The following is a 57,080-nucleotide window of genomic DNA, read 5'->3' as shown; positions in this document are numbered from 1 at the left end:
CGGGCAAGACCATGGCGCACATCGAACGCGCCGACCTCCCGTTGCGAGCCGGCGAATGGTGGGTGATGCGGCTCGTCGCCCTCGTCGCGGGGACCGCGCTCGGCGTGATCCTGTTCAACGGCGGCTTCTGGATGAACCTGTTCGGCATCGTGCTGGGCTTCGCGTTGGGGTACTTCCTGCCTGCCATCATCCTGAGGTTCCTGTCCAGCCGGCGGGCCAAGAAGTTCGAGCGCCAACTGCCTGACGTGCTGACGCTCGTGGCCAGCAGCCTCTCGACCGGCTTCTCGCTGCCGCAGGCTCTCGACGCCGTGGCGAAGGACGCGGCCGAGCCCGCGGCCAAGGAGTTCGCGCGGGCTCTGGCCGAGACGCGCATCGGAGCCGACATCAGCGACTCCCTCGACCACCTGTCCGCCCGGATGGACAGCGCCAACATGCGCTGGACCACCATGGCGATCCGCATCCAGCGCGAGGTCGGCGGCAACCTGGCCGACACGATGCGCACGACCGCCAAGACGCTGCGCGAGCGCGAGGAACTGCAGCGACACGTCCGCGGCCTGTCGGCCGAGGGTCGCCTGTCGGCCTACATCCTCGTCGGGCTCCCGATCGGCATCTTCCTCTACGAGGTCAAGGTCAACCGTGAGTACATCGAGCTGCTGTGGACCAGGGGGATCGGCCTCGCCATGCTTGCGGCGGGTGTCGTACTCATCGGAATGGGCATCGCCTGGATGCGCAAAGTCGTGGATGTGAAGGTCTAGCCATGGGTTCCCAGATGTTCCTCATCGTCGGCATCGTCCTCGTCGCCAGTGCGCTGGTCATGCTCGTGCTTGCTGTCTCACTGGGGGCCGGTCAGGCCACGGGCGTGGCGCGCTCGTTGGCGCTCATCGAGCACCGCATCGACGTCAAGGAGGTCGGCAAGTCCAACCTTCCCGCCACCGAGCGACTCATGCTGCCGCTCTTCGAGAAGACGCGACGCCTGGGCTTCAAGCTGTCGCCCGGTGGGAGCGTCGAACGCTTCACCCGGCTGCTCGACCTGGCAGGTAACCCGGGGAACTGGACCCCGGAGAAGGTCATGGGCGCCAAAGGTGCCGCGCTGCTCGGCGGGGCATTGGTGGGCTTCGTCCTCGGCGGTTTCGGGGTGCGGGGACTGCTGTGGGCGGCGATCGGCGCGACCGTCCTGTTCTTCCTTCCCGACCTCCTGCTCTACAACACCGGCCAGAAGCGCCAGCAGGAGCTCCAGCGTGGGCTGGCCGACTCCCTCGACATGCTCACCGTGTGTGTCCAGGCCGGCCAGGGCTTCGACTCCGCCCTGATGCAGGTGGCCCGGTCCACCACCGGCCCGATCTCCGGGGAGTTCGCGCGCATCCTCTCGGAGATCCAGATCGGCAAGTCCCGTGGTGAGGCCTTCAGCTCGCTCGGGGCCCGCACCACGGTGCCCGAGGCCAAGAACTTCGTGAGCGCGCTCGTGCAGGCGGACCGCCTCGGCCTGCCCATCGCCAACGTCCTCAAGGAGCAGTCGGTGCAGATGCGACTCGTCCGCCGGCAGCGTGCGGAGGAGCAGGCTCAGAAGGTGCCCGTCAAGATCCTGTTCCCCATGTTGCTGTTCATCTTCCCCGCCCTGTTCATCGTCATCATCGGCCCTGGTGCCATTCGCATGATGGACGCGTTTTCCGGGGTCTGACCACTCGGTCCGCGAGGCCAGCCCCGCACCACCCCAGCACAACCAAGAGTGGCCCGCCCTGGAGGGCGGGCCACTCTTGGCTGTGGAGGTGACGCCGTCAGCGACGCATCTGGCCGACCGACTCGGCCTTGACCAGGCCGAGTCGCAGCGCCGCCATGACGGCTGAGGCGCGGTTGTGGGCGCCGAGCTTCTCGTAGACCTTCGAGACGTGGGTCTTGACCGTGGACTCGCTCATGTAGAGGCGCTTGGCCACGGCGGCGATCGAGTCGCCCGCGACGAGGCGGTCGAGCACCTCGGACTCGCGCGGCGTGAGCTTGGGCTTGTCGCTGGAGTCGCGGCGGCGCAGCGCCTCGGCCAGGCCGGTGGCCATGAAGGCCTCCGGCGCCACGGCGGCCCGGCGCACCGCGGCGATGACCTCGTCCGAGGGGGCCGACTTCAGCACCAGGGCCGAGGCGCCCAGGTCGAGTGCCTCGAGCAGCGTGTCGTCGTCGTTGTGCATCGTCAGCACCACGATGCCCAGGCGCGGCGAGGCCTCGCGTGCAGCCCGGGCGAGCACGAGGCCCGAACCGTCGGGCATGGACACGTCGACCACGAGCACGTGGATCAGGCTCTGCGCGAGGACCGTGCGTCCTTCGGCGATGCCTCCGGCCTGGCCCACGACCGCGAGGTCGGGCTCGCTGTCGATCATCCGGCACACGGCCTCGCGCACGAGGGTGTGGTCGTCGATCACCACCACATTGATCGTCATGACGGTTGGGGGATCCTTTCGTGAGACAGCGTGGCCGAGGGTGCCGCGCCGCGTGCTCGCATCCGCATACGCACGGCCACACCATCGCCAGCGTACGGCTCGGTCGTGATTTCGGCGCCGAGACCGGCCAGTGGATGGCCGGCAAAATCTCGGGGGCCCATCGAGCTGGTCCCGTCGTGGGCCATCCACAGCTCCACGCGAGGGGCCGCGACGTTGAGCCGCACCTCGATCGTCGAGGCGTTGAGGGAGTGCCTCGCGTCGGCGAGGACCTGGAGGAAGAGCCGGTAGATGAGGACCTCGGTGTGCGCTGGCAGGCGGAAGCCGGTCTCGCTGAGGTGGATCCGGGTCGTCACCCCTGACGTCGAGCCGAAGTTCTGCAGCCGGGCGCCGATGAGGGCGCCGAGCCCGGTGTCGGGACGGACGGCGATGCGCAGGTCGGCGATGTGCAGCCGCAGGTCGGCCAGCACCCGGGACACCTCGACGCGCAGCTCGTCGAGCCCGTCGGCCAGGGGTGAGGCGGTGTCGCGGGCGGTGCGGCGCAGCGCGTCGAGGCCGAAGCCGACGGCCACCATCTCCTGGGCGATGCCGTCGTGCATCTCACGGGCAAGCCGCTCGCGCTCCTCGAGCCCGGCGCGTTCGCGCAGGCCGGCGAAGAGGACCGAGAGGTCGATGTTGGCCGAGTGCCGCGCCGCGACGTCCGCAGCGGCCGCGAGGTCCTCCTCGCTGAACGGGGTGACCAGCGGCCGGTCGGCCACGAGCAGCCCGAGACGGTGCCCCTTGTCGTCGTGGAGGGGGACCACGATCACCGACCGGGCGACGAGGTCGTCGGACCACTCGGTGAGCACGCCCACGCCGTCGTGCCAGGCCGGGCCGAGGATCGACCCCTCCTCCATCGGGTCGGGCCAGGGGGTCCGGTCGGCGCCACGGATGGCCAGCGGGACCGCCGGGTTGTCGCCGTAGCCCACGAGGACGGCACTGCGGGCGGACCGCATGCTGTAGGCGAGGTCCTGCAGCGCCATCTCAGCCGACCCGGGGGCGTCGAACCCGGTGTCGAGGGTCTCGGCGAGCTCGTGCAGCCGGCGCAGCAGGACGCCGGCCTCGGCCGCCACGTTGGGGTCCACCACCGGCGGCTGCGGCTCCAGCCGGTGCGACCAGGCGCCGAGCAGCCCGAAGACGAGGGCGATCACGGCGGCGAGGGCGATCTGCTGCACCTGGCTCTCGCCGAGGCGGTCGAGCCACCCGGCCATCGCCATGGCCGACGCGAGGCTGAGGCCGAAGACGGCCAGTGACCCGCGCCGCCCGAAGGTGAGCCCGGCGTGGAAGGCGGGGATGAGCACGAGCATCTTGGACCAGGGTCCGCCGTAGCCCATCGCGAGGCCGGACACCACGGCGTTGCCCGCGAGCACTACGAACAGCTCCCTGCGCCGGGTGGGCGTGGCGGCCCCGGCCGTGGCGTTCAGGGCGGTGGCGGCGAGGTCGATCGAGACGACCAGCAGGATCCACGGCAGGCCCACGAGGATCTGGTCGTCGATCGCGGCGAACAGCGCGACGAGCGCGGCGATACCGAGCCGGAGCCAGGTGGCGACGGCAAGGCGTGGCAGCCAACGCATCTTCGCCTCCCTGTCCCGCAAGCCCACGTCCGGCAGTTATCCACAGGCCGCGCCTCAGACTAGTCCCGTCCACACGTTCTCGCTGCCGATTCGAGGCCAACACACAGGTTCACAAGGATCGGGTCGTGGCTTCGAGGGCAGGTGACGCGGGTGTCGCGGGCGCGATGCGGGCCCTGGTCGGGTTGGTCCTCGCCCCTTGCTGTGCCGGGTGCGGGGCTCCGGACGTCGCCCTGTGCGCGCCCTGCCGGGACGCCATCGCCGCAGGGCTCTGGGCGGGAGGCGCCCGCGAGGCAAGCCCGACCCCGCGCCCCGCGCGGCTTCCGGCGACCTGGGCGAGCGGGCCGTATGCCGGGCCGCTCGCGGCGTGCGTCACCGCATACAAGGACGAGGGCAGGCGCGACCGCGCCGGTGACCTCGCCGACGCCCTCGCGGTGGCGCTCGACGGTGCCCTGGCCGACCCCGCCGCCGCCCACGTCCTCGCCCACGGTGACGGCCCCGTCCTCGTGGTGCCGGTCCCGCCCTCCCGGGCCGCGCGCAGGCGTCGTGGCGACGCGCCGCTGGAGCAGCTGGCCCGGCTGGCCGTGTCCGGCTACCGGCCCGACGAGGTCGTCGTGGCCGACGCCCTCGAGCCCCGCCGCCGGGTCGCCGACCAGGCCGGGCTCAGTGCCCGCGCGCGCGCCGTCAACCTCGAGTGGTCGATGCGCGCGCGACGTGCCTGGGAGCCCGTCCTCGACCGCGCGGTGTGCGTCGTGGTCGACGACGTCCTGACCACCGGCGCGACCCTCGTCGAGGCCGCCCGGGCCCTGCGCGGGGCAGGGGCCGCCCACGTCCTCGCGGCCACGATCTGCGCCACCCAGAGGCGCCAGCGGGCTCCCAGCGGGCGCCCGGCAAACCCGGGGTGAACGCCCAGTGGACCCCCGCTGTCGGATTGGCCGCCGGTGGTCTACCGTCGGTACATGGCCCCCCTGGCCCTCGTGCCCAGCACGTCACCAGGTCGCCCCGGACGCGGTCCGGTTGGCGTCCTCCGTCGGGGAGCGGGCCCCACCTTCCCGCCCTCCAGGGGGTGGTGCCGCGTCTGACGACCGGGTCTGTCCGCACCCGCGCCCCACCCCACTCGCAACCATGGAGGTACCCCGTGGAGATTGTCGTCACCGGACGTCACATGCAGGTCTCGGATCGATTCCGTGCCCACCTCGACGAGAAGCTGGCGAAGATTCCCCAGCTCGCCCCGCGCGTGCAGCGCGTCGACGTCGTCGTGAGCCACGAGCCGAACAAGCGGCAGGCCAAGGCCTGTGAGCGCGTCGAGATCACCTGCCATGTCAAGGGCCCGATCGTGCGGTCCGAGGCGTGTCTGGACGACAAGTACGCCGCGCTCGACGTCGCGCTCGACAAGCTCATGGAGCGGTTGAGGCGGGCCCAGGACCGCAAGCGGGTGCACCGCGGACGGCGGGTCCCCGAGTCGGTCGCGCACGCCACGGCGCGCATCCCCGAGCCGTCGGCCAACGGGGCGGCGGCCTCCGAGGACCACCACCACGACGCCGGCGACCGGTTCGGCACGCAGGGCAACTCGCCTGTCGAGATCCGCGAGAAGATCCACGCGACCGTGCCGATGGCGCTCGACCAGGCCGTCCGCGAGATGGAGCTCGTGGGGCACGACTTCTACCTCTACCACGACGAGGAGACCGACCAGCCGAGCGTGGTCTACCGCCGACGCGGCTGGTCCTACGGCGTCATCCACCTCGACGTCGACCACGAGGCGAGGGACCTCGACCTGGGGGAGGGCACCCAGCGCAAGGTCTCCTGACCCCCGGACCCCAGAGATGGTTCGACACCCCGGCGGTGTCGGTCGGGCGCGGCATCGCGTCTTTCGACCGGCACCGCCGTCGTCCCGTGACAGTATGTGCAGGTGAGCAACGGTATGCCGGAGTCGCGCGGGGCGGCGGAGCCCATCCGCGTCGTCATCGCGGACGACCACGTGCTCTACCGCCGGGGCCTGCAGATGGTCGTGTCGCAGGAGTCCGACATCAGCATCGTCGGAGAGGCAGGTGACGGCAAGGAAGCCGTCGACCGCACCGTCGAGCTGCTGCCCGACGTCGTCCTCATGGACGTGCGGATGCCCTTCACCTCCGGCATCGAGGCCTGTCAGACGATCAAGGCGATGGTCCCGTCGACCAAGATCATCATGCTCACCATGTCCGACGAGGAGTCCGACCTCTACGAGGCGGTCAAGGCTGGCGCCAACGGCTACCTGCTCAAGGACGTGCCTGGTGAGGAGATCGCCGACGGAGTGCGCGCGGTCTTCCACGGCGACTCGCTCATCTCGCCGTCGATGGCGTCCAAGCTGCTCGCCGAGTTCGCCCAGATGAGCCGCCGGCAGGGCGACCGTCCGTCCGCGGTCGGCGCCCCCCGCCTCACCGACCGCGAGCTCGAGGTGTTGCGACTCGTCGCGCGGGGCATGGCCAACAAGGAGATCGCGCACGAGCTGTTCATCTCCGAGAACACCGTCAAGAACCACGTCCGCAACATCCTCGAGAAGCTCCAGCTCCACTCGCGCATGGAGGCGGCGATGTACGCCGTCAGGGAGAACCTTCTCGAACCGGGCGAGTGAGCCCGCGACGCCTGATGATCGACGCCTGATGACCGACGCCTGATGACCGACCTCGCACCGGTGCGGCTCACGCGTGCCCAGGCGCGGCGGATCGCCCTCGCGGCGCAGGGGTTCGCCGAGCCCCGACCCGCGCCGTGGCAGTCGACGGCACGACAGCTGCAGCGGGTCATCGACCGTGTGCAGATCGTCCAGATCGACAGCGTCAACGTGCTGACCCGCAGCCAGTACCTCCCGTTCTTCTCCCGGCTCGGGCCGTACGACACGGCCTTGCTCGACCGGGCCCGTGACCGCGCCCCCCGCCGCCTCGTCGAGTACTGGGCCCACGAGGCCAGCCTGATCCCGCCGTCCACGTGGCCCCTGCTGGACTTCCGCATGCAGCGCGCACTGCACGACGCGTGGGGTGGCATGCAGAGCGTGGCGCGCGACCACCCCGAGCTCGTCGACGCGGTGCGCGCCGAGGTCGTGGCCCGCGGACCCCTGACCTCGCGCCAGGTCGAGGTCGCGCTCGAGCACGACCTGCCGCGCGAGCGCGACGAGTGGGGCTGGAACTGGTCCCTGGTCAAGAACGCCCTCGAGCACCTGTTCTGGGCAGGTCAGATCACCTCCGCCGGCCGCACCAGCCAGTTCGAGCGCCGGTATGCCGGGGTGGCCCGTGTCTTCCCCCCGCCGCTCGGGGACTGGGCCCAGGACCCCGCCGCCCGCCCGCCGCACGACGTCGCCTTCCGCGAGCTGATGATGATCGCGGCGCGCGCCCACGGCGTCGGCACCGAGCAGTGCCTGCGCGACTACTTCCGCCTCAAGCCACACCAGTCCCGCCCGGCCCTCGAGTCGCTCGTGGCCGACGGGTCCCTGGTCCCGGCCACCATCGAGGGGTGGAAGCGCCCGGCATACCTGGACCCGCGGGCCCGACGCCCCCGCAAGGTGCACGCGCAGGCGCTGCTCAGCCCGTTCGACTCGCTCATCTGGCAGCGCGACCGCACCGCCGCGCTGTTCGGCATGGACTACCGGCTCGAGATCTACGTGCCCGCGCCGCAACGGGTGCACGGCTACTACGTCCTGCCGTTCCTGTTCGGCGACGAGCTCGTGGCCCGGCTCGACCTCAAGGCCGACCGCAGCGGGGGAGTGCTGCGCGTGCAGGCCGTGCACTGGGAGCCGGGAGCCCCCGACGCGGCCAGGACGGCGCTGGACGACGAGCTGGCCCTGATGGCCGACTGGCTCGGGCTGCCCGTCGTCGGCTGAGCCCGCGGCTCGCCTAGACGCGAACGCCCCCCGTCAGGGCTTGCGGAGCAACACGTACCCGGCGTCCTCGGCCACTGCGGTCCAGCGCTCCTGGTGGACGAGTGCGTCAGCCAGGGCGCCCTGGGTGGGCAGCAGCGCCACCGTGGCCCCGCTCGTCTCCACGGTCCCCTGCCAGCCCTGCTGGGCCGTGAGGGCACTCTGGTAGGCGTCGACGTAGGGCAGGGGGTAGATCTCGGTCCGGCCGTCGATGACCGGCTCGACGTTCGGGTGCGTCCAGAGCAGCCACCCGCCCAGGCTGTACTCGTTGAACACCACCGTGTCGGCCGGGAGGGCGGAGAGCTGGGAGTCAAGCTGGACCGGCATCCGGGCGGCGTTCGTCGAGATGCCGGGAGTCATGGCGAGGCCGATGCAGACCGTGAGGGCCGCACCGGCCAGGACCACCCCGCGCTCGGCCTTGAGCCGAACCGGGCGGGGACCAGAGGTCAGCAGACCCTGCAAGGTCATGCTCGCGAGGGGCGCGAGCATGACCGCACCCAGCGCGACCGTGCGGGCATAGAGCAGCGTCCACACCAGGGCAAGCCCCCACACGGACAGGTGAGCCCACGGCGCCGTCGTGCTCCTCCGGGTCCAGCCCAGGACCACGATGACGGACAACACCATCGTCGCGAGGAAGGCGGGCTGTGCGAGGGACGCCGGAGCCCACTCGGTCACGTACTTCGAGTACCCCCGCACCTCGAGCGGCGACAACAGCAGGCCGGGCCCTACGGGCGTCACGGCGGCCGCGACGATGCTGAGGACGGGGACGAGCAGCAGCCTTCCCGCTTCCCGTCTGTTGACCCGCCCGTCGAGCAGGCAGCCGACGACGACCCCGAGACCCACGAGGACGCCGGCCACCCACAGGCCGTGGCTGCAGGCCCAGACGAAGGTGAGAGGGACCAGCCACCACCGTGCGCGTCCATCGCGCGCGGTCCTCAGCCAGACGCTGGTCACCAGCGCGAGCAGGATGAAGCTGACCATCTGGGGGCGCGGGGCGATGCTCGCCGAGGCCCCCAACCACGCCACCGTGGCTGCGACGGCTGAGGGCAGCGGCCGGGTGTGCAGGCGGCACGCCACGTACAGCGCCCACAGGAGCGCCGAAGCGGCCAGGGCCTGCAGCAGCGCCACCGCCGGGAGGCCTCCGACGCGCGCGACGGCAGCCATTAGCAGCTCGGGTGCCCACTCGTGCAGCGTCCAGGGCCGGGTGGCGGACGTCGGTGTCGGCGCCGGCCCCGAGAACTGCCATGTCGTCCAGAGGTACTCCCCGGCGCTCAGGTGCCAGAAGGTGTCTGGGTCCGAGATCGGCCTGAGCGTGTTCCTGAGCATGATCAGGGGGGCCGCGGCGATGATGACGACGGGTGCCCATCGCATCAGCCGGCCTCCGGACAGCCCGGCGTCGTGGGCCGCGGCGGCCGACGCGGCACCGGCCGACGCGGGATCCGACAGCTCCAGCTGCCTCGGATGACTGGTCACGCGACGACTATGCCCAAACCGGAGCGCCCCGGGGACGAAGCCGCGATCTTTCGTCCGTTTGGACCACGGTGTCGTCGTGGACCACGGTGTCCTCGGGGACCACGGTGTCCTCCGCTGGCGGTGGCGGGATCTCGGCGCACGTTGTCGGGATTGCGCTGTCCGCGCGTCGAGGTGGCAGATATGTTGCGGTGGTGACCGCTCCTGCCAACTCCGCCCCGGCCCTGACGACCAGCCGGCCCAGGCTGCACCGTGCCTGGTGGGTCGCTGCCGTCGTGCTGGCCGCCCTCGTGGCCGCGGCCGGGTTCAGGTCGTCCACGGGCGCCCTGCTCGAGCCGCTCGAGTCCGAGTTCGGGTGGTCGCGTGCCACCACCTCCGGCGCCGTGACCGCCAACCTGGTCATCTACGGCCTCACCGCGCCGTTCGCGGCCGCGCTGATGGAGCGCTTCGGGATCCGGCGGGTCGTCGCGGCGTCCCTGGTCCTCGTCGCCCTCGGCAGCGGCCTGACCACGGTCATGACTGCGGCGTGGCAGCTCTGGCTGCTCTGGGGTGTTGCGGTCGGGATCGGCACCGGGGCCATGGCTCTGGTGCTCGGCGCAATCGTGGCCAACCGCTGGTTCGTCGAGGCCCGACGGGGCCTCGTCACCGGCATCTTCTCCGCCGCGGGCGCGGCCGGTCAGCTGGTCTTCCTGCCCGGGATCGCGGCGCTCGCGACCGGCCCGGGCTGGAGGTGGGCAGCCCTGGTCGTCACCGTGGCCGCCGTGCTGCTGGTCCCGCTCGTGCTGCTCGTCGTGCGGGACCGACCGGCCGACCTCGGCCTGCAGCCCTACGGCGCCACCGTCTCCACTGCGGCGACGGCCGAGCCGACGTCCGCGGGGGTCACCACGGGCGCGGCCCGGCTCGCGGTGCGCACCCTGCGCGAGAGCCTGCGCTCGCGCACCTTCTGGATCCTGTTCGGCACCTTCTGGATCTGCGGCTGGTCGACCAACGGCCTGATCGGCACGCACTTCATCCCGGCGGCCCACGACCACGGCATGCCCCAGACCACCGCGGCCGGCCTGCTGGCCCTCATCGGCATCTTCGACCTGGTGGGCACCATCGCCTCCGGGTGGCTGACCGACAAGGTCGACCCGCGGCTGCTGCTGTGCGGCTACTACGGCCTCCGCGGCCTGGCGCTGCTGTTCGTCCCGGCGCTGCTCGGGCCCGACATCCACCCGAACCTCTTCATCTTCATCGTGTTCTACGGCCTCGATTGGGTGGCCACCGTGCCTCCCACGATCGCGCTGTGCCGTCGGCACTTCGGGGTCGCCCGCTCGGGCGTCGTGTTCGGCTGGGTGTTCGCCTCCCACATGGTCGGCGCCGGCGTGGCGGCGTCGTATGCCGGCTGGGTGCGCACGTCGACCGGCGACTACTTCACCGCGTGGCTCACGGCCGGCGGGCTGTGCCTGTTCGCGGCGCTGGCGTGCCTCGCGATCAGCCGGTCACCCGAGCATGGCCCCTGGAACGCCGACGGCGAACAGGCCGAGGTCGGCGCCGTCGCCTGAGGCGCGACCGCCGGGCCCCGGCCCGCTCGACGGGGTGGGACACCGGCCCTTCGCCGCGCCATGGCGGCGGTGTGCCACCTCCTCGGCACGTTGACATTCGTGTTTGGCTTGCTCCCATGTCAGACATCCGGGTCACGGACAACGCGCAGGAGCACCGCTTCGAGGCGCACGTCGACGGCGTCCTCGCCGGTTTCGCCGCCTACCGCTTCAGGGGCAACCACATCGTCTTCACGCACACCGAGGTCGACGAGGCCTTCGAGGGCCAGGGGGTCGGCGGGGTGCTGGCGCGGGGCGCGCTCGACCAGGTCCGCGCGGCGGGGGAGCACGACGTGGTCGCGATGTGCCCGTTCATCGCCGCCTGGATCGCGCGGCACCCCTCCTACCAGGACCTCCTCGCGCCCTGATCGGCGAGCGGGCCGGCACACCGAGCGGGTATGGCGGTGGCGACCGGAACCGGGCGGGGGCCCGGAGCGTTCGGCGAGGGGAGTGGGACCGACCGGCGCGTCCCCGGTGACGGGCCGTCTCGACTAACGTAGGGCGGGCCGTTCCCACGGGGGTGCCCAGTGGGCTGCCCCAGCGATGGTGCGGACGAGAACTTTCAGGAGATATTGCGTGTCCAAGATCGTCGAGAAGCTGCTGCGCGCCGGTGAAGGTCGCATCCTCAAGAAGCTCCAGGGCATCGCCGCCCAGGTCAACGCCATCGAGGAGGACTTCGCGGGGCTCACCGACGCCGAGCTGCGTGGTGAGACCGACGTGTTCCGCAAGCGCCTCGCCGACGGTGAGACGCTCGACGACCTCCTGCCCGAGGCGTTCGCCGCGGTCCGTGAGGCCAGCAAGCGCACGCTCGGCAAGCGCCACTTCGACGTGCAGATCATGGGTGGCGCAGCCCTGCACATGGGCAACGTCGCCGAGATGAAGACCGGTGAGGGCAAGACCCTCGTCGCGACCCTGCCGTCCTACCTCAACGCCCTCGAGGGCAAGGGCGTCCACGTCGTCACGGTCAACGACTACCTCGCCGAGTACCAGTCCGAGCTCATGGGCCGCGTGCACCGCATGCTGGGCCTCGAGACGGGCTGCATCCTGTCCTCGATGACGCCCGAGCAGCGCCGTGCGGAGTACGCCAAGGACATCACGTACGGCACCAACAACGAGTTCGGCTTCGACTACCTGCGCGACAACATGGCGTGGTCCGTCGAGGAGCTCGTGCAGCGCGGCCACAACTTCGCCATCGTCGACGAGGTCGACTCGATCCTCATCGACGAGGCCAGGACCCCGCTCATCATCAGCGGCCCGGCCGACGCGGCGACAAAGTGGTACACCGAGTTCTCCCGCATCGCGCAGATGCTGACCCGGGGTGAGCTCGAGTCGGGCAAGGGCGACTACGAGGTCGACGAGAAGAAGAAGACGGTCGGCGTCCTCGAGGCGGGGATCGCCAAGGTCGAGGACTACCTCGGCATCGACAACCTCTACGAGTCGGTCAACACCCCGCTCATCGGCTACCTCAACAACGCGATCAAGGCCAAGGAGCTGTTCAAGCGCGACAAGGACTACGTCGCCCTCAACGGCGAGATCCTCATCGTCGACGAGCACACCGGCCGCATGCTCGCAGGGCGCCGCTACAACGAGGGCATGCACCAGGCGATCGAGGCGAAGGAGGGCGTCGAGATCCAGAACGAGAACCAGACGCTCGCCACGATCACCCTGCAGAACTACTTCCGCATGTACGACACCCTCTCGGGCATGACCGGCACCGCCCAGACCGAGGCGGCCGAGCTGTACTCGATCTACAAGCTCGGTGTCGTGCCGATCCCGACCAACCGCCCCATGATCCGCAAGGACCAGTCCGACCTCGTCTACCGCACCGAGGAGGCGAAGTACTCCGCCGTCGTGGACGACATCGCGGAGCGGTATGCCGAGGGCCAGCCCGTGCTCGTCGGCACCGTGTCCGTCGAGAAGAGCGAGTACCTCTCGGACCAGCTGCGCCGCAAGGGCATCCCGCACGAGGTGCTGAACGCCAAGCAGCACGAGCGCGAGGCCGCGATCGTCGCGCAGGCGGGCCGCAAGGGCGCCGTCACCGTCGCCACCAACATGGCCGGACGAGGCACCGACATCATGCTCGGCGGCAACCCCGAGTTCATGGCCGTCGCCACGCTCAAGCAGCAGGGGCTCGACCCGGTCGAGACGCCCGAGGAGTACGAGGCCGCCTGGGACGAGGCGCTCGCCAAGGCCGAGGAGGCCGTCAAGGCCGAGCACGACGAGGTCACGTCGCTCGGCGGCCTCTACGTCCTGGGCACCGAGCGCCACGAGTCGCGCCGCATCGACAACCAGCTGCGAGGTCGATCGGGCCGCCAGGGAGACCCCGGCGAGTCGCGGTTCTACCTGTCGCTGCAGGACGACCTGATGAGGCTGTTCAACGCCGCGATGGTCGACCGGTTCATGACCACGGCCAAGATGGACGACGACACCCCCATCGAGTCCAAGATGGTCAGCCGCTCGATCCAGAGTGCCCAGGGGCAGGTCGAGGGCCGCAACTTCGAGATCCGCAAGAACGTCCTCAAGTACGACGACGTCCTCAACCGTCAGCGCACCGTCATCTACGACGAGCGCCGACGCGTCCTCGAGGGTGAGGACCTGCACGAGCAGATCCGGCACTTCATCAACGACGTCGTGAGCGGCTACGTCGACGCCGAGACCGCCGAGGGCTTCCACGACGACTGGGACCTGGACCGGTTGTGGACGGCGCTCAAGACGCTGTACCCGGTCTCCGTGACGCCGCAGGAGGTCGAGGAGGCCGCCGGTGGCTCGCTCACCGCCGACGAGCTGCGCGAGCAGATCACCTCCGACGCCCACCACGCGTACGACGCCCGTGAGGAGCAGCTCGGCGCCGAGGTCATGCGCGAGGTCGAGCGCCGGGTCGTGCTGTCGGTCCTGGACCGCAAGTGGCGCGAGCACCTCTACGAGATGGACTACCTCCAGGAGGGCATCGGCCTGCGGGCGATGGCCCAGCGCGACCCGCTCGTGGAGTACCAGCGCGAGGGCTTCCAGCTCTTCGAGGCGATGAACGAGTCCATCAAGGAGGAGTCGGTCGGCTACCTCTTCAACGTCCAGGTGGACGTCGACCAGGCGGAGGCGGCCCCCACGGTCCAGCCCGTGAGCGTCTCCGACATGCTCGCCGGGGCCAACCTCTCGAGTGTCGACCCGACGGCCGACAGCGCCCCGGTCGAGGAGCGTCGCGACGACGTCCCGGCTGCGGTTGCCGCCGCGCAGCCGGCGGCCCCGGCCGAGGAGGTGCCGACGACCGACCAGCACCCGACGTTCCGCGCCAAGGGACTGGAGCAGCCGGTGCGCCGTCCGCAGCAGCTGCAGTACTCCGCCCCGAGCGAGACCGGCGAGGCGCAGCAGCACAGCGTCGGCTCCGTGGACGACGAGCTCAGCATCGAGCAGCTCCGGGGGGCGTCCCGCAACGGCCCCTGCCCGTGCGGATCCGGCAAGAAGTTCAAGATGTGCCACGGCAAGGGCTGACCACCCCCCGGCAGGCCACCTGACGGCGCCGCCCCCGCGAGGGGTGCGGCGCCGTCGTCGTCGTGGCGCGGGATGGCGCGTCGTCGTCGTGGCGCGAGGGGCTCAGCCCACCTGCAGAGCCTCGACCACCCAGCGTCCGTCGAGCCCCACGAGGCGCAGCGCGAGTGCCCTGACCCGAGAGCCGTCGACGACGACGGCGCACGCCTCGGCCACCCCGTCGGCGGGCTCGCACACCCGGACGCTGCGCACGGTCGCCCGCCGGGTCGCGGGCCGGCCCCGGCGACCGGACACCGATGCGCGTCGTGCGACCACGGCATACACCTCGGGGGTGGTCCACCGGAGCACCTGGGAGGCAGGTCGTGAGCCGGCCATGACCTCGACCAGGCCCTGCGCGAGGTGGCCGGCCCAGTGCACCGGGTCGGGCAGCTCGCGGCGACTCGTGGGCTGGACACCGAACTCGTCGACCACCTGGGCGAAGTCCACGGCCAGGGCGTCCTGGACGTAGGCGGGTCGGCTGACGACCTCGGGCGTCCACGGGTCGGGCTCCTGGATCACCGGGGGACGGTGCCGGGGTGCGGGCATGATCCGCAGCGGCGCGAGTGCGGTCGGCCTCGCGCTGACCGGGGTGCTCATCGGGGTGCCGTCGTCGGGTCGGGCGTCGTCGGGTCGGGCGTCGTGCGCTCGGCGGCGGGCGAGGGCAGGACGGGGGCGGGCGCGTGCAGGACCTGGCCGGGCAGCAGCAAGTCGGGGTCGTCGCCGATGGTCCCGCGGTTGGCCGCGTGCCACTGCGGCCACGCCCGTGCGACCTCCGCCTCGCTCGCCCCGGGGCCGAGGTGGCGGCGGACCAGGTCCCACAGGGTGTCTCCGCGGTGCACGACGATGGCGCTCCCGTCGGTGGCCCGGGGAGACGCCGTCAACAGCTCCGGGCTCGGCTGGGAGCTGAGGGATGAGCGGGTGGGCGTCCACCCCGGCCCCTGGCGCTCCACCGGCTGGGGCCGGGACGTGAGGGCGAAGCCGGGACCGTGGGCGACGGCGGTGGATGCCATCACGGCCCGGGCCGCGGCGGGGTACGGGTCGTCGCTGGCGAGGGCGGCGCCGGGCAGCAGGGACCCCCCGACGGCGGCTCCCACGAGGACGGCTGCCAGCCGACGGGTCACGGCCGGCGCCACGGCGTTCGACACCCCGCCCGCCAGCTGCCCGAGGCGGCCCGGGAGGTGGGCGAGCACCGCGAGTGCCATGCTCGCGGTCAGCCAGAGGCACAGGACCAGCGCCGCGGCGGTTGCGACGAGGGTGACGGCCTCGTCGAGCCGCGGCGGGACCGGCCCCGTGACGTCCCGCCACTGCCGCACCGCCGCGTGGGCCAGCAGGCCCGCCGCAGCTGTCGGCGCCGTCCCCACGAGCGCCGTGACACCCCACACCCTGATTCGCTGCCCCATGTCTCCCCTGAGCATGTGTTTGGTTGCGTTTGAGTCCGGGTGACATTATCTGCGCGCAGAGGCTTCGGCAAGAGGCTCGGAGGCAGGGGTGGACGGGGCGCGGGCCCCGAGGAGGGTGGGACGTGGTGAGTGCGCGCTGGGACGAGCTGTTCGCAGACCTGGAGTCACGGTGGGATGCCGAGGTGCGGCGCGAGCTCGACGCCGAGGTGGCCGACCGCACCCGGCGCGAGCGTGCCGCGATCGGGCTGCTCGACCGGCTGTCGGCCGCGGTCGGATCGGGCGAGATCACGGTCTCGCTGGTGGACGGCAGCAGGGTGACGGACCGGGTCGCCGACGCCGGTGACGGCTGGCTGCTCCTGGGCGGTCCACCTACAGGTCGCCTCGCGGCGGTGCTCATCCCGTTCGCAGCCGTCACCGGGGTGGTGGGGCTCGGACGGGGCGCCGACCAGGGGGCCCCCGGACGGCGGTTCGGTTTCGGCTACGCCCTGCGCGGGCTGAGCCGGGATCGTGCTGCGGTGACCGTGGTCGACGCGTCCGGGGGGTCGTGCACGGGGACGATCGACGTGGTCGGCCGGGACTTCGTCGAGGTCAGCCAGCACGCCCTGGACATGCCGCGCCGCCCCGAGAACGTCACGGGGCGGCGGGTGGTGCCGACTGCCAGCGTCGTGCTGGTCCGGCCGGCCTGAGGTGGCGGAAACTGCTCAGTCGGCGCCCTGGCCGAACGGGTGGGCGGCGACGAAGGTCTTGGTCTCGGAGTACATCCGCTGGATGTAGCCCTCGAGCTCGGTCACCTCGACCCGCCACTGGCCACGGCCCCCGACCTTGATCGCTGGCAGCTCGCCGGACCGCACCAGCGCATAGGCCTGGGCGGAGGAGATGTCGAGAACCTCTGACACCTCGGACAACTGGATGAATCGCTTCGACGACACGCGTTCCCCTGCTTTCTCATCGATCGGGGTTGACCTCGACCATAACTTGTCTTGACCAATTGTTTACCATGATCGTGGGTCTGCGTCGGGTGGGTGGCGGAATTCTCGCATCATCGGCCGTTTGGGGGAGTTCCCATCCTCTCCCTGTGGATGGCGCGCAGGTCGGCTCGGGTCCGGTCAGGTCGGGTCAGGTCTGTGGATTGAGCAAGCGCCGCCTTCAGCCAACGCGTCATGCTGTCGGCGCCGGTCGGGGATTCCGGCACCAACCACGACCTGAGGGGGCCTTCTCGTGTCCGACCTGCCCGTGCCCACTGCCGCGCGACTCAAACGGCCCGGCTGGCGCGATGCGCGCCTGGTGGTCGGCGTCGTCCTCGTCCTGGCGTCCGTCGTGCTCGGATCGTGGGTGGTCGCCCGCCTCGACGACCGGGTGCCGATGTATGCCGCGCGCGCGGCCCTCGTGCCCGGGCAACGGCTCACGCAGGCCGACCTCGTCCGGGTCGACGTCCAGCTGGGCGCCCAGGGCATGCGGTACCTCTCCGCGGGGTCCCCGCTGGCGTCCGATCGTTTCGTCGTCCGCGAGGTGCGCGAGGGCGAGCTGGTCCCCGCAGCGGCCGTCGGCAGCCAGGACGAGGTCTCCGTGCAGGCCCTCACGCTCATGGTGGACTCGGGAGTGGCGACGGTCCTGCGGGTCGGGTCCCGCGTCGACGTCTACGTCAACACCCCGGCAGGCGGTGCCACCGCCGGCTCGACCGGCTTCGCCGGTCCCGAGCTCGCTCTCGAGGGGGTCTCGGTCTCGGGCGTGCCCCAGGGCTCCGCTGGCCTCGGCGGCTCCGCCGCCGGTGAGCAGCCCGTGCAGGTGATGGCGCCGACCGAGCGCATCAAGGAGGTCATCGGCGAGGTCGACCGTGGTGCTCGCGTGACGCTCGTGCCGGTCGCGGGGTCCTCGCTGCAGGGCTCACGGTGACCCGCAGGGTCATCACCGCGGTCGGCGGTGCGCACGAGGCGAGCCTCGTCGCCGCGCTCGCCACGACGGCCGGGTATGCCGTGGCTCGCCGGTGCGCGGACCTGCCGGACCTCATCTCGGCCGCCGCCGCCGGGGTCGGTGACGTCGCACTGGTGTCGGCCGACCTGCGGGCCCTGGACCGCTCGGCGCTTGCCGAGCTGGCAGCCCACGGGGTGCGCACGGCCGGGGTCACCACGCCCGGCGACGAGGCGGGTGAGCGCAGGCTGCGCCAGCTGGGCCTGTCCGTCGTCCTCAGCGCCGACCTGACCGCTCCGGAGCTCGACGACGGGCTCGACAAGCTGGACGCCACCCCGGCCACTCGGCCCGATGACGGGCCCGAGGACCTGATCGACGTCCCGCGCCGCTCCGACCTCGACGCGGACCCGGGCGTCGCCGAGGCCGCGCCTCGCGCCGAGGTCATCGCGGTGTGGGGACCCGCAGGTGCCCCGGGGCGCAGCACGCTCGCCCTCAACCTCGCCGCCGAGCTGGCGCAGGTGGCCCCCGCCCTGTTGGTCGACTGCGACACTTATGGCGCTTCTGTGGCCCAGTCCCTCGGCCTGCTCGACGAGGCCCCCGGGATGGCTGCGGCCGCCCGCGCGGCGGACCAGGGTTCCCTCGACCTCACCGGACTGGCCCGGCTGGCGCCCGAGGTGAGCCCGCAGCTGCGCGTGCTCACCGGCATACCGCGGGCGGACCGGTGGACCGAGCTGCGCGCTGCCTCCGTCGCCCACGTGCTCTCCCTCGCCCGGGAGCTGGCCCGGTTCGTCGTCGTCGACTGCGGCTTCTCGGTCGAGGACGACGAGGAGCTGTCCTACGACACGCTGGCGCCGCGCCGCAACGCCGCGACCCTCACGGCCCTCGAGTCCGCCGACCGGCTCCTGGTCGTGGGTGCCGCCGACCCGGTCGGGCTGCAGCGGCTCGTCCGCGCCGTGCAGGACCTTGCCTCGGTCCCTGCCCCCGAGCCGCACGTCGTGGTCACCAAGGTCAGGGCGGCGGCCGTGGGACCCAATCCCGAGCGGCGGATCGCCGAGGCGCTGGGGCGCTTCGCGGGCATGCAGGACGTCAGCTTCGTGCCGTGGGACCCGGGCACCCTCGACGGGGCGATGCTCGCGGGTGCGACCCTGGTGGAGTTCGCCCCGCAGTCGTCCGTGCGTCGCGCCATCGCCGAGCTCGCGGGCCGATGGGCCGGAGCGTCCCGCGAGGTGTCCGGCCGGCGTCGCCGGGGCGTCAGGAGCTGAACAGCAGCGTGAGGCCGCCGACCGTGTAGAGCACCATCAGCACCAGCAGCGGCACCTGCCCGAGCACCGCCGCTCGCCGCGGGAAGAGGGTGATGGCTCGCTCGTGGGCGAGGACGACGCCGAGGACGTGACCGGTGACGATGGCGACCACCTGCACGGTGGCGACGAACCCTGAGGCGATGAAGGCCGGGTTGGGCTCGAGACCCGCAGTGCCGAGCCAGTTGGCGCCGGTGCCCAGCGGGTCCGACATCTTGGCCAGCCCGTTCGTGCCCTCCCAGACCCACAGGGACCAGTAGTGCGCGACGAGGTACCCGGCTGCGATGGGCAGCAGCGACGGGGCGAAGGCGGTGGCGACGCCAGGCCGGGTGACTCCGGCGAGGCGCGCCGAGAGGACGGCCGCCGCGTACAGCGACCCTGCGACCACCAGGCAGAAGCCGACGAGCGCCGCAGTGCCCCACACCCGGGCGGGGATCGCGGAGGACTGGGTGAAGGTGTACCAGCGGGTCTCGCCGGAGAAGCCGTCGTAGGCCGTGGACCCGAGCATCACCGACGCGACGGCCAGCAGCCCCGGCTGCACGGGGACCAGCAGCGGCCCGTGCAGGGGCGTCCGCAGGACCCATCGGCCGTCGGAGCGCCGGCCCAGCGGGCTGAGCGAGCCGTAGAGCGAGGACCAGGCCGTGAACGGGTCGCCGAACCTCAGGTAGCCGCGCCCGAACGTGAGCGCCAGCACGAGGCTCACCAGGAGGTACCCCAGGACGGCGATCCGGAGAGTGGGCAGGTCCGCGTTGTCAGGGGCCAGCAGCTCGAGCCAGACGAACGCCAGCAGCCCGACCGCCGCAGGCCAGTAGCCGAGGCGGTAGGTCGCCAGCTCGAAGTCGTCATCGATCCGGGCCGCCGCGAGCAGCCCGCGGCGCAGCCACCGCACCGGGTTGACCAGACGCCAGAACCCGCCGAAGACCATCGAGAGGAAGCCCAGCCCCACCCACAGCCAGACGTAGACGACGTAGGGGACGGGGTTGTTCGCGTTGTCCCGGCCGAACAGCAGGGCCAGCAGGGTCCACCCCGTGATGGCCAGGCTGAGGAGCACGAACAAGCCACGCACGGCCGCCGAGTCGAGGGCCAGTGACACGACTGCCGGCAGCAGGCGTCCGTCGGTGGCCTTCAGGCGCGGCTGCTTCCACAGCAGGCCCAGGGCCACGAACGAGACGACGAGGGCGACCGCTGCCCCGATGAGCAGCAGGTGGAAGGGCAGGGGCAGGTCCTCGCGGGACCCGACGCCGTGCGCGGGGTAGATGGCGGGGACGGCGCCAGCGAGCCCGGCTGGAGCTGAGGGGGCGACTGCGACGGCTGCGACGGCGGTGAGGCCGGGCGTCACGAGACGGCGATCTTCAGCAGCCGCAGCTCGGGATGGTGCGTCTCGACCTCGTAGACGCCGGGCTGCTTGCCGGTGACCGTCACCGAGGTGGCCTTGCCGGCCGAGAGCGGCTTCTCGATGTCGAACCCGTGGATGTGCAGGGTGTCGTCGTGGTCACTGGTCACGACGAGGGTGAGCTGGTCACCCACGCCGAGCGACACCGTCGACGGCGCCGGGTCGACGGTGCGACCCGTGACGGTGACCTCGATGGTGCGGCCGGCCGGGGTGGGCGGCGAGGTGGAGGACGAGGAGGCTGCAGGCGGGCTGGAGGTCGTCGAGCTCGTGCTGCTCGGGCTCGTGGTGCCGGACGTGCCGGAGCCCGTCGCATCGCCGCCCGAGCATGCGGCGAGGGACACCGCGAGGGCCAGCCCCGCGGCATACGCGATCGGTGGGCGCAGGGTCATCTTCGTCACGATCCGGAGTCTAGACAGCGCTTTCTGACACGATGAGAGGGTGCCTGACCGCCTGAGCTCCCTCGACGCGTCGTTCCTCTACCTCGAGGAGTCGACGACGCCGATGCACGTCGGGTCGGTCATGGTGTTCGACCCTCCGAGCGACGGGTTCGACTACGACCGGCTCGTGCAGCTGATCTCGACACGCATCGCCTTCGTGCCCCGGTACCGCCAGCGGATCCGGCAGGTGCCGGGTCGGCTGGCCAACCCCGTCTGGGTCGACGACGAGAACTTCGACGTGACCTACCACGTGCGCCGCTCGGCGCTGCCCAAGCCCGGCAGCGACGAGCAGCTGCAGGAGTTCGTGGCCCGTATCCAGCCTCGGGCCCTCGACCGGCACCGTCCACTCTGGGAGGTCTACCTCGTCGAGGGGCTCGCCGAGGGCCGGTTCGCGATCGTCACGAAGTCCCACCAGGCCCTGGTCGACGGCATCAACGCCGTCGACATCGCCCACGTCATCGTCGACGGCGACCCGGCTGCCGAGGGCCTGGTCCCCGACACGTGGCGGCCGTCGCGCGAGCCCAGTGACGTCGAGCTGCTGACCGGTGCGCTGTTCGACGCCGTCCGCCGCCCCAGCGAGGTCGTCGAGAACATCCGCGGCGGCATCGTCGACGTCAAGGCCGTGGGCTCCCGGGCGCTCAGCGCCGCTGGTGCCGTCGCCGCGACCCTGGCCCGCACGGCGGCGAGGCCGGCCCCGCACTCCCCGCTGAACGCCCCCGTGGGTGAGGCTCGCCGCTACATCATGATCGGCACGGACCTCGAGGACTACCGCAAGGTCCGCAGCCGGCTCGCGATGGGCAACTACGCCGACGACGTGTCCATCAACGACGTCGTCCTCGCCACGATCTCCGGGGCCTTCCGCACGTGGTTGCTCACCCGCGGCGAGGCCGTGCACACCGGCACGACAGTGCGGGCGATGGTCCCCATCAGCGTCTACGACGAGGACGCCCGGCACGTCGGCAGCCGGCTGACGGCCTGCTTCGTCGACCTCCCGGTCGGTGAGCCCGGCGCGTCGATGCGGCTGCACCAGATCGCCTTCGCCATGCGCCAGCAGATGGAGGGCGGGCAGGCGGTGGGCGCCGAGTCCCTGGCGGGACTCGCCGGCTTCGCGCCACCGACCCTGCACTCGCTCGGTGCGCGCCTGGGGTCCGCCATGTCGCGGCGCTTGTTCAACGTGGTCATCACCAACGTTCCCGGCCCGCAGCACACCTTGTATGCCGGCGACGCCCAGATGCTGTCCACCTACCCCGTCATGCCGCTGGCCAAGGGGCAGGCGCTGTCCATCGGCCTGACGTCCTACGACGGCGGGGTCTACTACGGCCTCAACGCCGACCGCGACTCGATGCCCGACCTCGACGTGCTGGGCCAGAGCATCGTCGACTCCCTGGGTGAGCTGCTCGACAGCCACCGCGCGAAGGCCCGATGAGCCCGGCCGCCACACGCCGGGCACCAGCACCTCGTCGGGGACTCGTCCTCGGTGGGGGCGGGGTGCTCGGCGCCGCGTGGATGGTCGGTGCGCTCAAGGCGCTCGAGCTCCAGCTCGGGGTCGACGTCCGGACCTTCGACGCGTTCGTCGGAACGTCGGCGGGCTCGGTGCTCGCGTCCCTGCTGGGTGCCGGGGTCTCTGTCGACGACCTGGTGACCCACCAGCGGGTGGGCGAGATCGACTCCGGGCCGCTGGCGGGCTACCTCTGGGACTACGACAAGGACACGGGCGGGGACCGGCCGGGTCTGCCACGTCCCGGCCTGGGTTCCCGAGAGCTGTTGCGCCGCAACGCCCTTCACCTGCGGTCCCTGCCGCCCACGGCCGTGCTCAGCGCGATCCTGCCCGAGGGGCGTGGCAGCATCGAGGCAGTCGGCGCGATGGTCGGACACGTCGTGCCACAGGGATGGGTCGACCGCCCCGGCGTGTGCCTCGTCGCCCTCGACTACGACACCGGGGAGCGGGTCGCGTTCGGTCGCGAGGGCGCCCCCGACGTCAACCTCCACGAGGCCGCGATGGCGTCGTGCGCGATCCCCGGGTGGTACCAACCCGTGCGGATCGGCGAGCACCGCTACATCGACGGCGGCGCGTGGTCGTCCACCAACCTCGACCTCATGGCCGGGCAGGGACTCGACGAGGTCTACGCCCTCGCCCCTCAGGTCAGCTTCGTCCGCGATGCCCCCAAGCAGTGGCGCACCCGGGTCGAGCGCCAGTGGCGCAACCGCGTGACGCTGCGTGCGCTGCGTGAGCTGCACCGGGTGCACGCCGACGGTGCCGAGGTCACCGTCCTCGGGCCCGGCGAGGAGGACCTCGACGCCATCGGCGGCAACCTCATGGACGTCAGCCGCCGCCCCCTCGTCATCGAGACCTCGCTGCGGACGTCGGTCATCGCGCTGCACGACCCCGCACCCCTGCCGGACCGCACCGACTACGAGGACGTGGGATGACCCAGACCCGTATCTACCTGCCGCTCGACGCCGCCGGTGTCCGCCGGCTCGCCCAGGAGCGCGAGGTCGGCGGACCCAGGCGTGGTGGCCTGCGCGCCTTCGCGGTGACCGAGCAGGTCGAGCGCGACCACCCCCTCGGCGACGAGGAGGAGTGGGAGTATGCCGCGCTGAGCGAGGCCTGCGACGCAGCCAGCTCCCTGCGAGGTGGGGCGGGCGCCAAGCGAGTCATCGTCGCCGCCGACGTCGACCCCGCCTGGGTGACGGCCGGGACGGGTTCGGCTGCGGCCGTGCTGATCGCGTCACCGGTGCCCTTGTCCAAGGTCGTCGCGTTCCACGTCGACGAGACCGCCGGTGACGAGGGCCTGCAGGACCTGCTCTGGTACGACGCCACCGAGCTCGACGAGGTCCTCACCCTCATCTGACCACCGCGGATGCCCGGCCCGGCAGCGCCGGGTACGGCAATCGTCGGATCCGCCGGTCCGCCTGCGCACCCGATGATCGGGGGCGGCGGGGAGTCGGGAGTGACCGTGGTCGGCGACGCAGAGCGCCAAGGGCGACTCGCCGATGCCGTGCGGGCGAACCGCACCGGCTCGACGACGCCGCACGTCGTGGTGGCCCTCCCGGCCTTCAGCCTGGGTGACAGCCTGCTGGCGCACTACGCGAGTCGCCTCGGGGCCTACGAGCACCGGTACCTGCTCTCGACCCTCATGCTGCCCAGGATCCCCGGGTGCGAGCTGGTCTTCGTCACCTGCCAGACACCGGAGCCCGAGGTGTTGGACTACTACGACCGGCTGGGCTCGCCCGACGACCCGGGTGGCCTGACCCGGCGACTCCACGTCCTCACCGTCGACGACCGGTCGCCGCGCGGGGTGTCGGCCAAGCTGCTCGACCGGCCGGACCTCGTGCAGCGACTACGTGGGCTCACCGAGGGGCGGATCACGCTGATCGAGCCGTGGAACGTCACCGAGACGGAGGTCGAGATCGCGCGGGCGCTGGAGGCTCCGCTCAACGGCACCGACCCGGAGCTGTGGCCGCTGTGCTTCAAGAGTGCGGGCCGCAAGCTGTTCAGGTCGGTCGACGTGCCGACGCCCGAGGGCATCGAGGACGTCCGCGACGTGGCGGGTGTCGGCGAGGCGGTCGCGCGGATCCGCCGGTCCCGGCCCCGGCTGGCCGGCGTGGTCGTCAAGCACGACAACAGCGGTGCGGGGGACGGCAACGTTGTGGTCGCCGTCCGCGACCCCAACGGCCGCCGGATCGGCCGGGGTGACCTCGTGGGAGCCCTGGAGGGTTCGCTGCCCCAGTGGTACGTCACCGACCTCGGTGCCGGTGGGGTGGTCGAGGAGCTCCTGACAGGACGGGACGTCCGCAGTCCCAGCGCCCAGGTGGACGTCCTGCCCGACGGCTCCGTGCGCGTGCTGTCAACGCACGAGCAGATCCTGGGTGGCGACAACGGCCAGGTCTATTCCGGGTGCCGCTTCCCCGCCGACCCCGCCTACGCGACTCGGTTGGGGGAGTATGCGGTGGCGGTCGCGCAGTGGCTGGCCGACCGAGGTGCCCGGGGTCGCCTGGGGATCGACTTCCTCGCCGTGCGGCGCCAGTGGGAGTGGGACGTGCGCGCCCTGGAGGTGAACCTCCGCAAGGGCGGCACGACGCACCCGTTCGCTGCCCTGCGTCACCTGGCGCCGGGTGCGTACGACGTCTCGACGGGGAGGTACGAGCTCGCCACTGGCGGCGGCACTCGCTGCTACCGCTCCTCCGACGGGCTGATGGACCCGTCATGGACGAGCCTCACCCCTCGGCAGGTGATCGGCGCCGTGGCCGCCGCGGGTCTCGAGTTCGACCCCGGCCGCCGGACCGGTGTCGTCCTGCACATGGTGAGCTGCCTCCGCGTCGACGGCCGGCTCGGGGTGACGGCCATCGGAGAGGACGCCGACGAGGTCGAGCGGCTCTATGCGGCCACCGAACGAGTGGTGACCTCGCTGCTGCGCGCCTGACGCCCGCCCACCCCGTCAGGCGTGGGACACCAGCCAGGTGTCCACGAGGGCGTGGTAGGCATCCGGCTGGTCACGGCGCACGCAGTGGTTGGCGTCGTCGATCGTCACCAGCTCGAGGTGCGGGTTGCCCAGGGCGAGTGCCCGGTCCGCGATCTCGGTGGTGATCAGGGTGCTCTCGCTGCCGCGAACCGCCAACGTCGGCACCGTGATCCGCCGGACGATGTCGTCCCATCGCTCGAGGAGGTTGGCGATCCCCAGGGCGAGGAAGTCCAGGTCGACCTGGGCCTTGGACTCGGTCCACGGGTCGAGCTCGACGTCCGGCCACGTCGGGTTGTCCGTCTTGCCCTTGGCTCGCTGCCCGGCAGGGTCCGCGGCAAAGGCACGGCACTCGGCGATCCGGTCCTCGACCACCTCGGGTGGCTGCATCCGTTGCTCCGGGTCGCGCCACGCCGGCTCCTCGAGGACGGCCGCCCGGACGAGGTCCGGACGTCGGGATGCGAGGGCGCCGGCGATCCCTCCGCCCATCGAGTGGCTGACCAGCAGGACCGGGCCCCCCGTCGCGGCGACGGTGCGCCCCACGATGGCCTCCGCGGCGGCATACATCGCCTCCATGGGGTCGGGCGACGCGAGCTGTTCGGCAGTGAAGCGCGGGGAGTGCCCGTGGCCGAGCAGGTCGACACCGACGACCCGCCAGGTCGGTGCCCAGCGGCGCACGGCGTCGGGCCAGCAGTCGCCCGAGTCTCCCAACCCGTGCAGGAGCACCAGGGTCGGCGCATCGGCGGGCCCGGCCCAGCGATGGGCGAGGTCCGCGGCGTCGAGGGGCTGCGACATACGTGACACCATAGGTGCGCCCTGACCACGGGCGACCGTGCGGCCCAGACCGAGCCGCCGTCGCCGAACAGAAGCCGAGGAGCCGCACGCCATGGATGCCGTCACCCAGGTGCCCGTACCCGTCAACGAGACCGTCCTGGACTATGCCCCCGGCAGCCCGGAGCGTGCGGCGCTCGAGGTGGCGCTCGCGGAGCTCGGCAGCTCGAGCATCGACCTGCCGCACACGATCGCCGGTCAGCGGGTGATGGGCACGGGAAAGAAGATCGAGGTCCGCCAGCCGCACGCCCGGCGCAAGGTGCTCGGCACCATGCGCAACGCGACCCTCGGCGACGCCCAGGCTGCGGTCGACGCGGCAAAGGCAGCGGCACCCGAGTGGCGCGCGACCTCGTTCGACGACCGCGCGGCGATCCTGCTCAGGGCGGCCGAGCTGCTCTCCGGCCCGTGGCGCGCACACCTCAACGCCGCCACCATGCTCGGCCAGTCGAAGACGGCCATCCAGGCCGAGATCGACTCCGCCTGCGAGCTCATCGACTTCTGGCGGATCAACGTCCACTTCGCGCGGCAGATCCTCGCCGAGCAGCCGCCGCTCAACGCCAAGGGCATCTGGAACCGCACCGACCACCGGCCGCTCGAGGGCTTCGTCTACGCGATCACGCCCTTCAACTTCACGGCCATCGCCGGCAACCTGCCCACTGCTCCGGCCCTCATGGGCAACACCGTCGTCTGGAAGCCGAGCCCGACGCAGCAGTTCGCGGCCCACCTGACGATGTCGCTGCTGGAGGAGGCGGGGATGCCGCCCGGCGTCATCAACATGGTGACCGGTGACGGGCTCAACGTCTCCAAGGTGGCGCTCGCCGACCGCGACCTCGCCGGCATCCACTTCACGGGCTCGACGCCGACGTTCCAGCACCTCTGGCAGGAGGTCGGCGCCAACCTGGCGAGCTACCGCAGCTATCCGCGCCTGGTCGGCGAGACCGGGGGCAAGGACTTCATCCTCGCCCACCCGTCCGCAGACCCGGATGTGTTGCGGACGGCCATGATCCGCGGCGCCTTCGAGTACCAGGGCCAGAAGTGCTCAGCTGCTTCACGTGCCTACGTCCCGCGTTCACTGTGGAAGAAGATCAAGGCCGACCTCGTGTCGATCACCAACGGCCTGAGCCAGGGCGACGTCACCGACCTGTCCAACTTCATGGGCGCCGTCATCGACGAGCGGGCCTACGCCAAGCACAGCGCAGCCATCGACCGGGCGCACGCCACGGCTGGCGTCGACGTGGTCGCCGGTGGCACCTACGACGACACCGAGGGCTGGTTCGTCCGTCCCACCATCCTCGAGATCGACGACCCGGCCGACGAGTCGTTCCGGACCGAGTACTTCGGCCCGATCCTGTCCGTCCACGTCTACCCCGACCGCCAGTACGACAAGGTGCTCGACCAGATGGAGTCGTTCGCCCCCTTCGGCCTCACCGGCGCGATCATCGCGCAGGACCGCTACGCCATCGCCGACGCGACGTCGCGGCTGCGCTTCGCGGCCGGCAACTTCTACATCAACGACAAGCCGACCGGCGCGGTCGTCGGCCAGCAGCCGTTCGGCGGCGGACGGGCGTCGGGCACCAACGACAAGGCCGGGGCCGCCCAGAACCTGCTGCGCTGGACCAGCGCGCGCTCGATCAAGGAGACGTTCAGCCCGCCGACCTCGCACGCCTACCCCCACATGGGCTGACCCCCGCAGTGCTGCTCACCGCATAGGAGGAGCGGGTGGGGCGCCCGGAGGGCCGTGGAGGGCCTGGCGGGAGCCCCGGAGCGAAGCGGAGGGGCGGATGGAGGCCCGAGGGCGCCCAACCCGCGACGAGGCGGGGCGCGCGAACGGTCAGCGCGCGAGCCACTCCATGGCGGTCTGGCCCTCGATGTCGATGGCCTCCTCGATGGGCGGCGCTGCGGCCTTCTCGATCTTGCCGCCGATCAGCGGCACCTTGGCCTTGAGCTCGGAGTCGAGCGCCTCGATCGTGCCGGCACCACCGGGCTTGAGCGACATGGTGCCCTTGAGCGAGATGGGGGCACCGGCCACCCCCATCTCGACGGTGCCCTGACGGCTGCCGTCGTCGGAGGCCGGGCCCCAGTCCTGGGTCTCGGTCACCTTGAGGGTCTCGCCGACCATCGACTTCGCGAAGTCGGGCAGGCCGTCGCTGGGCAGGATCCGCTCGGTCGTGATGACGGTGCGGTCGCCGACGGTCTTGACGCTCGCGCTGTGCTTGATGGCGGCCGTGGCCTCGCACTTGGCTTCCTGGAAGCTGGCGTCGGACAGGACGGCAAAGACCTCGTCGGGGGTCGCGGCGTACTCGATCGTCTTCGCGATCTTCATGCGTCTCTCCTCATCACAGGGGCTGTTGCTGGGGCGGCAGTGGCAGAGTCGTCAGCGTAGTCAGGTCACGGCCCGCGCCGCGATGCGTCGAGGCGCAGCCGCACCTGCTGGCCGGGCACGAGCTGGGCGAGCCGGTCCGTGGCCGCCGCAGTGAGGACCGCGACGACCGGGTAGCCCCCGGTGACCGGGTGGTCCGCGAGGAAGGCGACCGGCCGACCGTCGGCCGGTAGCTGCACGGCTCCTCGGACGACTCCCTCGCTGGGCAGCTCGAGCTCCTCGCACCACGGCGCGCGGCGTAAGGGGCCACCTTCGAGGCGGACTCCCACCCGGTCGCTGTCGGCGCCGACCGTCCAGTCGGCGGCGGTCAGGGACGCCGGGTCTGCGAGCCAGTCGGTGCGCGGCCCCGGCGTCATGGCCAGGTCGACGATCCCGTGGGGCAGCGACCTGACAGGCGCGACATCGACGAGTGGGCTCCCGGACGGTGTGCCCACAGGGAGCATCCGGCCGGGCACCAGAGGGGGCGGGCCGATTCCGGAAAGCGTGTCGTACGAACGGGATCCGAGCACAGGCGCCTCGTCGACCCCGCCGCGCACGCTGACGTACGTGCGCAGTCCTGCGCTTGGGCGGCCCAGTCGCAGCACCGAGCCGTCACGCAACAGCAGGGGTGCCGCCTGCGGTGCGGCGACGCCGTCGACCGTCGCGGGGGCGGTCGCGCCGGTGATGGCGATGGTCACGCTGCCGTGCGCGCGCAGGGCGAGCCCGCCGAGGTGGCACTCCAGGGCGGCACGGTCCGTGTCCTGGCCGAGCAGGCGTGCCCCGAGGGCGAACGAGCCCCGATCGGCGGCGCCGGACGGGCTGACGCCCATGGCGGCATACCCGGGTCGACCGAGGTCCTCGACGAGGGTGAGGCTCCCGGGGTCGATCACCTCCAGGTGCGCGTATGCCGGGCGCGCGCCGTGGGCGTGCGTGTCGGCAGAGGCGCCTTCGAGCCCGCTCATGCGCCCCGCCCGGCGTCCACGAACCGCACCATTGCTCCCGGCTGGAGGAGCGCGGGTGGGTCGCGGTCGAGGTCCCACAGGACGGCGTCGGTGTGTCCGATGAGCTGCCAGCCGCCGGGCGACGCCCGCGGGTAGATGCCGCTGAACTCCCCGGCCAGCCCGACGGAGCCCGCGGGGACGGAGGCGCGAGGGGTCGGTCGCCGGGCCACCTGGAGGCGGGGGTCGCCGCCGACGAGGTAGGCGAACCCCGGCGCGAAGCCACCGAACCCGACCTGCCACGAGGTCCCGGTGTGGGCCGCCACGACCTCGGCCGGCGAGAGCCCGGTGAGGCGGGCGACCTCGTCGAGGTCCGGGCCGTCATAGCTGACGGCGACCTCGACAGCGGTGGCTGCGGCTCCTTGTCCCGTCGCCCCCGGGGTCTTTGCAGGATCGTCCACACCAGGACGTGGCAGATCCTTCAAAGTCCTGGCCAGGCTCGAGGACACGGCCGTGAGCCCTGCTGCGGTGTCGGCGACCAGCAGCAGCGTGCACGCACCCGGCACCGCATCGACGAGTCCAGCCGGCCGGTCGACCTCCCAGAGCTCGTGTCGCAGGGCCAGGACGTCGGTGAGCGAGCCCACCTCGACGAGCAACGCCCGCTCACCGCACGGCAGCACCCGCGCAGGCATCAGCCGCTCCGTCGACCCTGCGTCGTGTCCGTGAAGGACGCCAGGCCCACCCCGGCCGCCTCGAGGGCCGCGCGGACCGACTCGGCCATCGACACGGCGCCGGGGGAGTCGCCGTGGACGCACAGCGACTGCACCGTCAGTGGGACCGGGGTGCCGTCGACGGCGAGGACACTTCCCTCGAGGACCATGCGCACGGCCCGCGCCGACACGGTCTCGGGGTCGCGCAGGACCGCGCCTGCCTCGGATCGCGGCACCAGGGTGCCGTCGGGCCGGTAGCCGCGGTCGAGGAACGCCTCTGCGACGGTGCGCAGCCCGGCCTCCTCGGCCAGCCGCTGCGACGCCGACCCGGGAAGCCCGAGCAGCGGGAGAGACGGGTCGAGGGCGACGATCGCCGCGACCAGCGCTGCGGCCTGTCCCTCGTGGTGGACGACGGTGTTGTAGAGGGCGCCGTGCGGCTTGACGTACGAGACGCTGGTGCCGGCCGCCCGGGCGAGGGCGTCGAGGGCGCCGACCTGGTAGATCACGTCTGCCGTGAGGTCGACGGGGGCGACGTCGATGAAGCGACGTCCGAAGCCGGCCAGGTCGCGGTAGCCGACCTGCGCACCGACAGCCACCCCCGCGGCTGCGGCCTCTCGGCACACCCGGGCGAGCACCGTGGGGTCACCCGCGTGGAACCCGCACGCGACGTTGGCGCTCGTGACGACGTCGAGCATCGCCGTGTCGTCACCGAGGGTCCAGCGCCCGAACGACTCGCCGAGGTCGGCGTTGAGGTCGATGGTGGTCATCGCCGCAGGGCCGTCGTCTGGCTCGCGAGGGTGTGCCGGGCGTCATCCGCCAGCGCGGCGAGCTGTTCGCCACGGGCGGTGACCGCGCCGCGCAGCGCGTCGAGCTCGGCCTGCAGCGCGGCGGCGGTGGTGTCGCGGGCGGCTACGGCAGCACTGTCGGCGACGCCCGTGACCCCCCAGGCCGGGACTACCGCCCCGTCGACGACCTCGAGCCCGAGGGCCTGCGCCCGGGCCGTCAGCTGCCGACCGGCGGCCACGGCGTGAGCCAGCTCGGTCGCGTGCTCCTGCAGGGCCGTCCCGACGCGGTCCAGCACGACGCTGGTCGAGGCGACAGCAGCGTCGACCGAGACCATGCGCCGACGGGCCGTGACCTCGACGCGGCTCGGGCGATGGCCGGGGTCGGCTGCGAAGGCCTCGTGCGCGGGCCGGCTCGTGCCGCGCAAGGCGGCTGCGAGCCGGCGCAGGGCACCGCCGGCCTGCGAGCAGGAGGCCGGGTCGCCGGCAATCGCGTCCGTCATGCCAGCCGCCACCGTGCGTCGCCGAGTGCCATCCGCTCGCTGGTCCCGACGTCGCTGGTCCCGGTGTCACTGGTCCCGATGTCACTGGTCCCTGTGTCGCTGAACGGGGTGGCCACGATCCGCAGCTGGTCGGCAAGCTCGCTGGTCGCGGAGTCGAGAGCCCGCAGCAGCTCGGCCACCTGGTCCAGGCACGCCTCCACCGAGGCCTGGGGTGCTCGCCCACCCACCTCGGGGTACAGCCCGAGCACCTCGTCGGCGCCCGAGCGCGCGCACCCGCGCAGGGGTGCCAACGCGCTGCTCAGCGCGAGGAGACGGTCGGGGGAGACCGGTGCTGGCGGCATACCCGTCACTGTAGTGAGAGGACGCGGACGGCCCCCGCGGATACCCACAAAGGGGTACCGGCGGGGGCCGTCGACGTCAGGCTCGAGCCGTGCTACGGCTCGATCAGTACCAGTGCTTTCGTCCACCGATGCCGTTACCCAGCGCGCCGATGAGCGCGAGGATGATGCCGATGACGAGCAGGATGATGCCGATCGTCTTGAGGATGGCGATGCTCGCCACCAGGCCGATGATCAGCAAGATCAGACCGAGGATGATCACGGGGGACTCCTTCTGTACTGGATATGTGTTGCGCCGACCACCTCACCACAGATTGGGGTGAAAACCTAGTCTGACCTGCGAGAACGCAACTCCCCAAAGCCCCTCCGAACGTGGTATGCAGCGTGCTCGCCTGTGCGGTCCCGCGCTTGCTCTGGCCCCGTGTCCGGGGTGCCTCGTCGAGCGATAGTCTCGGGGGGCGTCGCACGACGAGGTGCGGCGTGTGGATCACCACGGTGCGTCAACCACGTGAGGATGAACTCGACCGTCATGTCTGCGTCGCTGGAGCAGTCCCGTCAGCAACTGTTGCGATCGGCCGCGGAGCTCGCGGACCACGGCTGGTCATCCGGCCCGGGGGGCGCGGGGGGCACGCTCGAGGAGTTCCTCACCGCGTACTACCGCCACGTGGCCACCGAGGACCTCCTGGCCCGGGCAGCCGAGGACCTGCTCGGCGCTGCCCTCGCCCACCGCGAGCTCGCGCAGTCGCGCCCGGTCGGCACCGCCAAGGTCGAGGTCTTCAACCCCGAGGTCGAGGAGCAGGGCTGGGCGAGCGGGCACACCGTCGTCCAGGTCGTGACCGACGACATGCCGTTCCTCGTCGACTCGGTGAGCTCGGAGCTGCAGCGCATGGAGCGCGCGGTGCACCTCGTCGTCCACCCGACGATGCAGGTCCGACGCGACGCCGCGGGCGAGCTCGAGGAGATCGTCCTGGACGGCGGCGCCTCGGAGGGCGCTGCAGGTGACGCGGACGGTTTCGGGGTCGGCCGGGAGTCGTGGATCCACCTGGAGATCGACCGCGAGAGCGTCGCCGCCGAGCGCGACGAGGTCGCCGACAACCTGCGCAGCGTGCTCGGCAACGTCCGTGAGGCGGTCGAGGACTGGCCCAAGATGAAGGCCACGTGCTCGCGCCTCGCGCAGGAGCTCGCCGCGCAGCCGCCGCACGGCATACCGGCCGCCGAGGTCGAGCAGGCCCGCGGCCTGCTCGAGTGGCTCGCCGACAACCACTTCACGTTCCTGGGCTACCGCGAGTACGCCCTCAACCGGGGGACGGACGCCGACCGCCTCGAGGCCGTGCAGGGCACCGGACTCGGACTGCTGCGCTACGACCGCACGGGCGACGGGGTGACGCTGAGCGAGCAGGCACGATCCGTGGCGCGGGCTCCCGAGCTGCTCATCATCACCAAGGCCAACTCGCGGGCGACGGTGCACCGCAACACCTACCTCGACTACGTGAGCGTCAAGCAGTTCGACGACGACGGCCAGGTCACTGGCGAGAAGCGCTTCCTCGGCCTGTTCACCTCCAGCGCCTACACCGAGTCGGTGACCCGTGTCCCGGTGTTGCGCGACAAGGTCGACGCGATCTTCCAGCGCACCGGCTTCCTGCCCGACTCGCACTCCGGCAAGGACCTGCTCGAGGTCCTCGAGAACTACCCGCGCGACGAGCTCTTCCAGGCCGACGAGGAGTCGCTCTACGACAACGCGACCGCCGTCCTGCACCTGCAGGAGCGCCGCAAGACCAAGCTGTTCCTGCGTCGCGACCGGTTCGGCCGGTTCGTGTCCTGCCTCGTCTACATCCCGCGCGACCGCTACAACACTGCGGTCCGCCTCAAGATGGAATCCATTCTGCGACAGGCGTTCCCGGGCGCGACGGTCGACTACACGACCCGTGTCTCCGAGTCGGTGCTGGCGCGGCTGCACTTCGTGGTGCGCGTCCCCTCGGGTGAGTCCATCCCGTCGATCGACGAGGCCGTCCTCGAGCGCCAGCTCGTCGACGCGACCCGCACCTGGGACGAGGACCTCGCCGAGGCCGCCCGCGGTGAGCACGGCGAGGAGCAGGCGGCCCGGCTCGCCGGTCTCTACGGCCGGGCCTTCCCCGAGGCCTACAAGGAGGACTTCACCCCCCGCATCGGCGTCGCCGACATCCGGCACATGGACTCCCTCGAGACCGACGAAGCCACCGGGCTCAACATGTACCAGGAGCCCGGTGCGCCCGCGGGGGAGCGGCGCTTCAAGCTCTACCGCCGCAGCCCCTTGTCCCTCACGGCGGTCCTGCCGATGTTCACGCACATGGGCGTCGAGGTCGTCGACGAGCGGCCCTACGAGATCGAGCGCGGCGACGGTGTGCGGCTGTGGGTCTATGACTTCGGCCTGCGCGTGCACAACGACAAGGTGTGGTCCGAGGGCGGTCGCGACCGGGCTCGCGAGCTGTTCCAGGACGCGGTCGGTGCCGTGTGGGACGGCCGCGCCGAGAGCGACGGCTTCAACATGCTCGTCCTCGGCGCCGGGCTGACCTGGCGGCAGGTCGTCATCCTGCGCACCGTCGCCAAGTACCTGCGCCAGACCGGGTCGACGTTCTCGCAGGACTACGTCGAGTCGGCGCTCGCCTCCAACCAGACCCTCGCGGGCACGCTCGTCGAGCTGTTCGAGACCCGTTTCGACCCCAGCCGGTATGCCGCCGGGCCGGGTCCTGCGTCCGAGCCCGCGTCGGGTTCTGCGTCCGAGCCCGCGTCGGGTTCGGCGCGGGAGGCCGCCGTGGCGGCCCTGTGCGAACGGATCACGAAGGGCCTCGACGCGGTCAAGAGCCTCGACCACGACCGCATCATCCGGGCCTTCCTCGGGGTCATCACGGCGACGCTGCGCACGAACTTCTACCAGTCCGACGAGCAGGGCCAGCCGAAGCCGTACGTGTCGATCAAGCTCAACCCCAAGGCCGTGCCCGACCTGCCGGCCCCGCGGCCGCAGTTCGAGATCTTCGTGTACTCCCCGCGCGTCGAGGGCGTCCACCTGCGCTTCGGCCCCGTCGCCCGCGGCGGGCTGCGCTGGTCCGACCGGCGCGAGGACTTCCGCACCGAGGTCCTCGGGCTGGTGAAGGCCCAGATGGTCAAGAACGCCGTGATCGTGCCGACCGGCTCCAAGGGCGGCTTCTTCGCCAAGCAGCTGCCCGACCCCGCGGTCGACCGTGACGCGTGGCTGGCCGAGGGCATCGGGTCCTACAAGGTCTTCATCTCGGGTCTGCTCGACGTCACCGACAACCGCGACGGCAGCACCATCGTGCCGCCCGCCTCGGTGGTGCGCCACGACGACGACGATCCCTACCTCGTGGTCGCGGCCGACAAGGGCACGGCGACGTTCTCAGACATCGCCAACGGCGTGGCGCAGTCCTACGGCTTCTGGCTCGACGACGCGTTCGCCTCCGGCGGCTCGGCAGGCTATGACCACAAGGCCATGGGCATCACGGCCCGGGGTGCGTGGGAGTCGGTCAAGCGGCACTTCCGCGAGATGGGTCACGACACCCAGACAGAGGACTTCACCGCCGTCGGCATCGGCGACATGTCTGGTGACGTGTTCGGCAACGGCATGCTGCTGTCCGAGCACATCCGGCTGGTGGCCGCGTTCGACCACCGGCACATCTTCATCGACCCGGATCCCGTTGCGGCCACGAGCTTCCCGGAGCGCCAGCGGCTGTTCGAGCTGCCCCGTTCGTCGTGGGCCGACTACGACACGTCGCTGATCTCGGCGGGCGGTGGCGTCTTCGAGCGCTCGCTCAAGTCGATCGCCATCACCCCCGAGATGGCCACGGCCCTGGGGCTCGCCAAGAACGTCACGAGCATGACGCCGGCTGACCTCATGAAGGCCATCCTCCAGTCGCCGGTCGACCTGCTGTGGAACGGCGGCATCGGCACCTACGTCAAGGCCGGCTCCGAGACGAACGCCGACATCGGTGACCGCGCCAACGACGCCATCCGCGTCAACGGCGCCGACCTGCGCTGCAAGGTGGTCGGCGAGGGCGGCAACCTCGGGCTGTCGCAGCTCGGTCGCATCGAGGCGTCCCTGCACGGCGTCCGCGTCAACACGGACGCGATCGACAACTCGGCGGGGGTCGACACCTCTGACCACGAGGTCAACATCAAGATCCTGCTGACCGCCCTGGTCAAGAGCGGCGACATGACGCTCAAGCAGCGCAATACGTTGCTCGCGTCGATGACCGACGACGTCGCCGCCCAGGTGCTGCGCGACAACTACGAGCAGAACGTCCTGCTGGGCAACGCGCGCGCCCAGGAGCACCCGATGCTGCCGGTGCACCAGCGGCTGATCCATTGGCTCGAGGAGCGCGGCGACCTCGACCGGGCGCTGGAGTTCCTGCCGACCGACGCCGTGATCGACGAGCGGTTCGCCGACGGCCTGGGCTTGAAGTCCCCGGAGTTCTCGGTGCTCGTCGCCTACGCGAAGCTGGCCCTCAAGGAGGACCTGCTGCCGACGGAGCTGCCCGACGACCCGTGGTTCCAGCAGACGCTGGTCGACTACTTCCCCGCCGCGCTGCGTGAGCAGTTCGCCGGCGAGCTGGCCCAGCACCCGCTGCGCCGTGAGATCGTCACGAACTCCGTGGTCAACTCGATGGTCAACCGCGGTGGCATCACCTTCGCGTTCCGCGCGATGGAGGAGACCGGGGCGACGCCGGAGCAGATCGCCCGGGCCTTCGTGGTCTGCCGCGAGATCTTCGACCTGCCGAGCTTCGTCCGCGAGATCGAGGCCCTCGACAACGTCGTGTCCACCGAGGTGCAGAGCCAGCTCTACCTCGAGTTCCGCCGGCTCATCGACCGCTCCATCCGCTGGTTCCTCACCTCACGGCCGTCGCACCTCGACGTCGCTGGCGAGGTCGCACGGTTCGGCTCGGTGGTGCGCGAGTTCGCCCCGCAGATCTCGACCCTGCTCAAGGGCACCGAGCTCAAGCGCTTGCAGCGCAACGCCGCCGGCCTCGAGAAGGTCGGCGTCCCCGAGGAGCTGGCGCACCGAGCCGCGAGCCTGCTCGACCAGTTCTCATTGCTCGACATCGTCGACATCGCCACCGACACCGGCGAGCCACCGGCCGAGGTCGCGCCGCTGTACTTCCTGCTCTCCGAGCGGTTCGGGGTCGACGGGATGCTCACGCGCGTCACCAACCTGCCGCGCGACGACCGGTGGGACGCCCTGGCGCGTGGTGCGCTGCGCGACGACCTGTATGCCGTGCTGGAGAGCCTGGTGCGCTCGGTCATGGACGCCTCCACCCCGGGCACCGACGGCGTGCACCGTTACGAGCAGTGGGCCAAGGCCAACGCCGAGTCGCTGACCCGGGCGCGCACGGCCCTGTCCGGCATCGAGCGGCTGGACAAGCCCAACATCGCGGCCCTGTCGGTCGCGCTGCGGACGCTGCGCTCGGTGATCAGGAGCGGTGCCGCGACGTCGTGATGGGGTGCTGCCGCCGGGGACCTGGGTCGCCGGGGCGGGCATCATCAGCGGGTCAGGAGCCGAAGATGCCGCCGAGGATCGGCAGCACGAAGCACACGGCGATCACCGCGAGGAACAGGATCAGGCAGCCGACCCCGCCCCGGGTCTGCTTGGTGAACCCGATGTCGCCACGGCGGAACTGGTGCCACGGCGAGGCGTACCAGACCTCCACGACCTGGCCGGGCGCGACCGTGGTGTCCAGCGCGGCCTGACCGTAGGTCCGCATCCACTGGGTCTCCATGTCGAGGTGGTTCGGTCCGGCCCACACGACGAGGTCCTGCGTGCCGTAGCGCGACGGCACCGGGTAGCCGTTGATCCGCACCGACGGCGTGATCGCGTTGGAGGTCCACATCGACCCCTGGATCGTCAGCCGGATGACGCCCGTCGGTACGGGTGCCGCGGGGTGGCCGGGCGGTGCAGGCGGCCACGGGGCGGGCTGGCCGGGCTGGCCGGGCTGGCCGGGCGCGGGTGGCGGGGCGGGGTGCTCGCTCATGGACGGGGAGACTAACGCGGCCACCACCCGACGCGGCGCAACTACGCTGGCCCGATGTCGCCCGACTCCTCCGGACCACCGCAGCGCCGCGGTCGCGTGCTGGCGCTGCACCGGTACCCGGTGAAGTCGATGGGTGGGGAGCAGCTCTCGTCCGTCACCGTCGAGGAGGCGGGTCTGGTGGGCGACCGGGAGTGGGCCGTCTACGGCACGGACGGCAAGCTCGCCAGCGGCAAGCACTCGCGGCGGTTCCGCCGGATGGACCCGGTGTTCGGGCTGGTCGCCACCCGTGAGGGCGACGTCACGGTGGTGCGGCTGCCACACGGCGACCGGGTTGTCGCGGGCCAGCCCGGCGCCGACGACAGGCTCTCGGAGCACTTCGGGGAGCCCGTTGCCCTGCGGCGGTCCACCGAGGTGTCCCACCAGGACGCTGCCGTGCTGTCGCTCGTCGGCACGGCCACACTCGTCGCGCTCGGTCGGCTCGAGGGCGACGGCCGGCGGCTCGACCCGCGTCACCTGCGCGCCAACGTCGTGGTCGAGACCCAGGTGCCGTATGTCGAGGAGGCCTGGTGCGGGCGGAAGGTCACCATCGGGGGAGTGCGCCTGGTGGTCCAGGAGCCGATCGTGCGGTGTCGGATGGTGGGGGTCTCGCAGGTCGGGCTGGCCGAGCGGCCCGGCATGCTGCGCGCCATCAGCGACCACCACGACCTGCTGGCGGGCGTCTATGCCGACGTCCTCGCCCAGGGGACGCTCACCGTGGGGGACGAGGTCCACGTCGACTGAGCAGGTCACCTAGGCTGGCGCCGTGCCCACCCTGCAAGAGGTCCTCCACTCGGCCACGGACCTGGAGCCGGCCGAGGCCGAGTGGCTGCACCTCCTCGTCGGGGACTGGCAGCTGATCTCGGACCTGTCGTTCGCCGACCTCGTCCTGTGGGTCCCGGGCGGACTCGAGGGCTGGCTCGCCGTCGCCCACGTGCGACCCACGACCGGTCAGATGGTCTTCTTCGAGGACGTCGTCGGTCGGCGCACGCACCGCGGTCGCCAGTCGCTGCTCGACCAGGCCTACCTCGACCGGCGGATCGTGCGGCAGAAGGACCCGATCTTCCGAGACGACATGCCCGTCCGCGAGGAGGCCATCCCGGTCGTGCGGGGCGGGCGCCCGCTCGCGGTGATCACCCGTCATACGAACCTCGCGGCGATGCGAACCCCGAGCAGGCTGGAGCTGACCTATCTCGCGCTCGCGGACGCGATCGCGCGGATGATCGCGGCGGGGGAGTTCCCGCACGCCTCGGCCCCCACGGGGCAGCGGCGCGGTGCACCCCGTGTCGGTGATGGCGTGATGCGCCTGGACGTCAACGGGATCGTGTCGTACGCGAGCCCCAACGCCCTCTCGGCGGTGCACCGGCTCGGGCACGTCGGCGACGTCATCGGCGAGCTGCTGGCCAAGGTCGTGTCCGACCTGCTGCGCGACGAGTCGCCGGTCGACGAGTCGCTGGCGCTGGTGGTCACGGGTCGGGCCCCCTGGCGCACCGAGGTCACGAGCCGCGGCGCGAGCGTGTCGATGCGCGCCATCCCGATCACTGAGGGTGGCACGCGCGTCGGTGCGCTGCTGCTGCTGCGCGACGTCTCGGAGCTGCGCCGCCGCGAACGTGAGCTGATCACCAAGGACGCGACGATCCGCGAGATCCACCACCGGGTGAAGAACAACCTCCAGACCGTCGCGGCCCTGCTCCGGCTCCAGGCCCGGCGGCTGCCGGCGGGGGAGGCCGGGCGGGTGGCCCTCGACGAGGCGGTGCGCCGGGTCGGGGTGATCGCCCTGGTGCACGAGACGCTCAGCACGGGGTTCGACGAGACCGTCGACTTCGACGACATCGCGGTCCGCGGGCTTCAGGCCATCACCGAGGTGGCCAAGGTGGAGCACCCCATCACCACCAGCGTGAACGGGTCGTTCGGCACGCTGCGGGCCGAGGACGCGACGGCGATGGCGATGATCATGTCCGAGCTCGTCCAGAACGCCGTCGAGCACGGCCTGGCCCACACCGACGGCGGCACCATCACCGTGACGGCCGCACGCAGCTCCGAGTCCGAGGGCGACGAGCTGCTGACCGTCACCATCACGGACGACGGTGCGGGGCTGCCCGACGGGTTCACGCCGGGCACTTCCGGCCTCGGCACCCAGATCGTGCAGTCGCTGGTCCAGGACCTGCGGGGCCGGATCGCCTGGGAGGCGGCGAAGCCGCGCGGAACCACCGTGCGGTTCGTCGCCCGGCTCCGGCCGGTCAGTCGCGAGGGGTCGATGCAGTCGGACTCGCCTGAGGCGTGAGGTTCGGGGTCGACGGCGTGTCAGGGTGCTCGAGAGCGGTGGCGTCAGGGACGCCAGGGAGCCTTGGCGTCTGCACGCGCGGGAGTCGTGGCGTCAGGACGCCGAGGGGTATGGCGGGGTCGCGCCTCAGCCGGCGCGGCGGGCGCGAGCGTTCCGGCGCTTGAGGGCGCGGCGCTCGTCCTCGGACATGCCACCCCAGACGCCAGCATCCTGGCCGGACTCGATGGCCCACTTCAGGCAGACGTCCACCACTTCGCAGCGGCGGCACACAGCCTTGGCCTCCTCGATCTGCAGGATCGCTGGGCCCGTGTTCCCGATCGGGAAGAACAGCTCAGGGTCCTCTTCGAGGCAGGCAGCGCGGTCGCGCCAGTCCATTTGTTCGTGCTCCTTGTTGCAGGGGGGGTCGCGCCCGTGGCGTGGGCCCAGGGTGCGGACCTCACGGCACGGCGCATCGTTGCGGGGTGTGCGGGGGTCTTGCGCCTGAGAGTCGGGGGCAGCCGAAACCGCCCATTTCTGCACAGGGTGAAACGCAGTCGCGCCCATTGTGGTGCTCGTGGCGCACTTCTGCCAACGGGTCGTCCGGCGTTTCTGTTCCAAGAGTCACAGATGCGCGCGAATCCGGGAAGGGCTACGAGCAGGTAACGGCCGCATTGCCGTGAGGTATTGGTCACACGGGCTTGGCGTCATCTGCGTGCCCTGGCGTGCGTCTTGCGGCGTCTCGCCCCTGTATGCCGGGGTGGTCGCCTCCCTGCCTCCGCCCGCTGTGCGGGGGCCTAGCCTTGGGGCGTGAGCACTCCCGACGACCGCGCCGCCAGCCCGAGCCCGACCACCGGGCCGCCGCGTCGCGACGCCATGCGGCTGACCGCGGCTGCGGTCTGCGGTCTGCAGGCCCTGGTGCTGCTGGGGTTCTGTGGCTTCTATCTGTGGGAGCTCTCGCAGGGGGGCAGCGACGACGCGACCCGGGTCGTCATGTCCGTCGTGTTGATCGCGCTCTTCGCGGTGGCGCTCGGGTTCCTGGCGCGGTCCTGGCTCCGGGGCGCCGACTGGCCGAACACTCCGACGATCGTCTGGAGCCTGCTGCTCCTGCCCGTGGCCTGGGGACTGTTCCAGGGTGGTCGCGGCCTCATCGGCGCGCTGGTCGGACTCGTCGCCCTGACGGGGCTGGTGTCCGCCGGCGCCGCGCGGGCCGAGGGCATGGCCACCGACAGCGACACCAGCCCGAGCTAGGAGCGACAATCGTTCCCCGCTAGAAGCAGGTTTCACGGATCGCGAGACTGGTGGTGCTTCGTACTCGTAGGTGCTTTCCATCGCTCTTGTAGGTGACTTCAACGGCCTTGATTTCCGCTGGGGCAACTGCCATCACGTGAACCACGAGGTTCGCGTCTGATTCAGCGGACACGGTCGCAGGGACGGACACCTTCTGCTCGAACGCCGCACGCGTTGTCCGCTGTGGCGGCCAGCCGGGCACGGCACCCATGAGCGTCCTGTCGACGATCGGGGCGAGGTACGCCACCACCATGGTGGCGTTATCCGTGTCAACCAGGCGAACCTGATCGACCGTGATCTCGGCGTTGGTGCTGTTCCGAACGGCGTCGAGTGCAAGCGTGAAGTCGATGGCCGAGCCGGCCGGAATGCAGACGGTCCCAACCTCCCCACGCAGGCGTTACGGCCCATCATGGGGCGGGTCGGCGGGCTCCTCGCCGGTGCACGCGAGGGCACTGGCGAGGAGCGCCGCGGCGCTCACTGCGGGGGTGAGACCACCGCGCGGCATCGAGCCTCATCGGAGTCCCGCCGGGTGAGGTCAGAGCATCCCCTGTCCCTGCGACGCGGCCGCATGATGACGAGGCCGCTGGCTGCCAGCAACAGGCCGAGCACGCCCAGCTCGACCACGCCCACGCTGCCCCCCCAGGGCGGACAACAGGAGGATGAAGGCCAGTACGAGGAGAGCCAGGCGGATGAGGCGCCCCCTCATGCATTGGCTCCCGTGTACGTGTATCCGCCCTTGCCGTACACGGTGATCCGAACAGACATTCTCTGTTGAGGCGTTGCTGGTCCACTTCATTTTCCCCGGTTGATCCTTGGCCCGCGTCGGGAGTCGACGCTGAATCGGCGAATACAGCATAGGAGCAAGGGCATAGCTAGGAAAGTGACTGGCTGTGACTGCCCAGACCAATACGCTATCTTTGCCCGGCTCCGTTGTGGTGGGTGTGCGGCGGGAGGCGGCTGGGCGCCTGGAGCGCGGTCACGCCCGAGCGGCCAGTGCGACTTGGAGTGGGGTCACGCCGGCGCGTCTGACCAGGTGACCGCGTCCGGGAGGTGCATCGCGGTCAACGCGGACCCGCAGCCCGAAGAGGTCGGCGTCCGCGATGGAGCTGGGGCGAAGCAGGACCCCGGTCCGGTGTCGACCCGCCTCGACGGCCACCCCGCGGTACTGCGTCACGAGGTTCGACGAGTTGGCCCCCACGACCAGCAGCCCACCATCGCGATCCGCGAGTCGACCGATCTCGCGGAGCACCGGGTCCGGTGGGGTGTCGAGCAGTTCGTCCGCGCCGTCCACGACGACACACAGGTCCGGGTGGGCCTCGCGCGCACCGACCAGATCGTCGACCGAGATCCCATCGCTCCAGGCTTCGACGCCGACCGCCCGGCGCAGCTCGTCCAGCGGACCCGACCGCAGGGTCACGATGGCAACGCTGCGGCGGGCCCGGAGCAGGGACTGCGCAATCGCCGTGAGGGCGGTGGAGACGCCACTCCCACTCGGTCCCGCGACAAGCCAACGGCGACCATCACGGGTGGGGCTGAGGCCCACCGGGGCCGCGTCGTCTCCGCCGATGCCGAAGAGGACCAGATCGCCGCTGGCGCGAGCGCCCGCCGGGCCCTCGCCCTGCAAGGGCGTCGCCCCGGTCGACCAGACGCTCTCCAAGGCGACGCTGTGTGGAAGGGTTGCGACCTTTGGCGGAAGCCCGCGCCGGCCGGCGAGCTCGGACGGGAGGCCCGTCGGCGCAACCGGAACCAGGTCGACGGCCGTGGCGAGCTGCACCTCGGCCCCATCGCACCACGTGCCACGACCTGGCCCCGGGCTTTTGGGCAGAGACTGCGGTGAGATGCCGGCCAGCAGGGCGTCGGTCGGGTCGGCCGCGTGCAGCAGGACGCGTTGGGTCAACGTGCTCGCGGCGCGACCGGACAGCAGGCACCGGTCACCCGCCAGGACCGCACGCAGGCCGGCGCCGTCTCCCTCGCGAATGAGGGTGAGCAGCCGTTCGGTAAGGGCGTGGTGCTCCAGGGAGTCGGTGCGAGCGGCGAGCAGCTCCCAGTCGTCGACCAGCAGCAGCACCGAAGCATCGTCGGCCACCCCGTTTCCGCGGCGCTCGGCCACTCGTGCGGCGAGCAGGTCCACCAACCGTTCCAGTCGTCCGAGGTCATCAAGCGCCACGTGCGCGCCGCAGTGCGGCAGGTCGGCGACGTCGGCCAACCCGCCGGCGCTCACGGCATACAGGTGGACATCGGTGGGTCCGAGGCGTGAGGTGACCACGGCCGAAATGGTCTGGAGGGCTGTGGTGCGGCCGCTGCCGACAGACCCGACGACTGCCCACTGACCGGGTCCGTCGAGATCGAGGACCAGCGGCTCCTGGGTCTGTCGGGCAGGACGGTCGACCAACCCGATGGCATTGCGCCGCAACGATTCTGGCTGCGCCAGTTCGCTGGTGTGGAGAGTCGTGGGCAGCGGTGGGAGCCACGCGGGCGGGCCGTCTGACGTGGTGGTGAGCCGTGCCGCCTCACGGATCGACGCCACGAACCCGGCCAGCTGGGAGGACACCACCCCGGCCTCGGAGGCCGCTCGTGGCTCGGGTGGAGCAGCCAGCCAGTCTGCCGACCTGACCGAGATCCCGGTGGGCTCCGGCGAGGGCGTCTGCGCTGCGCAGTGCGCGGCCTGGAAGGCGACCAGCTCCCCGCCTCCGACTCTGGCGAACCCGCGGCCGGGGTGAGTCGGGTCGAGCGCGGCTGCGTCCGAGGCCTCGAGGACGTCCTCCGAGTCGGCCCGATCCCGCACCCTCAGGGCGATGCGGAGGTTGACGTTGGCCTTGATGTCCGCCGTCACGACGCCCGCCGGGCGCTGCGTCGCCAGGACGAGGTGGACTCCGAGGGACCTGCCCAGCGCTGCGATCCGCACCATGCCGTCCACGAACGACGGCAGCTCCTCGGCCAACGCGCGGAACTCGTCGACCACGATCACGAGGCGAGGCAAGGGCTGCAGGCTGTGGTGCCGGTATTCGGAGTAGTCCCTGACCCCCGCCTGCGCGAAGATGCGCTCGCGACGGCGGAGCTCTGCCGTCAACGACACCAGTGCCCGTGCAGCCAGGTGGTCGTCGAGATCAGTGACCAGGCCGATCGCGTGGGGGAGGTCTGCACACTCTCGAAATGCCGCCCCGCCCTTGTAGTCGACCAGGACGAAGGTCACGTCGTCCGGAGAGTGGTGGAACGCGAGCGAGATGACGAGCGATCTGAGGAACTCCGACTTGCCGGACCCGGTGGTCCCGCCGACCAGGACATGCGGACCGTCGCCAGCGAGGTCGACGAGCCAGGGGCCTCGCGTCGTTGCGCCGACCGGCACGGCCACGCCGTCGCGCGGCTGTGTCCACCGGGCCACGACTGACGCCGGACTGGTGACGGCCAGGAGCTGGGACAGACTCGTCGAGGCCGGGAGGTCTCCGTCGACCGTCCGCGGGGTCGCATCGCGCAGCTGCGCGAGGCCGCGGCTGAGGCGGTCGGCCCACCACGCTCCGACCTGGTCGGCGATCAGCTGGTCGTGGCGGTGCCCCGGGACCTTGAGGACGGGCCGGGCAGGGTGGGTCAGGTCCAGGACCCCGCGAGTCTCGGGGGGCAGGGCCGGCTCCTCGTCGGCCAGGGCCAGCACGACGACCCCGACATCCGGTCCACGTGCCAGGACGTCCGCCAGGCCGGGCACGGCCCGCACGGCTGCGGCTCCGTCGACGACGACCACGGTCCACGGGCCATTCCACGAGCCCGTCGTCGGGCGCTGTCCCTGTCGGCTGGACACGAGGGCGGCCAGTGTCCGCACTGCGTCCAGCGCAGGGACGCTGCCTTGACCCACCGCCGCCACGGAGCCAGCCAGCGCAGTGCCATCCGGGTGGCGCAGATGCGGCAGCCGCGACATCCACTGCCAACGGACAAGGGCCTCCGGCGCACTGACCAGCAGCACGAAGGACAGGTCGCGCGGCGAGTGCAGGGCCGCGAGCTGGCCAACGAGCGACCGCGCCACTCCTGAGATGACGCCCTCCGGCCCGCACACCCCGAACACCCCCAGCGCTGCGAGCTCGACACCGCAGGGGACGTCGGCCAACAGCGGTGCCTCGGCCAGTCCACCCTCGTGACGCCGCAGCCGCACTGCCGCGGGTGTGCTGCACGTGCCGATGGCCACGGCCAGGACGTCATCGTCTCCACGACGACGCTCCCACAAGCGAGCCGATGCGTCGGTGGCGATGGCGAGCACCGCGGCAGGGTCAGGCAAGGCATGGTGCCGCTCGCGCGCTTCGTGTGCACATGCGGCTCTCACACGCTCTTCGACCTCGGCCAGGCGCCGCCCGTACCCACCGAGCTCGGCGGCATACCGGCGGCGGGTCCCGATGCGGTCACTGAGGTGCGTGCCCACCATCAACACCGGACCCATCAGTGCGAAGGCGAGCATCATCGGTCCGAGGACGAGGGCCATGACGGCTGCCACGGGGACGGGGAGGGCCACGGCCAGCCAGGGAAGGGGCCTGCGGTGGGGGACGTCAGGTGGCGAGGGCAGCTCGAAGTCCATGGCCTCGAGAGCGGGCCGCACCCTCGGGCGGGGGTTGACGAGCCTCGTGCCCTCGTTGGTCTGGATCGAGGCCGCCGGAGGGCTGCGGGTGGGACGCAGACGCAGCTGGGTGTCGCCCAGCCGGACGGCTGCTCCGGGGACGAGCAGTCCGGACACGCTGCCGGTCACCGAGGTGCCCGACCGCTGGTCGAGCACGAGGGTGCCGTTGGTCGAACCGTGGTCCCGGAGGCTGATGCCGTCCGGACCCACCAGCACCTCCGCGTGGACCCGCGACAGCTGAGGGTCGGCCAGGCACAGGTCCGCCTCGGGCGACCGGCCGATCGTGTACCGGCCGGGGTCGAGCGCCAGCGTGCGCCCGGCATCGGGGCCGTGGGTCACGGCGAGCACGGCGGGGATCTGCCGAGCAGGGAGGCGGCTCCGGGGAGAAGCGGGACCGCGGACCAGCGAAACGGCGGTCCCGTCCATGAGGGGGGCCCGGCCCACCAGGGCGTCATCGGCAACCGGAACGCCGCCGACGGTCAGGTGGTTGGACCCCGTCGAGTGGGCGAGATGGGACCTGTCCGGGGCCACATGAGCCGCCAGGGCCGCGGCGAGCTGTGCCGCCGTGGAGCCCTGCGGCGCAGACACCTCGACCTCGCGCAGACAGGGGTTGGCGCCCCCTGGACCCTCGTCGTGGCTCGACGTGGCGACAGTCAGGTGCAAACGCATCCCGCGACGCTAGGCGGCCAACCGAGCTCGCGGAGTCCGCCATCCACACCTGTGGATGACGGCCGACGTCGCCCTCGCCATCCCCCCTAGTATCCGCCGCATCTGCGGAGTGGATGGTTCGTCGAGGGGGCGGATCACGGGTGGAGCGAGCGGGAGGGGACGTCCGATGGACGCGGTCGACACGGTCGAGACGGAGGTGCGCGAGCTCATCCGCCGCGGCGGGCTGGATCCCGCGCGGGACGCCCACGAGCTCGACAAGCTCGTGCGGGACGCCGTCGCCGACTACGACGAGAGGTCGCTGCACGGCGGGCTCCCGACCCTTCCGGACCTCGAGAACGCCGTGAAGTCGGTCAAGGACGCCGTCGCCGGGTTCGGCCCGCTCCAGCAGTACTTCGACGACCCGGAGATCGAGGAGATCTGGATCAACGAGCCGTCGCAGGTGTTCGTGGCGCGAGGTGGGGTGGCGGAGCTCACCACGACGATGCTGACCGCAGACGGGGTGCGCGACCTCGTCGAGCGCATGCTGAAGACGAGCGGGCGTCGGGTCGACCTGTCCAGCCCTTTCGTCGACGCCGTCCTGCCCGACGGGTCGCGGCTCCACGTCGCGATCCCGGACATCACCCGCCAGCACTGGATCGTCAACATCCGAAAGTTCGTCGTGCGCGCCAACCACCTCGACGACCTGGTCGGGCTGGGCACTCTGACCCGTCAGGCGGCCGCGTTCCTCGGGGCCGCCGTCGCTGCGGGGCTCAACATCCTCGTCGCCGGGGGCACGCAGGCCGGCAACCCCGCTACCCCGCAATACGCCCCCATAGGAATCACGAATGCTGAGCGTTCGGAGACAGTCGCGCATAGTCTCTTTCCGGGGCGGAGGAGGCACCGCGCAACTTGAGGCAAGTGGAGGACGACGTGACGAACGCAGGAGCTGGCCCAATCCAGTCGATCCGTCTCAAGAATTTCAGGCGGTTTGAAGATACGGGAGATATTCGGCTCGCTCCGGTGACTCTCGTTCTGGGGAAGAACAGTTCGGGCAAAACCTCGTTGTTGCGCTCGCTGCTCTTAATGAAGCAGATGGTGGCTGCTGCCACGTTCGAGGACGTGCCGCTTGCGGGTCCCTTCGTTGATTTCGGTTCGTATCGAGAATTCGCCTTCGGTGGTGAGTTGAGCCGTGACGTTACGATCGAACTTACGCTGAACTTCGGTGAAGGCAGGAGACGTACATATCCCAAAACGTTCTACACGGATGACATAGAAAAACTCATGCGCGGAACGGTACTAACCATGGTTCTTCACTGGAACAAGCGGATGGGCCGCCCGCAATACACGTCTATCAAGTTTCGAGCCGTGGAAGATCCCCACCTGTCGCTCAGTTTTGTGCGCAAAGGACCGAAATCTTTCACGATGGAAAGCCAGGTAAACAAAAAGACCATTGCATTCCCGTTGACTTACGGCAATCTCAGGCGACTCCCTTTGGACGAGGCATCGATTAGCCTTACAAAGACCGGTCAGAGTCATCGCGGGAGAGACTTTACCCTTTACCTTCTTATGGATGCCGTCGGGGACGTCTTCAGCGACCTGCATTACGTTGGACCGCTACGTGACATGCCGGATCGCGCCTACCGCATTGATCAACTGAGTCCGGAAAGCCCCACGGCTTCCGTGGTGAATCTGCTGGAAAGACAAAAGCAGGCCCAGGCGGTCATGTCACAGGCGTTGCGTGATCTCGGGATGGCAAGGGACGTATCGCTGTCCAACTTGGCGCCAGGCTATGTGGGCATCGTGCTGACAGATCCGGTGACGGGAAGGGTGGACAACCTCACGGACGTTGGCTTCGGTGTCTCGCAGGTGCTCCCGGTCATCGCAGCTGTCGCGACTGCAGGCAAGTCCTCGACGATCATGATCGAACAGCCGGAACTGCACCTCCACCCCGACGCTCAAGGCCGCCTGGCCGACGTTCTCGTGAACCTTCTGGGGTCAAAGGATGCGAGCCTCCTGGTAGAGACGCACAGTGAGCACATTCTTATTCGAGTGCTTCGAAGGGTGGCTGAGGGTGTCATTCCGTCCGAAAGCGTCTCGGTCGTCGTGGTGGACGACGGCAGGGTCCGCAGCCTTGGAGTCGATGAACTAGGGCGGCTGATCAATGGCGCGCTCCCGATGGGCTTTTTCGAGGAGGACTGGGAAGACACCATGCTCCTTGCGAAGGCGGCCGCAAATAGGGCTGCGGCGCAGTGACTGACGCCGTTGCCATCGACTGTTGCTGGTTCGTCCTGTCAGGAGAATGCGGCGATGATGCGTTTCTAGACGTCGTTCGATTGATGAGCAAGTTGGATGCTGGGGATGTATCTCTGCTGTTTGATTGTGAAAATCATATATTTAGCGAATATATGCGTCATGTGACGTCAGGCGTCGGTCGGCAGTTCATACAGTCATGTGTGCGCCGGGGTCGGGTTCAGTATTTCTCCGGGCGACTTCCAGCGGCGGCTAATGCGAAATTGGATGCGATCGCCTTCGATCCGAGTGATAGGCCCTACCTGGGTGTCGCGGCGGCTCACGGCCAGGCTCCGTACCTGACGACTGAGGCGAAGCATCTCGAACCCAGTCAGGCGGCGCACATCCATGCGGCCACGGGTGTTGAGGTAGTTGATACGACAGGCGCGATCGGCCGCTTGACTTGAATTAGCAACACAACTCGTTTGGCCCAACGTGGTTCCGAGCAGGGGTGGCGGCCGAGCCATAGCGGCTGTCTGTAGGCGACGGGGGAGCAGGTCAAGGGCGCGTAGCGGCGAAGCGCACCCTTGACGGGCGGAGGAGGCGTTCGGAGACTGACGCGGCGGCACGGCGACGACCAAACATCAGCCGAACGGACAGGTGACAGCGGTGTAGTTCTTGCTGTGGAATAGGCCCGCGGCCACCTTCCGACCGGGGGTGAACCTACTTAATTCCTGTAAGCGCCTGCACATGGAGTGCCGTTGAGCACTCACCACGCAGGCCAGGGCCTCCCGTCTGAGCCGTAGGGTGGGGGTTGAACCTAACTGAGCCCGGTCGAGCATCTGCTCCCGGGCTTGGGCACTTTTGATGGCTCCCCGGGGGCCGACGCAGTTGTTGTCGGTTCGGCTTGGGGAGTTCATCGTGTCTGGTGTCAGGGTTCCGGCTACGTGGTCGGGGTGGTCGTTGTCGTTGTGCGCTGCGGCAGCGGAGGCTGGTGGGTGCTTCGTCTCTGCACGTCCGGCACGGCGCGGTGTGCGTGTGGGTCCAGCGGCTGATCCGGAACGTGCTCGGGCCGAGGCAGGTCGGCGGGCGAGGGCTCGGCTCCGCCGGTACTGCGCGGCTAACCGGTTGAACAGGTTTGGAACGCTGACCTACCGGGGCGAGGGGCTGCATGACCAACGACAGGTCCGTCGTGACGTTGCTGACTTCTTTCGAGCTCTTCGCACCGAACTGGGAGGCGAGCCGCTCCCGTATGCCTGGGTTCCGGAATGGCACAAGACCGACCACGGCCTGCACCTTCACTTCGCGGTGGGTCGCTACGTGCCCAGGGGGGCAATCGAGCGGGCCTGGGGGCGCGGTTACGTCAGCATCAAACTCCTCGGCAACCTTCCTGCGGGTTCGGGTTCACTCGCCGAATCGCGAGTAGCGGCACGGTACCTGTCGAAGTACGTGGCGAAGTCGTTTGAGGATGATGCTGTAGGCCGGGAGAGGCCAAAGGGCTTGCACCGGTACGACGTCGCTCAGGGGTTCACGCCCCGGATCATTGTGCTGCGCGGAACCTCGCGGGCAGAGGTCATGGAGCAGGCCTCGGGCGCAATGGGCGGCCCACCGGACTTCCTCTGGTCGTCCGCTGATGTTGAGGACTGGCAGGGACCACCTGCGGTGTGGGTGCAATGGACGGGCTGAGCGCCGAGGAGTTCGCGGCGTGGGTGGCGGCGTCTTGTGAGCAGGCGGGGGTTCCGCTGTTCGTCACCGATCGCGACGTGCTGGGTCGGGTGGGCGGGCTACTGAGCGGTCGCCCGGGAGCCCCCGCACGGCGCGCAGCGCCGAGGAGGCTCCAGGGCGACAGTTCACTGCCGCCAATGGATCCTGACTCGCGCCGGGTCGATGCTGCGGGCTCCCAAGGTTCCGGGGTCGATCGTGACGTGGTCTACGAGTGCCCGGACAATCGCGGCCTGTCTGCCTAGTGCCAACGCGGGCCACTCGGTACGCAGGGCGCTGCCGTTGCCGATGTGGCCGGCTATGACGGTCGAGCCGGCCAATCGGGCCTGCCGGCGACGGTTGGCATTAAGGCGGGTCTCCACGACCTTGCGGGCTGTCAGCCAGTCGCGGGCGGGCAACAGGCGATCTGCGTACATGGTGGCGAGTTCGTCCAGCTGCACGACGTCTGCGGCAATGGACTCGCTCAGGGCGGCAGAGGTCTCGTCGGCTCGCTGGCGTCCCTCGATCGCGGCCGCCAGTTCGGGAGTGTCCAACCGATAGAGCACGGCCTCAGCGACCAGTTCCTCCACGGTGGCGCTGATCATGGTGCCGCCACAGCCTCCGAAGTCCGCTCCGCTGCGGCATTGGTACCTGCGTCGGCCTCGACTCTGACCGGTGACCATCTTGGCCCCACACCTGCCGCACCGGCACAGCCCCGAGAGCAGATAGGTCCGGGCGGTGCGGTTGGTCCGCCGTGCCGGGTCCGTCACGAGGGCGACGATCTTCGCATGCTCGTCCTCGCTGATGATCGCGGGCCACACCGCCTTACCGATCACCTGCCTTTGGTGCTCACGCAGGCCAGCGATGCGGGGCGACTTCAGCAGGTTCCTTACCGTTACGGTTCGCCACTCTTTGCCCATCACCGTGCGAATCTCGTTGTCCTGTAACCACTGCGTCAGACTCACCAGCGGCTCCCCGGCGAGGAGGCGGGTAGCCAGGTCACGAATGACGGCGGCTTCGGCTTCGTCAACGGTCACCTTGTCGGGTCGGAACCCGAAGGGCCTCGGGCCGCCTCCCGAGGGCTTCCCGGCCTGCGCCAATTCCAGCATCTTGCGCTTCGACCTCCGCGACTTGGCATCGGACTCGTTCGCGGCCACGGCTGCCATGAGACGGGCAATGAGCAGGCCGTCCCCATTGCCGAGGTTGAGGTCACCGTGCACTGTTGCGAGATCACTCAGCCCGGCCTCGGTGCAGGCGTTGACGAACTCCTCCAACTCAATCGGGCGACGGTGCAGCCGGTCCACGTGCCACACGAGAACAGCATCCGCCTGCCGCTCGCGGATCGCCTCGAGCATCGCCCGGTACCCAGGACGGTTCTTCCCGCTGTAGGCCGACACGTCGTCATCCACGAACTCGGCCACCACCGGCCAGCCACGGCGCTCGGCTTCAGCGTGGCAGTCGGCCAACTGGCGCTTCACGCCGAGCCCTTCCCCGGCGCGGTCCTGCGAGATGCGTGCGTAGATGACGGCTGCATTTGGCATGGGGGCAGGCTAGCGAACAATGGGCAAGACGACGCTGCTCAACTGCCTGAGCGCTGCCATCCCGTCGCGAGAGCGGGTGGTGACCTGCGAAGAGGTCTTCGAGCTCAAGATCCCGCTGCGCGACGTGGCATCGATGCAGTGTCGCCAGCCGAGCCTCGAGGGCACGGGTGAGATCCCGCTGCGCAGGCTGGTCAAGGAGGCCCTGCGCATGCGGCCCTCGAGGGTCATCGTCGGCGAGGTCCGACAGGCCGAGAGCCTCGACCTGCTCATCGCGCTCAACAGCGGGTTGCCCGGCATGTGCACCGTCCACGCCAACAGCGCGCGCGAGGCGATCACGAAGATGTGCACGCTGCCCCTGCTGGCTGGCGAGAACGTCGGCAGCCGCTTCGTCGTGCCCACGGTCGCCGGCTGCATCGACCTCGTCATCCACGCCGCGCTCGAGCACGACGGCGTGAGGCGGGTGCGGGAGATCGTCGCTGTCCCCGGCCGAGTCGAGGGCGACGTCGTCGAGACGGCCGACCTGTTCGTCCAACGTGACGGCGCCCTGGTTCGCGCGGATGGGTTCCCGCCGCACCCCGACCGCTTCCGGCGCGCCGGATACGACGTCGCCGCACTGCTGGCCCAGGACTGACATGTCGGGGGTTCTGCTGGGTCTGCTCCTGGGTTGTGGCTTGTTCTGTGTGTGGTGGTCCATGTGGGTGCCTGCGCCGCGCCCCGCCATGGCGCGACGCACCACGGTGTCCGATCGGCTCAGGGACCAGCTGGTCCAGGCGGGGTACGAGTCCTTGGGGCCGCGAGCGCTGGCTACGGCCTGCGTGCTGGCGTTCCTTCTGGTCGCGATCCTCGTGCAGCTCGCCACAGCTGTCCCGCCAGTGACGGCATGTTTCGCCGCGATGGCCGGGTACGCACCGATGGCGTTGGTGCGTATGCGCGCTCGCCGCAGACGGTCCAGCCTGCGCGACCTCTGGCCGGACGCGGTCGACAACATCGCGTCTGGCGTCCGGGCAGGACTGGCCCTGCCCGAGGCCCTCAGCCAGCTGGGTCGGCGGGGGCCCGAGGAGCTGCGCCCTGCCTTCACCGCCTTCGCGGTCGACTACCGGACGACCGGTCGCTTCCACGAGTCCCTCGACCGACTCAAGGAGCGGCTGAGCGACCCGGTTGCGGACCGGCTCGTCGAGTCACTCCGGATCGCCCGCGAGGTGGGCGGCAGCGACCTCGGTCGGCTGTTGCGCACACTGTCGGCGTTCCTGCGTGAGGACAGTCGCACGAGGGCCGAGCTCGAGACGCGCCAGGGGTGGACGGTCAACGCAGCCCGACTGGCGGTCGCGGCGCCGTGGGTCGTCCTGGCCATGCTGAGCACTCGGCCCGAGTCGATCCGGGCCTATGCCTCGGGCACGGGCGCGCTGGTCCTGCTGGTCGGGGGCGGAGTCTGCGCCGTCGCATACCGCGTCATGGTGCACCTTGGCAGGCTGCCCGAGGACGAGCGGGTCCTGCGATGACGCTCCTGAGGCCGGTGTCGTTGGCGGGTGCCGCCTTGGGTCTGATGGCGGCGTTGGGCCTGCTGCTCACGTATGCCGGCTTGCCGCGTACCCGGCGGCCCACCTTGGGTGACCGCCTCCACCCATACCTGCGCGACGCGCCCCGCCCCTCGCGCCTCCTGGCGGCTCGTCAGGTCGGCGCCCCGAACCCGCTGGCGGTCCTGGCTCGTCCAGTCGTCGCGGATCTCGCCCGCCGGATCGAGCAGCTGCTGGGCGGTACGGCCTCGGTGCGACGGAGGCTGCTGCGGTCGGGCAGGGCGCCAGACGTGGACCGGTTCCGCGCCGAGCAGGTGCTGTGGGGCGCCGCTGGCCTCGTCGCGGGCTGGGCCGTCGCGACCTTGCTGATGGTGTCCCGGGGCGTGCCCCTCGTCCCCGGGGTGCTGGCCGTGGCCTGCTTCACGGGAGCTGGCGTGGTCGCCCGCGACCAGTGGTTGACGCGTGAGGCACGGGTGCGCGAGGAGCGCATGCTCGGCGAGTTCCCCACCATCGCCGAGCTGCTCGCGCTGGCGGTCGGCGCCGGGGAGGGCGCGGTGGGGGCACTCGAGCGGGTCTGCCGACTGTCGAACGGCGAGCTGTCGAACGAGCTGGGTCGCTGTCTTGCAGACGCTCGGGCCGGGGCAAGCCTGCCCGCCGCCCTGCAAGGACTCGCCGACCGCACGGGGTTGATGAGCCTGTCGCGATTCGTCGACGGGATGGTGATCGCGGTCGAGCGAGGCACGCCCCTGGCAGAGGTTCTGCGCGCCCAGGCGCAGGACGTCCGGGAGAACGGTCGTCGAGCTGTGCTGGAGGCCGGCGGCAAGAAGGAGATCGCGATGATGCTCCCGGTCGTCTTCCTGGTGCTGCCCGTCACGGTGCTCTTCGCGGTCTTCCCCGGCTTCTCATTCCTGCGGTTCTCCGTATGAAATCCATTGATAGCAAAAGGAAGGAATCATGATGTCGACCATGCAGGGAGCGCTCGTGCACACCCACCGCCGGACCCGGGAGGCGCTGGACCGACTGGCCGCGCGACTCGTGGTCCGGGGCGAGCGGGGGGACGTGCCGGGCTGGGTCATGATCACGCTGATGACAGCGGGACTCGTCGCCATCATCTGGGCCGTCGCCGAGGACCAGTTCAAGGCCCTCTTCAACGACGCCATCAACGACGTCAGACGCTGACGCGCGTCGATGCGCTCACCCCGATCCTGGCCGCGTCCCGAGGCAGGCTCCGCCGTCGCGGACTTCGTGATGGTGTCAGCCCTGGTGACGCTGCTGTTCCTGGCGCTGCTGCAACTGGGCATGGCGCTGTACGTCCGCAACACCTTGATCTCGTGCGCGTCCGAGGGGGCACGACTCGGGGCGCGGGCGGGGGCCGAGCCGGATCAGGGTGCTCAGCGAACCCGGGCGCTGATCGCCTCGTCGTTGTCGCGGCGCTTTGCCGGCGATGTCAGCGTCGACGTGGTGGCGGTCAACGGGGTGCAGGTCGTGTCGGTGCGCGTGGTCGCACCGGTTCCCGTCTTGGGACCCCTCGGTGCCGGGGGAGACTTCGACGTGGTTGGTCGCGCCTTCTTGGAGCGGCAGTGATGTGCGCGCTGCGTCGGCAGCTCGCGGCCGCGGATCGGCGCTCAGGTCAAGGTCGCGAGGTCCCCGTGCGGGCAAGGCCGGTCGGGGAGCGCGGCAGCGCGGTCGTCGAGTTCGTCTTCCTGACCGTGCTGCTCACGATCCCCATGATCTACCTCGTCCTGACGCTGGCGCGGGTCCAAGCGGGCACGTATGCCGTGTCCGCTGCAGCCCGTGAGGCTGGCCGCGCCTATGTCACCGCAGAGGGGGCGCGGGGGGCCGAGGTCCGGGCGCGGGCGGCAGCAGGGTTCGCCTTCGAGGACCAGGGCTTCTCGCCTGCGGAGGGCTCACTGTCCATGCACTGCGACGGGACGCCGTGCTTGCGGCCTGAGGGTCGGATCGAGATGACTGCACGCGTGACCGTCCCGCTGCCTCTGGTCCCGTCCTTCGCTCGCGACGTGGTGCCGCTGGCGGTGCCGATCAGCGCCAGCCACGTGGCGGTCGTCGACCGCTTCCGGGATGCGCCGTGAGCGGGCCCGGTCAGCGGGACCCCCGGCCACCGGTCGATCGCGGGCCCGTGGATCCGGTCGACTCGCGGCTCACGCTGCCGGCCTCCCGTCGGGGCTGGGCCCAGCGTCGGTTGGCGAGCCGGGCGTTGGGCCGCGTGACGTGCCGCGGCAACCAAGGCCACGAGGCCGGTCAGGTGACACTGCTGGTGCTGGGCTTCACGGTCGTGGTGATCCTGCTGGTTCTCGGCACGATCGCCGTCACGTCGGTGCAGCTGTCCCGCATGCGCCTGCTCGATGCCGCGGACGGGGCGGCCCTCGACGCCGCGGACTCCCTGGCGGTCGGCGCCTACTCCGGGGGTCTGGGCGGGGCGGTGCCGCTCAGCGATGCCACGGTGACCCAGACCGCGCGAAGCTATCTGGCCGAGCGTCCGCGACCACCGAGCATGCTCGGCTGGGCGGTGGCCCCGGGGACGGGCAGCCCCGACGGCGAGACCGCGGTGGTCCGGCTGAGTGGTCAGGCCGAGGTCCCGGTTGTCGGTGGTGTGCTTGAGGCGCTCGGCGGTTCGGTCACGATCACTGTCGAGTCCCGGGCGCGCGCCGCGCTCCAGTAGGGCAGCCGCGCGACCCCCGGGAGGCGCCCCGCGCCATACCGGGCGAGGGTCTTTGGAGACTTTGCGCTGCCCAAACCCCGGAAAGGCCCCAAAGACCGTCTGTGGCGAATGACGGGTGGTCCCCGCCGCCACCCGCGGGCACCGAGCGGTGTGGTCAGGACCACCTGCCCGGGCGGTCGCAGGGGAGCGGGGCCGCATTAGAGTGAGGATCAGGTAATCCCCAACGGCGCTGGAGGCCTCTGCACCATGTCTGACCGTCCCACTTCCGTCATCGTCGCGGGCGCGCGCACCCCGATGGGCCGCCTGCTCGGCTCGCTCAAGGACTTCTCGGGCGCCGACCTCGGGGGCTTCGCCATCAAGGGCGCCCTCGACAAGGCCGGCGTCCGCCCCGACCAGGTCGACTACGTGATCATGGGCCAGGTGCTGCAGGCCGGCGCGGGGCAGATCCCCGCCCGCCAGGCCGCCGCCAAGGCCGGCATCCCGATGACCGTCCCCGCGCTGACCATCAACAAGGTCTGCCTGTCCGGCATCAACGCCATCGCCATGGCCGACCAGCTGATCCGCGCCGGCGAGTTCGACGTCGTCGTGGCCGGTGGCCAGGAGTCGATGACCAACGCGCCGCACCTGCTGGAGAAGTCCCGCGAAGGGTTCAAGTACGGCGACGTGCAGATGCGTGACCACATGGCCTTCGACGGCCTCTGGGACGCCTTCACCGACCA

51 protein-coding genes and 2 pseudogenes (2 of these 53 running past the window's edge) are annotated in these 57,080 nt (G+C 70.8%); 33 read left to right on the top strand and 20 right to left on the bottom strand.

Going from position 1 to position 57,080, the window contains the following annotated elements:
• Both AC1DV7_RS06350 and AC1DV7_RS06345 read left to right on the top strand, forming a co-directional pair.
• Nucleotides 1-755, top strand: the 3' end of a protein-coding gene (locus AC1DV7_RS06350; protein WP_477595695.1) for a type II secretion system F family protein. 1,210 nt of this gene lie to the left of the window's left edge; the window shows 755 of its 1,965 coding nt (coding positions 1,211-1,965); the start codon falls outside the window, past its left edge; its stop codon occupies nt 753-755.
• A 2-nt stretch (nt 756-757) separates the two neighbouring features.
• Entirely contained in the window at nt 758-1,678 is a 921-nt protein-coding gene (locus AC1DV7_RS06345; RefSeq protein WP_477595693.1) for a type II secretion system F family protein, read from the top strand.
• A 97-nt stretch (nt 1,679-1,775) separates the two neighbouring features.
• Here AC1DV7_RS06345 and AC1DV7_RS06340 read toward each other — a convergent pair whose 3' ends face one another.
• Nucleotides 1,776-2,426 carry a response regulator transcription factor gene (locus tag AC1DV7_RS06340; protein WP_477595691.1) on the bottom strand — a complete coding sequence of 217 codons (651 nt, stop codon included), beginning with the start codon at nt 2,424-2,426 and terminating at the stop codon, nt 1,776-1,778.
• The gene (locus AC1DV7_RS06335; protein ID WP_477595689.1) at nt 2,423-4,036 is read right to left on the bottom strand and encodes a sensor histidine kinase; all 1,614 of its coding nucleotides are present in this window, start codon (nt 4,034-4,036) and stop codon (nt 2,423-2,425) included. Before AC1DV7_RS06335 ends, AC1DV7_RS06340 begins: the two co-directional genes overlap by 4 nt.
• A 125-nt stretch (nt 4,037-4,161) precedes the next feature.
• Between AC1DV7_RS06335 and AC1DV7_RS06330 the strand changes: the two genes are divergently transcribed.
• From AC1DV7_RS06330 to AC1DV7_RS06315, 4 genes are all read left to right on the top strand, one after another.
• Nucleotides 4,162-4,938 (top strand): ComF family protein, encoded by a 777-nt coding sequence (locus AC1DV7_RS06330; protein WP_477595687.1) that lies wholly within the window; start codon nt 4,162-4,164, stop codon nt 4,936-4,938.
• A 233-nt stretch (nt 4,939-5,171) separates the two neighbouring features.
• Nucleotides 5,172-5,840: a ribosome hibernation-promoting factor, HPF/YfiA family gene (hpf, locus tag AC1DV7_RS06325; RefSeq protein WP_477595686.1), complete on the top strand. Its 669-nt coding sequence runs from the start codon at nt 5,172-5,174 to the stop codon at nt 5,838-5,840.
• A 102-nt stretch (nt 5,841-5,942) separates the two neighbouring features.
• Entirely contained in the window at nt 5,943-6,644 is a 702-nt protein-coding gene (locus AC1DV7_RS06320) for a response regulator (protein WP_477595684.1), read from the top strand.
• A gap of 42 nt (nt 6,645-6,686) precedes the next feature.
• Complete coding sequence (locus AC1DV7_RS06315) at nt 6,687-7,883, top strand: winged helix-turn-helix domain-containing protein (RefSeq protein WP_477595682.1); 1,197 nt, start codon at nt 6,687-6,689, stop codon at nt 7,881-7,883.
• 33 nt (nt 7,884-7,916) lie between these two features.
• On the opposite strand, the gene AC1DV7_RS06310 is transcribed toward AC1DV7_RS06315, so the two are convergent.
• Complete coding sequence (locus AC1DV7_RS06310; RefSeq protein ID WP_477595680.1) at nt 7,917-9,392, bottom strand: hypothetical protein; 1,476 nt, start codon at nt 9,390-9,392, stop codon at nt 7,917-7,919.
• Between the two features lie 191 nt (nt 9,393-9,583).
• Here AC1DV7_RS06310 and AC1DV7_RS06305 point away from each other — a divergent pair, with 191 nt between their 5' ends.
• The 3 genes from AC1DV7_RS06305 (at nt 9,584) to secA (ending at nt 14,455) form a co-directional block, all read left to right on the top strand.
• Nucleotides 9,584-10,933, top strand: coding sequence for an MFS transporter (locus tag AC1DV7_RS06305; RefSeq protein ID WP_477595678.1), 1,350 nt, complete (start codon nt 9,584-9,586; stop codon nt 10,931-10,933).
• A 116-nt stretch (nt 10,934-11,049) separates the two neighbouring features.
• Nucleotides 11,050-11,337, top strand: a complete 288-nt coding sequence (locus AC1DV7_RS06300) for a GNAT family N-acetyltransferase (protein WP_477595676.1) — start codon at nt 11,050-11,052, stop codon at nt 11,335-11,337.
• A gap of 208 nt (nt 11,338-11,545) precedes the next feature.
• A complete protein-coding gene (gene secA / locus AC1DV7_RS06295) occupies nt 11,546-14,455 on the top strand; it encodes a preprotein translocase subunit SecA (RefSeq protein WP_477595674.1) in 2,910 nt (969 codons plus the stop codon).
• A 102-nt stretch (nt 14,456-14,557) separates the two neighbouring features.
• On the opposite strand, the gene AC1DV7_RS06290 is transcribed toward secA, so the two are convergent.
• Together AC1DV7_RS06290 and AC1DV7_RS06285 are read right to left on the bottom strand one after the other, a co-directional pair.
• Complete coding sequence (locus AC1DV7_RS06290; RefSeq protein WP_477595672.1) at nt 14,558-15,088, bottom strand: Rv3235 family protein; 531 nt, start codon at nt 15,086-15,088, stop codon at nt 14,558-14,560.
• Nucleotides 15,085-15,891 (bottom strand): LysM peptidoglycan-binding domain-containing protein, encoded by an 807-nt coding sequence (locus AC1DV7_RS06285; RefSeq protein WP_477595670.1) that lies wholly within the window; start codon nt 15,889-15,891, stop codon nt 15,085-15,087. Before AC1DV7_RS06285 ends, AC1DV7_RS06290 begins: the two co-directional genes overlap by 4 nt.
• 125 nt (nt 15,892-16,016) lie before the next feature.
• Here AC1DV7_RS06285 and AC1DV7_RS06280 point away from each other — a divergent pair, with 125 nt between their 5' ends.
• On the top strand, nt 16,017-16,577 hold the full coding sequence (locus AC1DV7_RS06280) for a hypothetical protein (RefSeq protein ID WP_477595668.1): 561 nt from the start codon (nt 16,017-16,019) through the stop codon (nt 16,575-16,577).
• A gap of 15 nt (nt 16,578-16,592) precedes the next feature.
• Here the strand turns inward: AC1DV7_RS06280 and AC1DV7_RS06275 are convergent, their stop codons facing one another.
• The gene (locus AC1DV7_RS06275) at nt 16,593-16,820 is read right to left on the bottom strand and encodes a helix-turn-helix domain-containing protein (RefSeq protein ID WP_477595666.1); all 228 of its coding nucleotides are present in this window, start codon (nt 16,818-16,820) and stop codon (nt 16,593-16,595) included.
• A 289-nt stretch (nt 16,821-17,109) separates the two neighbouring features.
• On the opposite strand from AC1DV7_RS06275, the gene AC1DV7_RS06270 reads away from it, so the two are divergent.
• Both AC1DV7_RS06270 and AC1DV7_RS06265 read left to right on the top strand, forming a co-directional pair.
• Complete coding sequence (locus tag AC1DV7_RS06270) at nt 17,110-17,784, top strand: CpaB family protein (RefSeq protein WP_477595664.1); 675 nt, start codon at nt 17,110-17,112, stop codon at nt 17,782-17,784.
• On the top strand, nt 17,781-19,061 hold the full coding sequence (locus tag AC1DV7_RS06265; RefSeq protein ID WP_477595662.1) for a CpaE/TadZ family protein: 1,281 nt from the start codon (nt 17,781-17,783) through the stop codon (nt 19,059-19,061). The genes AC1DV7_RS06270 and AC1DV7_RS06265 overlap by 4 nt, the downstream gene beginning before the upstream one ends.
• On the opposite strand, the gene AC1DV7_RS06260 is transcribed toward AC1DV7_RS06265, so the two are convergent.
• Both AC1DV7_RS06260 and AC1DV7_RS06255 read right to left on the bottom strand, forming a co-directional pair.
• A complete protein-coding gene (locus AC1DV7_RS06260) occupies nt 19,051-20,436 on the bottom strand; it encodes a hypothetical protein (RefSeq protein ID WP_477595660.1) in 1,386 nt (461 codons plus the stop codon). The two genes, AC1DV7_RS06265 and AC1DV7_RS06260, sit on opposite strands and share 11 nt — an antisense overlap.
• Nucleotides 20,433-20,879, bottom strand: a complete 447-nt coding sequence (locus AC1DV7_RS06255; protein WP_477595752.1) for a cupredoxin domain-containing protein — start codon at nt 20,877-20,879, stop codon at nt 20,433-20,435. Before AC1DV7_RS06255 ends, AC1DV7_RS06260 begins: the two co-directional genes overlap by 4 nt.
• A 49-nt stretch (nt 20,880-20,928) precedes the next feature.
• On the opposite strand from AC1DV7_RS06255, the gene AC1DV7_RS06250 reads away from it, so the two are divergent.
• The 4 genes from AC1DV7_RS06250 (at nt 20,929) to AC1DV7_RS06235 (ending at nt 25,351) form a co-directional block, all read left to right on the top strand.
• Nucleotides 20,929-22,353, top strand: coding sequence for a WS/DGAT/MGAT family O-acyltransferase (locus AC1DV7_RS06250; RefSeq protein WP_477595659.1), 1,425 nt, complete (start codon nt 20,929-20,931; stop codon nt 22,351-22,353).
• Nucleotides 22,350-23,357: a patatin-like phospholipase family protein gene (locus tag AC1DV7_RS06245; RefSeq protein WP_477595657.1), complete on the top strand. Its 1,008-nt coding sequence runs from the start codon at nt 22,350-22,352 to the stop codon at nt 23,355-23,357. The genes AC1DV7_RS06250 and AC1DV7_RS06245 overlap by 4 nt, the downstream gene beginning before the upstream one ends.
• Nucleotides 23,354-23,779: a DUF6912 family protein gene (locus AC1DV7_RS06240; RefSeq protein WP_477595655.1), complete on the top strand. Its 426-nt coding sequence runs from the start codon at nt 23,354-23,356 to the stop codon at nt 23,777-23,779. Before AC1DV7_RS06245 ends, AC1DV7_RS06240 begins: the two co-directional genes overlap by 4 nt.
• Before the next feature lie 99 nt (nt 23,780-23,878).
• Nucleotides 23,879-25,351, top strand: a complete 1,473-nt coding sequence (locus tag AC1DV7_RS06235; RefSeq protein WP_477595653.1) for a peptide ligase PGM1-related protein — start codon at nt 23,879-23,881, stop codon at nt 25,349-25,351.
• Between the two features lie 15 nt (nt 25,352-25,366).
• Here the strand turns inward: AC1DV7_RS06235 and AC1DV7_RS06230 are convergent, their stop codons facing one another.
• The gene (locus tag AC1DV7_RS06230; protein ID WP_477595651.1) at nt 25,367-26,182 is read right to left on the bottom strand and encodes an alpha/beta fold hydrolase; all 816 of its coding nucleotides are present in this window, start codon (nt 26,180-26,182) and stop codon (nt 25,367-25,369) included.
• Between the two features lie 91 nt (nt 26,183-26,273).
• Between AC1DV7_RS06230 and pruA the strand changes: the two genes are divergently transcribed.
• Nucleotides 26,274-27,902, top strand: a complete 1,629-nt coding sequence (gene pruA / locus AC1DV7_RS06225) for an L-glutamate gamma-semialdehyde dehydrogenase (RefSeq protein ID WP_477595649.1) — start codon at nt 26,274-26,276, stop codon at nt 27,900-27,902.
• A gap of 147 nt (nt 27,903-28,049) precedes the next feature.
• Here pruA and AC1DV7_RS06220 read toward each other — a convergent pair whose 3' ends face one another.
• The 7 genes from AC1DV7_RS06220 to AC1DV7_RS06190 form a co-directional block, all read right to left on the bottom strand.
• The gene (locus AC1DV7_RS06220; protein WP_477595647.1) at nt 28,050-28,541 is read right to left on the bottom strand and encodes a DUF2505 domain-containing protein; all 492 of its coding nucleotides are present in this window, start codon (nt 28,539-28,541) and stop codon (nt 28,050-28,052) included.
• 65 nt (nt 28,542-28,606) lie between these two features.
• Entirely contained in the window at nt 28,607-29,539 is a 933-nt protein-coding gene (locus AC1DV7_RS06215) for a 5-oxoprolinase subunit C family protein (RefSeq protein WP_477595645.1), read from the bottom strand.
• Nucleotides 29,536-30,207 carry a 5-oxoprolinase subunit B family protein gene (locus AC1DV7_RS06210; RefSeq protein WP_477595643.1) on the bottom strand — a complete coding sequence of 224 codons (672 nt, stop codon included), beginning with the start codon at nt 30,205-30,207 and terminating at the stop codon, nt 29,536-29,538. Before AC1DV7_RS06210 ends, AC1DV7_RS06215 begins: the two co-directional genes overlap by 4 nt.
• Entirely contained in the window at nt 30,207-30,992 is a 786-nt protein-coding gene (locus AC1DV7_RS06205) for a LamB/YcsF family protein (protein WP_477595642.1), read from the bottom strand. Before AC1DV7_RS06205 ends, AC1DV7_RS06210 begins: the two co-directional genes overlap by 1 nt.
• The gene (locus AC1DV7_RS06200) at nt 30,989-31,510 is read right to left on the bottom strand and encodes a hypothetical protein (RefSeq protein ID WP_477595640.1); all 522 of its coding nucleotides are present in this window, start codon (nt 31,508-31,510) and stop codon (nt 30,989-30,991) included. Before AC1DV7_RS06200 ends, AC1DV7_RS06205 begins: the two co-directional genes overlap by 4 nt.
• Entirely contained in the window at nt 31,507-31,851 is a 345-nt protein-coding gene (locus AC1DV7_RS06195; protein ID WP_477595638.1) for a hypothetical protein, read from the bottom strand. The genes AC1DV7_RS06200 and AC1DV7_RS06195 overlap by 4 nt, the downstream gene beginning before the upstream one ends.
• A gap of 103 nt (nt 31,852-31,954) precedes the next feature.
• Nucleotides 31,955-32,110 carry a DUF6131 family protein gene (locus AC1DV7_RS06190; protein WP_477595636.1) on the bottom strand — a complete coding sequence of 52 codons (156 nt, stop codon included), beginning with the start codon at nt 32,108-32,110 and terminating at the stop codon, nt 31,955-31,957.
• A 252-nt stretch (nt 32,111-32,362) separates the two neighbouring features.
• On the opposite strand from AC1DV7_RS06190, the gene AC1DV7_RS06185 reads away from it, so the two are divergent.
• On the top strand, nt 32,363-37,333 hold the full coding sequence (locus AC1DV7_RS06185) for an NAD-glutamate dehydrogenase (RefSeq protein WP_477595634.1): 4,971 nt from the start codon (nt 32,363-32,365) through the stop codon (nt 37,331-37,333).
• Between the two features lie 52 nt (nt 37,334-37,385).
• Here AC1DV7_RS06185 and AC1DV7_RS06180 read toward each other — a convergent pair whose 3' ends face one another.
• Entirely contained in the window at nt 37,386-37,865 is a 480-nt protein-coding gene (locus AC1DV7_RS06180; RefSeq protein WP_477595632.1) for a hypothetical protein, read from the bottom strand.
• Between the two features lie 54 nt (nt 37,866-37,919).
• Between AC1DV7_RS06180 and AC1DV7_RS06175 the strand changes: the two genes are divergently transcribed.
• Together AC1DV7_RS06175 and AC1DV7_RS06170 are read left to right on the top strand one after the other, a co-directional pair.
• Nucleotides 37,920-38,645: an MOSC domain-containing protein gene (locus tag AC1DV7_RS06175; RefSeq protein ID WP_477595630.1), complete on the top strand. Its 726-nt coding sequence runs from the start codon at nt 37,920-37,922 to the stop codon at nt 38,643-38,645.
• Between the two features lie 22 nt (nt 38,646-38,667).
• On the top strand, nt 38,668-40,185 hold the full coding sequence (locus AC1DV7_RS06170) for a sensor histidine kinase (RefSeq protein WP_477595628.1): 1,518 nt from the start codon (nt 38,668-38,670) through the stop codon (nt 40,183-40,185).
• A gap of 126 nt (nt 40,186-40,311) precedes the next feature.
• On the opposite strand, the gene AC1DV7_RS06165 is transcribed toward AC1DV7_RS06170, so the two are convergent.
• On the bottom strand, nt 40,312-40,560 hold the full coding sequence (locus AC1DV7_RS06165) for a WhiB family transcriptional regulator (RefSeq protein ID WP_477595626.1): 249 nt from the start codon (nt 40,558-40,560) through the stop codon (nt 40,312-40,314).
• 411 nt (nt 40,561-40,971) lie between these two features.
• Between AC1DV7_RS06165 and AC1DV7_RS06160 the strand changes: the two genes are divergently transcribed.
• Nucleotides 40,972-41,412: a hypothetical protein gene (locus AC1DV7_RS06160; protein ID WP_477595625.1), complete on the top strand. Its 441-nt coding sequence runs from the start codon at nt 40,972-40,974 to the stop codon at nt 41,410-41,412.
• Nucleotides 41,413-42,427: 1,015 nt separating this feature from the next.
• Here the strand turns inward: AC1DV7_RS06160 and AC1DV7_RS06155 are convergent.
• Nucleotides 42,428-46,717, bottom strand: coding sequence for an FtsK/SpoIIIE domain-containing protein (locus tag AC1DV7_RS06155; protein WP_477595623.1), 4,290 nt, complete (start codon nt 46,715-46,717; stop codon nt 42,428-42,430).
• A gap of 166 nt (nt 46,718-46,883) precedes the next feature.
• Between AC1DV7_RS06155 and AC1DV7_RS06150 the strand changes: the two are divergent.
• From AC1DV7_RS06150 to AC1DV7_RS06135, 4 genes and pseudogenes are all read left to right on the top strand, one after another.
• Nucleotides 46,884-47,501 (top strand): annotated as a pseudogene (locus tag AC1DV7_RS06150) (ATPase, T2SS/T4P/T4SS family); the annotation flags it as partial.
• Nucleotides 47,502-47,626: 125 nt separating this feature from the next.
• Nucleotides 47,627-48,949: an AAA family ATPase gene (locus AC1DV7_RS06145; protein ID WP_477595621.1), complete on the top strand. Its 1,323-nt coding sequence runs from the start codon at nt 47,627-47,629 to the stop codon at nt 48,947-48,949.
• A complete protein-coding gene (locus AC1DV7_RS06140; protein ID WP_477595620.1) occupies nt 48,946-49,392 on the top strand; it encodes a hypothetical protein in 447 nt (148 codons plus the stop codon). The genes AC1DV7_RS06145 and AC1DV7_RS06140 overlap by 4 nt, the downstream gene beginning before the upstream one ends.
• A 661-nt stretch (nt 49,393-50,053) precedes the next feature.
• Nucleotides 50,054-50,611: a rolling circle replication-associated protein gene (locus AC1DV7_RS06135; RefSeq protein ID WP_477595618.1), complete on the top strand. Its 558-nt coding sequence runs from the start codon at nt 50,054-50,056 to the stop codon at nt 50,609-50,611.
• A 164-nt stretch (nt 50,612-50,775) separates the two neighbouring features.
• Here AC1DV7_RS06135 and AC1DV7_RS06130 read toward each other — a convergent pair whose 3' ends face one another.
• Nucleotides 50,776-52,167, bottom strand: a complete 1,392-nt coding sequence (locus tag AC1DV7_RS06130) for a recombinase family protein (RefSeq protein ID WP_477595616.1) — start codon at nt 52,165-52,167, stop codon at nt 50,776-50,778.
• 22 nt (nt 52,168-52,189) lie between these two features.
• Between AC1DV7_RS06130 and AC1DV7_RS06125 the strand changes: the two are divergent.
• From AC1DV7_RS06125 to AC1DV7_RS06090, 8 genes and pseudogenes are all read left to right on the top strand, one after another.
• A pseudogene (locus tag AC1DV7_RS06125) lies at nt 52,190-52,798 on the top strand (CpaF family protein); the annotation flags it as partial.
• A 1-nt stretch (nt 52,799) separates the two neighbouring features.
• The gene (locus tag AC1DV7_RS06120) at nt 52,800-53,666 is read left to right on the top strand and encodes a type II secretion system F family protein (RefSeq protein WP_477595614.1); all 867 of its coding nucleotides are present in this window, start codon (nt 52,800-52,802) and stop codon (nt 53,664-53,666) included.
• Entirely contained in the window at nt 53,663-54,607 is a 945-nt protein-coding gene (locus tag AC1DV7_RS06115) for a type II secretion system F family protein (protein WP_477595612.1), read from the top strand. The genes AC1DV7_RS06120 and AC1DV7_RS06115 overlap by 4 nt, the downstream gene beginning before the upstream one ends.
• A 28-nt stretch (nt 54,608-54,635) precedes the next feature.
• The gene (locus AC1DV7_RS06110; protein WP_477595610.1) at nt 54,636-54,860 is read left to right on the top strand and encodes a hypothetical protein; all 225 of its coding nucleotides are present in this window, start codon (nt 54,636-54,638) and stop codon (nt 54,858-54,860) included.
• Between the two features lie 9 nt (nt 54,861-54,869).
• Nucleotides 54,870-55,265, top strand: coding sequence for a TadE/TadG family type IV pilus assembly protein (locus AC1DV7_RS06105; RefSeq protein WP_477595608.1), 396 nt, complete (start codon nt 54,870-54,872; stop codon nt 55,263-55,265).
• A 65-nt stretch (nt 55,266-55,330) separates the two neighbouring features.
• Complete coding sequence (locus tag AC1DV7_RS06100; RefSeq protein WP_477595606.1) at nt 55,331-55,771, top strand: pilus assembly protein; 441 nt, start codon at nt 55,331-55,333, stop codon at nt 55,769-55,771.
• 173 nt (nt 55,772-55,944) lie between these two features.
• Nucleotides 55,945-56,361, top strand: coding sequence for a pilus assembly protein TadG-related protein (locus AC1DV7_RS06095; protein ID WP_477595604.1), 417 nt, complete (start codon nt 55,945-55,947; stop codon nt 56,359-56,361).
• Nucleotides 56,362-56,607: 246 nt separating this feature from the next.
• Nucleotides 56,608-57,080, top strand: partial view of an acetyl-CoA C-acetyltransferase gene (locus tag AC1DV7_RS06090; RefSeq protein ID WP_477595602.1) — the 5' portion only. Its footprint extends 742 nt past the window's final position; the window shows 473 of its 1,215 coding nt (coding positions 1-473); the start codon lies at nt 56,608-56,610; its stop codon lies off the right edge, out of view.

It is taken from the genome of Pedococcus sp. P2_E4 (assembly GCF_056403935.1).
The sequence above is the reverse complement of the archived record's forward strand: the minus strand, read 5'-3'. Positions and strand labels throughout refer to the sequence as shown.

Bases quoted from the DNA above. Each gene is read 5' to 3' on its own strand.
- AC1DV7_RS06340 (WP_477595691.1), bottom strand. From the start codon at position 2,426: ATGACGATCAATGTGGTGGTGATCGACGACCACACCCTCGTGCGCGAG.
- pruA (WP_477595649.1), top strand. From the start codon at position 26,274: ATGGATGCCGTCACCCAGGTGCCCGTACCCGTCAACGAGACCGTCCTG.
- AC1DV7_RS06245 (WP_477595657.1), top strand. From the start codon at position 22,350: ATGAGCCCGGCCGCCACACGCCGGGCACCAGCACCTCGTCGGGGACTC.
- AC1DV7_RS06290 (WP_477595672.1), bottom strand. From the start codon at position 15,088: ATGAGCACCCCGGTCAGCGCGAGGCCGACCGCACTCGCGCCGCTGCGG.
- AC1DV7_RS06285 (WP_477595670.1), bottom strand. From the start codon at position 15,891: ATGGGGCAGCGAATCAGGGTGTGGGGTGTCACGGCGCTCGTGGGGACG.
- AC1DV7_RS06115 (WP_477595612.1), top strand. From the start codon at position 53,663: ATGACGCTCCTGAGGCCGGTGTCGTTGGCGGGTGCCGCCTTGGGTCTG.
- AC1DV7_RS06165 (WP_477595626.1), bottom strand. From the start codon at position 40,560: ATGGACTGGCGCGACCGCGCTGCCTGCCTCGAAGAGGACCCTGAGCTG.
- AC1DV7_RS06175 (WP_477595630.1), top strand. From the start codon at position 37,920: ATGTCGCCCGACTCCTCCGGACCACCGCAGCGCCGCGGTCGCGTGCTG.
- AC1DV7_RS06155 (WP_477595623.1), bottom strand. From the start codon at position 46,717: ATGCGTTTGCACCTGACTGTCGCCACGTCGAGCCACGACGAGGGTCCA.
- AC1DV7_RS06195 (WP_477595638.1), bottom strand. From the start codon at position 31,851: ATGCCGCCAGCACCGGTCTCCCCCGACCGTCTCCTCGCGCTGAGCAGC.
- AC1DV7_RS06300 (WP_477595676.1), top strand. From the start codon at position 11,050: ATGTCAGACATCCGGGTCACGGACAACGCGCAGGAGCACCGCTTCGAG.
- AC1DV7_RS06200 (WP_477595640.1), bottom strand. From the start codon at position 31,510: ATGACGGACGCGATTGCCGGCGACCCGGCCTCCTGCTCGCAGGCCGGC.
- AC1DV7_RS06110 (WP_477595610.1), top strand. From the start codon at position 54,636: ATGATGTCGACCATGCAGGGAGCGCTCGTGCACACCCACCGCCGGACC.
- AC1DV7_RS06215 (WP_477595645.1), bottom strand. From the start codon at position 29,539: ATGAGCGGGCTCGAAGGCGCCTCTGCCGACACGCACGCCCACGGCGCG.
- AC1DV7_RS06120 (WP_477595614.1), top strand. From the start codon at position 52,800: ATGTCGGGGGTTCTGCTGGGTCTGCTCCTGGGTTGTGGCTTGTTCTGT.
- AC1DV7_RS06220 (WP_477595647.1), bottom strand. From the start codon at position 28,541: ATGAAGATCGCGAAGACGATCGAGTACGCCGCGACCCCCGACGAGGTC.
- AC1DV7_RS06230 (WP_477595651.1), bottom strand. From the start codon at position 26,182: ATGTCGCAGCCCCTCGACGCCGCGGACCTCGCCCATCGCTGGGCCGGG.
- AC1DV7_RS06335 (WP_477595689.1), bottom strand. From the start codon at position 4,036: ATGCGTTGGCTGCCACGCCTTGCCGTCGCCACCTGGCTCCGGCTCGGT.
- AC1DV7_RS06105 (WP_477595608.1), top strand. From the start codon at position 54,870: ATGCGCTCACCCCGATCCTGGCCGCGTCCCGAGGCAGGCTCCGCCGTC.
- AC1DV7_RS06185 (WP_477595634.1), top strand. From the start codon at position 32,363: ATGAACTCGACCGTCATGTCTGCGTCGCTGGAGCAGTCCCGTCAGCAA.
- AC1DV7_RS06205 (WP_477595642.1), bottom strand. From the start codon at position 30,992: ATGACCACCATCGACCTCAACGCCGACCTCGGCGAGTCGTTCGGGCGC.
- AC1DV7_RS06180 (WP_477595632.1), bottom strand. From the start codon at position 37,865: ATGAGCGAGCACCCCGCCCCGCCACCCGCGCCCGGCCAGCCCGGCCAG.
- AC1DV7_RS06240 (WP_477595655.1), top strand. From the start codon at position 23,354: ATGACCCAGACCCGTATCTACCTGCCGCTCGACGCCGCCGGTGTCCGC.
- AC1DV7_RS06130 (WP_477595616.1), bottom strand. From the start codon at position 52,167: ATGCCAAATGCAGCCGTCATCTACGCACGCATCTCGCAGGACCGCGCC.
- AC1DV7_RS06315 (WP_477595682.1), top strand. From the start codon at position 6,687: ATGACCGACCTCGCACCGGTGCGGCTCACGCGTGCCCAGGCGCGGCGG.
- AC1DV7_RS06345 (WP_477595693.1), top strand. From the start codon at position 758: ATGGGTTCCCAGATGTTCCTCATCGTCGGCATCGTCCTCGTCGCCAGT.
- AC1DV7_RS06255 (WP_477595752.1), bottom strand. From the start codon at position 20,879: ATGACCCTGCGCCCACCGATCGCGTATGCCGCGGGGCTGGCCCTCGCG.
- AC1DV7_RS06210 (WP_477595643.1), bottom strand. From the start codon at position 30,207: ATGCCTGCGCGGGTGCTGCCGTGCGGTGAGCGGGCGTTGCTCGTCGAG.